Annotated in this window: 49 protein-coding genes, 2 tRNA genes and 2 pseudogenes (1 of these 53 only partly in view); 27 read left to right on the top strand and 26 right to left on the bottom strand. The window is 73.4% G+C overall.

Annotated features, from left to right (window positions below):
• Positions 1-8 precede the first annotated feature (8 nt).
• Positions 9-701, top strand: coding sequence for a response regulator transcription factor (locus OG946_RS18100; RefSeq protein WP_326797102.1), 693 nt, complete (start codon positions 9-11; stop codon positions 699-701).
• Between the two features lie 127 nt (positions 702-828).
• On the opposite strand, the gene OG946_RS18095 is transcribed toward OG946_RS18100, so the two are convergent.
• Positions 829-2,472 (bottom strand): protein kinase domain-containing protein, encoded by a 1,644-nt coding sequence (locus tag OG946_RS18095; RefSeq protein ID WP_326797101.1) that lies wholly within the window; start codon positions 2,470-2,472, stop codon positions 829-831.
• Between the two features lie 350 nt (positions 2,473-2,822).
• Here OG946_RS18095 and OG946_RS18090 point away from each other — a divergent pair, with 350 nt between their 5' ends.
• Positions 2,823-4,478: a protein kinase domain-containing protein gene (locus OG946_RS18090; RefSeq protein WP_326797100.1), complete on the top strand. Its 1,656-nt coding sequence runs from the start codon at positions 2,823-2,825 to the stop codon at positions 4,476-4,478.
• Between the two features lie 86 nt (positions 4,479-4,564).
• Here OG946_RS18090 and OG946_RS18085 read toward each other — a convergent pair whose 3' ends face one another.
• From OG946_RS18085 to pdhA, 10 genes and pseudogenes are all read right to left on the bottom strand, one after another.
• A complete protein-coding gene (locus tag OG946_RS18085; protein WP_125935959.1) occupies positions 4,565-5,131 on the bottom strand; it encodes a bacterial proteasome activator family protein in 567 nt (188 codons plus the stop codon).
• Positions 5,132-5,250: 119 nt separating this feature from the next.
• Positions 5,251-5,928 (bottom strand): annotated as a pseudogene (locus OG946_RS18080) (GNAT family N-acetyltransferase); the annotation flags it as partial.
• 137 nt (positions 5,929-6,065) lie between these two features.
• On the bottom strand, positions 6,066-7,310 hold the full coding sequence (locus OG946_RS18075) for a hypothetical protein (RefSeq protein WP_326797099.1): 1,245 nt from the start codon (positions 7,308-7,310) through the stop codon (positions 6,066-6,068).
• Positions 7,311-7,427: 117 nt separating this feature from the next.
• Positions 7,428-8,405 carry an NAD(P)H-quinone oxidoreductase gene (locus tag OG946_RS18070; protein WP_047016845.1) on the bottom strand — a complete coding sequence of 326 codons (978 nt, stop codon included), beginning with the start codon at positions 8,403-8,405 and terminating at the stop codon, positions 7,428-7,430.
• Positions 8,406-8,670: 265 nt separating this feature from the next.
• Positions 8,671-9,684: pseudogene (locus tag OG946_RS18065) on the bottom strand (potassium channel family protein); the annotation flags it as partial.
• Positions 9,681-11,330, bottom strand: coding sequence for a molybdopterin molybdotransferase MoeA (locus OG946_RS18060; protein ID WP_326800295.1), 1,650 nt, complete (start codon positions 11,328-11,330; stop codon positions 9,681-9,683). The gene OG946_RS18060 and the pseudogene OG946_RS18065, both read right to left, overlap by 4 nt.
• Before the next feature lie 551 nt (positions 11,331-11,881).
• The gene (locus OG946_RS18055) at positions 11,882-12,769 is read right to left on the bottom strand and encodes a DUF6457 domain-containing protein (protein ID WP_326797098.1); all 888 of its coding nucleotides are present in this window, start codon (positions 12,767-12,769) and stop codon (positions 11,882-11,884) included.
• A 33-nt stretch (positions 12,770-12,802) separates the two neighbouring features.
• Complete coding sequence (locus tag OG946_RS18050; RefSeq protein ID WP_326797097.1) at positions 12,803-14,383, bottom strand: dihydrolipoamide acetyltransferase family protein; 1,581 nt, start codon at positions 14,381-14,383, stop codon at positions 12,803-12,805.
• Positions 14,383-15,420, bottom strand: coding sequence for an alpha-ketoacid dehydrogenase subunit beta (locus tag OG946_RS18045; protein WP_326797096.1), 1,038 nt, complete (start codon positions 15,418-15,420; stop codon positions 14,383-14,385). Before OG946_RS18045 ends, OG946_RS18050 begins: the two co-directional genes overlap by 1 nt.
• Positions 15,417-16,562 (bottom strand): pyruvate dehydrogenase (acetyl-transferring) E1 component subunit alpha, encoded by a 1,146-nt coding sequence (pdhA, locus tag OG946_RS18040; protein ID WP_326797095.1) that lies wholly within the window; start codon positions 16,560-16,562, stop codon positions 15,417-15,419. The genes OG946_RS18045 and pdhA overlap by 4 nt, the downstream gene beginning before the upstream one ends.
• A gap of 161 nt (positions 16,563-16,723) precedes the next feature.
• Between pdhA and OG946_RS18035 the strand changes: the two genes are divergently transcribed.
• The gene (locus OG946_RS18035; RefSeq protein WP_125935953.1) at positions 16,724-17,254 is read left to right on the top strand and encodes an Lrp/AsnC family transcriptional regulator; all 531 of its coding nucleotides are present in this window, start codon (positions 16,724-16,726) and stop codon (positions 17,252-17,254) included.
• A gap of 72 nt (positions 17,255-17,326) precedes the next feature.
• Here the strand turns inward: OG946_RS18035 and OG946_RS18030 are convergent, their stop codons facing one another.
• The gene (locus tag OG946_RS18030) at positions 17,327-17,941 is read right to left on the bottom strand and encodes a TetR/AcrR family transcriptional regulator (protein ID WP_047016838.1); all 615 of its coding nucleotides are present in this window, start codon (positions 17,939-17,941) and stop codon (positions 17,327-17,329) included.
• A gap of 92 nt (positions 17,942-18,033) precedes the next feature.
• Here OG946_RS18030 and paaN point away from each other — a divergent pair, with 92 nt between their 5' ends.
• Positions 18,034-19,716: a phenylacetic acid degradation protein PaaN gene (paaN, locus tag OG946_RS18025; RefSeq protein WP_326797094.1), complete on the top strand. Its 1,683-nt coding sequence runs from the start codon at positions 18,034-18,036 to the stop codon at positions 19,714-19,716.
• Positions 19,717-19,795: 79 nt separating this feature from the next.
• Here the strand turns inward: paaN and OG946_RS18020 are convergent, their stop codons facing one another.
• Genes OG946_RS18020 through OG946_RS18010 form a run of 3 tightly spaced genes read right to left on the bottom strand, consistent with a single transcriptional unit; the run spans position 19,796 to position 22,779 of the window.
• Positions 19,796-20,572, bottom strand: a complete 777-nt coding sequence (locus OG946_RS18020) for a TrmH family RNA methyltransferase (RefSeq protein WP_326797093.1) — start codon at positions 20,570-20,572, stop codon at positions 19,796-19,798.
• A gap of 51 nt (positions 20,573-20,623) precedes the next feature.
• Positions 20,624-21,997, bottom strand: coding sequence for an HTTM domain-containing protein (locus OG946_RS18015; protein ID WP_326797092.1), 1,374 nt, complete (start codon positions 21,995-21,997; stop codon positions 20,624-20,626).
• On the bottom strand, positions 21,994-22,779 hold the full coding sequence (locus OG946_RS18010; protein ID WP_326797091.1) for a DUF5819 family protein: 786 nt from the start codon (positions 22,777-22,779) through the stop codon (positions 21,994-21,996). Before OG946_RS18010 ends, OG946_RS18015 begins: the two co-directional genes overlap by 4 nt.
• A 163-nt stretch (positions 22,780-22,942) precedes the next feature.
• On the opposite strand from OG946_RS18010, the gene paaA reads away from it, so the two are divergent.
• Genes paaA through OG946_RS17985 form a run of 5 tightly spaced genes read left to right on the top strand, consistent with a single transcriptional unit; the run spans position 22,943 to position 26,766 of the window.
• On the top strand, positions 22,943-23,977 hold the full coding sequence (paaA, locus tag OG946_RS18005) for a 1,2-phenylacetyl-CoA epoxidase subunit PaaA (RefSeq protein WP_326797090.1): 1,035 nt from the start codon (positions 22,943-22,945) through the stop codon (positions 23,975-23,977).
• Entirely contained in the window at positions 23,974-24,354 is a 381-nt protein-coding gene (paaB, locus tag OG946_RS18000; RefSeq protein ID WP_326797089.1) for a 1,2-phenylacetyl-CoA epoxidase subunit PaaB, read from the top strand. Before paaA ends, paaB begins: the two co-directional genes overlap by 4 nt.
• Entirely contained in the window at positions 24,351-25,115 is a 765-nt protein-coding gene (gene paaC / locus OG946_RS17995; protein WP_326797088.1) for a 1,2-phenylacetyl-CoA epoxidase subunit PaaC, read from the top strand. Before paaB ends, paaC begins: the two co-directional genes overlap by 4 nt.
• Entirely contained in the window at positions 25,109-25,672 is a 564-nt protein-coding gene (gene paaD / locus OG946_RS17990) for a 1,2-phenylacetyl-CoA epoxidase subunit PaaD (RefSeq protein ID WP_326797087.1), read from the top strand. Before paaC ends, paaD begins: the two co-directional genes overlap by 7 nt.
• The gene (locus tag OG946_RS17985) at positions 25,669-26,766 is read left to right on the top strand and encodes a 2Fe-2S iron-sulfur cluster-binding protein (protein ID WP_326797086.1); all 1,098 of its coding nucleotides are present in this window, start codon (positions 25,669-25,671) and stop codon (positions 26,764-26,766) included. Before paaD ends, OG946_RS17985 begins: the two co-directional genes overlap by 4 nt.
• Before the next feature lie 52 nt (positions 26,767-26,818).
• Here the strand turns inward: OG946_RS17985 and OG946_RS17980 are convergent, their stop codons facing one another.
• From OG946_RS17980 to OG946_RS17960, 5 genes are all read right to left on the bottom strand, one after another.
• Positions 26,819-27,163 (bottom strand): rhodanese-like domain-containing protein, encoded by a 345-nt coding sequence (locus OG946_RS17980; protein ID WP_326797085.1) that lies wholly within the window; start codon positions 27,161-27,163, stop codon positions 26,819-26,821.
• Between the two features lie 63 nt (positions 27,164-27,226).
• Positions 27,227-28,114, bottom strand: coding sequence for a hypothetical protein (locus tag OG946_RS17975; RefSeq protein WP_326797084.1), 888 nt, complete (start codon positions 28,112-28,114; stop codon positions 27,227-27,229).
• 228 nt (positions 28,115-28,342) lie between these two features.
• Positions 28,343-28,918 (bottom strand): TerD family protein, encoded by a 576-nt coding sequence (locus OG946_RS17970; protein WP_047016828.1) that lies wholly within the window; start codon positions 28,916-28,918, stop codon positions 28,343-28,345.
• A gap of 526 nt (positions 28,919-29,444) precedes the next feature.
• Positions 29,445-30,632: a hypothetical protein gene (locus OG946_RS17965; protein ID WP_326797083.1), complete on the bottom strand. Its 1,188-nt coding sequence runs from the start codon at positions 30,630-30,632 to the stop codon at positions 29,445-29,447.
• A gap of 1,029 nt (positions 30,633-31,661) precedes the next feature.
• Positions 31,662-31,958 (bottom strand): helix-turn-helix transcriptional regulator, encoded by a 297-nt coding sequence (locus OG946_RS17960; protein ID WP_326797082.1) that lies wholly within the window; start codon positions 31,956-31,958, stop codon positions 31,662-31,664.
• Positions 31,959-31,997: 39 nt separating this feature from the next.
• On the opposite strand from OG946_RS17960, the gene OG946_RS17955 reads away from it, so the two are divergent.
• Entirely contained in the window at positions 31,998-32,468 is a 471-nt protein-coding gene (locus tag OG946_RS17955) for a hypothetical protein (protein WP_326797081.1), read from the top strand.
• Between the two features lie 171 nt (positions 32,469-32,639).
• On the opposite strand, the gene OG946_RS17950 is transcribed toward OG946_RS17955, so the two are convergent.
• Positions 32,640-32,723, bottom strand: a tRNA-Leu gene (locus OG946_RS17950).
• 375 nt (positions 32,724-33,098) lie between these two features.
• On the opposite strand from OG946_RS17950, the gene OG946_RS17945 reads away from it, so the two are divergent.
• The 7 genes from OG946_RS17945 to OG946_RS17915 all read left to right on the top strand — a co-directional run bounded on the left by OG946_RS17945 (position 33,099) and on the right by OG946_RS17915 (position 41,303).
• Complete coding sequence (locus tag OG946_RS17945) at positions 33,099-33,962, top strand: FhaA domain-containing protein (protein WP_101423404.1); 864 nt, start codon at positions 33,099-33,101, stop codon at positions 33,960-33,962.
• A 10-nt stretch (positions 33,963-33,972) separates the two neighbouring features.
• On the top strand, positions 33,973-34,479 hold the full coding sequence (locus tag OG946_RS17940) for an FHA domain-containing protein FhaB/FipA (RefSeq protein ID WP_027752962.1): 507 nt from the start codon (positions 33,973-33,975) through the stop codon (positions 34,477-34,479).
• Between the two features lie 26 nt (positions 34,480-34,505).
• Entirely contained in the window at positions 34,506-36,023 is a 1,518-nt protein-coding gene (locus OG946_RS17935) for a PP2C family protein-serine/threonine phosphatase (RefSeq protein ID WP_326797080.1), read from the top strand.
• Between the two features lie 22 nt (positions 36,024-36,045).
• Complete coding sequence (locus OG946_RS17930; RefSeq protein ID WP_125935942.1) at positions 36,046-37,455, top strand: FtsW/RodA/SpoVE family cell cycle protein; 1,410 nt, start codon at positions 36,046-36,048, stop codon at positions 37,453-37,455.
• On the top strand, positions 37,452-38,906 hold the full coding sequence (locus OG946_RS17925) for a peptidoglycan D,D-transpeptidase FtsI family protein (RefSeq protein WP_326797079.1): 1,455 nt from the start codon (positions 37,452-37,454) through the stop codon (positions 38,904-38,906). The genes OG946_RS17930 and OG946_RS17925 overlap by 4 nt, the downstream gene beginning before the upstream one ends.
• 291 nt (positions 38,907-39,197) lie before the next feature.
• On the top strand, positions 39,198-41,150 hold the full coding sequence (gene pknB / locus OG946_RS17920) for a Stk1 family PASTA domain-containing Ser/Thr kinase (protein ID WP_326797078.1): 1,953 nt from the start codon (positions 39,198-39,200) through the stop codon (positions 41,148-41,150).
• Between the two features lie 80 nt (positions 41,151-41,230).
• A tRNA-Ala gene (locus tag OG946_RS17915) sits at positions 41,231-41,303 on the top strand.
• A 158-nt stretch (positions 41,304-41,461) separates the two neighbouring features.
• Here OG946_RS17915 and OG946_RS17910 read toward each other — a convergent pair.
• Positions 41,462-42,286: a DUF5324 family protein gene (locus OG946_RS17910; RefSeq protein ID WP_326797077.1), complete on the bottom strand. Its 825-nt coding sequence runs from the start codon at positions 42,284-42,286 to the stop codon at positions 41,462-41,464.
• Positions 42,287-42,468: 182 nt separating this feature from the next.
• Here OG946_RS17910 and OG946_RS17905 point away from each other — a divergent pair, with 182 nt between their 5' ends.
• Together OG946_RS17905 and OG946_RS17900 are read left to right on the top strand one after the other, a co-directional pair.
• Positions 42,469-42,993, top strand: a complete 525-nt coding sequence (locus tag OG946_RS17905; protein WP_326797076.1) for a peptidylprolyl isomerase — start codon at positions 42,469-42,471, stop codon at positions 42,991-42,993.
• 102 nt (positions 42,994-43,095) lie between these two features.
• A complete protein-coding gene (locus OG946_RS17900; RefSeq protein ID WP_326797075.1) occupies positions 43,096-43,995 on the top strand; it encodes a rhomboid family intramembrane serine protease in 900 nt (299 codons plus the stop codon).
• Between the two features lie 311 nt (positions 43,996-44,306).
• Here OG946_RS17900 and crgA read toward each other — a convergent pair whose 3' ends face one another.
• On the bottom strand, positions 44,307-44,564 hold the full coding sequence (crgA, locus tag OG946_RS17895) for a cell division protein CrgA (protein ID WP_326797074.1): 258 nt from the start codon (positions 44,562-44,564) through the stop codon (positions 44,307-44,309).
• 127 nt (positions 44,565-44,691) lie between these two features.
• Between crgA and OG946_RS17890 the strand changes: the two genes are divergently transcribed.
• The 7 genes from OG946_RS17890 (at position 44,692) to OG946_RS17860 (ending at position 52,125) form a co-directional block, all read left to right on the top strand.
• The gene (locus OG946_RS17890) at positions 44,692-45,441 is read left to right on the top strand and encodes a DUF881 domain-containing protein (protein WP_326797073.1); all 750 of its coding nucleotides are present in this window, start codon (positions 44,692-44,694) and stop codon (positions 45,439-45,441) included.
• Positions 45,442-45,631: 190 nt separating this feature from the next.
• Complete coding sequence (locus tag OG946_RS17885) at positions 45,632-45,805, top strand: hypothetical protein (RefSeq protein ID WP_027774183.1); 174 nt, start codon at positions 45,632-45,634, stop codon at positions 45,803-45,805.
• Positions 45,802-46,524 carry an aminodeoxychorismate/anthranilate synthase component II gene (locus OG946_RS17880; protein WP_326797072.1) on the top strand — a complete coding sequence of 241 codons (723 nt, stop codon included), beginning with the start codon at positions 45,802-45,804 and terminating at the stop codon, positions 46,522-46,524. Before OG946_RS17885 ends, OG946_RS17880 begins: the two co-directional genes overlap by 4 nt.
• A gap of 1,124 nt (positions 46,525-47,648) precedes the next feature.
• Positions 47,649-48,992: a class E sortase gene (locus tag OG946_RS36135; RefSeq protein ID WP_442814629.1), complete on the top strand. Its 1,344-nt coding sequence runs from the start codon at positions 47,649-47,651 to the stop codon at positions 48,990-48,992.
• Positions 48,993-49,040: 48 nt separating this feature from the next.
• Positions 49,041-49,961, top strand: coding sequence for a class E sortase (locus OG946_RS17870; protein ID WP_326797070.1), 921 nt, complete (start codon positions 49,041-49,043; stop codon positions 49,959-49,961).
• 168 nt (positions 49,962-50,129) lie between these two features.
• Complete coding sequence (locus OG946_RS17865; RefSeq protein ID WP_326797069.1) at positions 50,130-50,675, top strand: DNA-binding protein; 546 nt, start codon at positions 50,130-50,132, stop codon at positions 50,673-50,675.
• Positions 50,676-50,721: 46 nt separating this feature from the next.
• On the top strand, positions 50,722-52,125 hold the full coding sequence (locus OG946_RS17860; protein WP_326797068.1) for a serine/threonine-protein kinase: 1,404 nt from the start codon (positions 50,722-50,724) through the stop codon (positions 52,123-52,125).
• Positions 52,126-52,179: 54 nt separating this feature from the next.
• Here OG946_RS17860 and OG946_RS17855 read toward each other — a convergent pair whose 3' ends face one another.
• From OG946_RS17855 to OG946_RS17845, 3 genes are all read right to left on the bottom strand, one after another.
• Entirely contained in the window at positions 52,180-53,691 is a 1,512-nt protein-coding gene (locus OG946_RS17855) for a hypothetical protein (protein WP_326797067.1), read from the bottom strand.
• A gap of 11 nt (positions 53,692-53,702) precedes the next feature.
• On the bottom strand, positions 53,703-55,730 hold the full coding sequence (locus OG946_RS17850) for a vWA domain-containing protein (protein ID WP_326797066.1): 2,028 nt from the start codon (positions 55,728-55,730) through the stop codon (positions 53,703-53,705).
• Positions 55,731-55,927: 197 nt separating this feature from the next.
• Positions 55,928-56,062, bottom strand: a complete 135-nt coding sequence (locus tag OG946_RS17845) for a DLW-39 family protein (RefSeq protein ID WP_018838829.1) — start codon at positions 56,060-56,062, stop codon at positions 55,928-55,930.
• Between the two features lie 168 nt (positions 56,063-56,230).
• On the opposite strand from OG946_RS17845, the gene OG946_RS17840 reads away from it, so the two are divergent.
• Positions 56,231-57,495 carry the 5' portion of an MFS transporter gene (locus OG946_RS17840; RefSeq protein WP_326797065.1) on the top strand. 250 nt of this gene lie beyond the right edge of the window, so only the first 1,265 of its 1,515 coding nucleotides appear in the window; its start codon is at positions 56,231-56,233; its stop codon lies off the right edge, out of view.

Raw genomic sequence — 57,495 nt, 5'->3', positions numbered from 1 at the left:
CTGGGAAAGTGGCCATAGACGGAAAAATCACCGTATTCCTACTCGATGACCACGAAGTGGTCCGTCGGGGGGTACACGAGATGCTTCAGGCCGAGCCGGACATCGAGGTCGTCGGCGAGGCCGGCACCGCGGCCGACGCGCTCGTCCGCATCCCCGCGGTACGGCCCGACGTGGCCGTGCTGGACGTCCGGCTGCCCGACGGCAGCGGCGTCGAGGTCTGCCGGGAGATCCGCTCCCGGGACGAGAGCATCAAGTGCCTCATGCTCACCTCGTTCGCCGACGACGAGGCCCTCTTCGACGCGATCATGGCGGGCGCGTCCGGGTACGTGCTGAAGGCCATCCGCGGCAACGAGCTGCTGACCGCCGTACGGGACGTGGCCGCCGGCAGGTCGCTGCTCGACCCGGTGGCGACGGCGCGGGTGCTGGAGCGGCTGCGCGCCGGCGGGCGCGGGCGGGAGGACGAGCGGCTGGCCGGGCTGACGGACCAGGAGCGCCGGATCCTCGACCTGATCGGCGAGGGGCTGACGAACCGGGCCATCGGCGAGCGGCTGCACCTGGCCGAGAAGACGATCAAGAACTACGTGTCCAGCCTGCTGTCGAAGCTGAACATGGAGCGCCGGTCGCAGGCGGCGGCGTACGTCGCCCGGCGCCAGGCGGAACAGGGCGGCAGCAGCGACCGGGACAGGCACCGGGAGGACTGAGGTCTGTCTTCAATCTCCCGTCTGCGCCGCCCGCCCTACGGGCGAACGACGCGAGATTGAAGACAGACCCTAGGGCCGGGGGCAGGACACCCCCGGCCGGGGGCGGGAGGGGCGGCTCCCCCTCCCCTCAGCCTTCGGTGCCGGTGGAGCCGCCGTTGGCCTGGCCCCCGTCGACGACCTCGCCGCCGATCTCGCCGCCCTCGACCTCGCCCGTCGTCTCCCCGTTCGTCTCGCCCGTGGTCTCGCCGGTCGTCTCCCCGGTGGTCTCGCCCGTCGTGCTGCCGCCGCTCTCGGTCGTGCTGCCGCTGCCCTCGCTCGTGCTGCCGCCGACGTCGTCGGTCGGCTCGCTGGGCGATCCCGTGGGGCTGCCGGTGCCGGTCGGGCTGTCCGTCGGCGAGGTGGTGGGCGGGGGCTCGGAGGTCTCCTCCCACGTCGGCTCGTCGTCGTGGTACGTCGGCTCCTCCTCCGTGGGCGAGGGCGAGTCCTCCTCCTTCTCCTTGTCCTTCGTCGGACTCGGCTCCTGCTTCGTCGGCGTCGGCGGCGCCTGCTTCTTGTTCTCGTCGTCCCCGCCGCTCAGCGCGAAGGCCACGCCCAGCACTATGGCGACCACCGCCAGCGCCGCGATCGCCCACATCCTGCCGCGCCCGCGGCCCGCCCGGCGCGGGCCGGGCTCGAAGCCGCCGTCGTCGGGGCCGCTGGCCCGCAGCAGCCGCGGCGGGGTGTCGCCGCCCGCGGAGGCGAGCGCCGCGGTGGCCGCGGTGGCGCCGACGGCCGGGGTGCCCATCGGCGGCGTACCGCCGACGGCGACGGCGCCGGTGTCCCACGTGCCGGTGTGCGGGCCGACGTCGCGCAGCATGCGCAGCGCGTACTGCAGGAGGCCGAGCATCTCGTCGGCGGTCTGGAAGCGGTCCTCGGGCTCCTTGGCCAGCGCGCGCATCACCAGGCCGTCCAGCTCCGGCGGCGCGTCCTCGCTGATCTGGGACGGCGGCACGGCGTTGTCCTGCGCGTGCTGGTAGACCACGGCCAGCGGGGTCTCGCCGATGAACGGCGGGCGTCCGGTCAGCAGCTCGTACAGCAGGCAGCCGACCGCGTAGAGGTCGGAGCGGGTGTCGACGGCCCGGCCGAGCGCCTGCTCGGGGGAGAGGTACTGGGGCGTGCCCATGACCATGCCGGTCTGCGTCATGGTGGAGGCCGCGCCGTGCAGCGCGCGGGCGATGCCGAAGTCCATCACCTTCACGGCGCCCGTGGTGGTGATGATGACGTTCGCGGGCTTGATGTCGCGGTGGACGATGCTGTGCTGATGGCTGTACGCCAGCGCCTCCAGCACGCCCGAGATGATCAGCAGCGCCTGGTCGGGCGGCGGGATCTCGGCGCCGGTGAGCAGCTCCTTGATCGTCCGGCCCTCGACCAGCTCCATGACGATGTACGGCACGGTGCTGCCGGCGACCTGGTCCTCCCCCGAGTCGTACACCGCGACGACCGCGTGGTGGTTCAGGCCCGCGACCGACTGCGCCTCGCGCGTGAAGCGGGCCTTGGACACCGGGTCCTCGGCGAGGTCGCTGCGCAGCAGCTTGACCGCGACCTCGCGGCCCAGGCGCACGTCCTCCGCGGCGAAGACCTCGGCCATGCCGCCGCGGCCGAGGCGGCGGGTCAGCCGGTAGCGCCCGTCTCCGACGAGGCCGCCGACCCCCCAGTTCTCCGGAGAGTCAGCCATACCGCCGCGGCCCGGCCCGTTCGCCGACGGCTCCTCGGGGGGCTCCGTCTGTGACATCAGTTCCTCGCGGTGGTTTGGTCTCGTCGTCGTCTCGTCGTTGTTCCGTCGTCTGTCCGGTTACGGGGAACGCTACCTCCTGCCCCTGACACACCGGATCCCGCTGAACGGAACATGCAACCGGGTCCGGGGGTCCGTACGCAAATCCCGGACGGGGCCGGTGGTGGGGAGGGGTGCGCGGGGCGCGGGGCGCGAGGGGCCGCGGTGCGCGGTGGGTAAAGGGGTGGGTAAAGGGGGCGCAAAGGGACGGTGCAAGGGGGCAGGTGGTCACGGAACGGGCAACCCGCTTGACCTCTCCTCTGCCTGAGGCAGACTTTCAGCATCAGGCAGGCACCCGGGGGAGATCCAGCATGACCGAGTACGGCGGCCAGGACGACTACGCCGGCCGATCCGTGGGAGGGGGCCGCTACCGGCTCCTCGACCTGCTGGGCACGGGCGGCATGGCCTCCGTCCACCTCGCCCACGACACCGTGCTCGACCGTCAGGTCGCGGTGAAGACGCTCCACACGGAGCTGGGCCGCGAGGATTCCTTCCGCGAGCGCTTCCGCCGCGAGGCCCAGGCCGTCGCCCGGCTGTCGCACCAGAACGTCGTCTCCGTCTTCGACACCGGCGAGGACCGCTTCGCGGGCGACGGCGGCGGGCCGGTGCCGTACATCGTCATGGAGTACGTCGAGGGCCGCCCGCTGCGCTCGGTGCTCGACGAGGACGTGGCGCGGTTCGGCGCGATGCCCACGGAGAAGGCGCTGCGGATCGTCTCGGACGTGCTGGCCGCGCTCGACGCCAGCCACGAGATGGGCCTCGTCCACCGCGACATCAAGCCGGGGAACGTCATGATGACGCGCCGCGAGCAGGTCAAGGTGATGGACTTCGGCATCGCCCGCGCCGTGCAGTCGGGCGTCACGTCGATGACGCAGACGGGCATGGTCGTCGGCACCCCGCAGTACCTCTCCCCGGAACAGGCCCTGGGCCGCGGCGTCGACGCCCGCTCCGACCTGTATTCGGTGGGCGTGATGCTCTTCGAGCTGCTGACCGGCCGGCTGCCGTTCGACGCCGACTCGCCGCTGGCCATCGCGTACGCGCATGTGCAGGAGCCCCCGCCGGCGCCGTCGTCGATCAACATGACGGTGCCGCCGGTGGTCGACGCGCTGGTGGCGCGGGCGCTGGCGAAGAACCCCGGCGAACGGTTCCGCAGCGCCGAGGAGATGCGCGAGGAGGTGCGCCGGGCGGGCGGCATGACGCCGCCGGGCGCGATGCCGTCCGTCGTCGCGGGGGCGCACGCGCGCGACTCGGGCGCGGGGGTCGGCTCGGCGGTGTTCCCGCCCGTCAACCCGTACCACTCGCCGCCGCCCGGCGCCCCCACTCCGTACCAGCCGATGCAGCAGCAGGGCTTCGGCCCGCCGCAGCCGCAGCAGCAGCAGCCCCACGGCGGGTACGCGACGCCCCAGCCGTACTCGCTGAGCCCGCAGGGCGGGCCGGGCGGGGGTCATGGCGGCGGCAAGGGGAACCGGAACGTCGCGGTCATAGGGCTGACCGTCGTCATCGCCGTCGCGGTGATCGCGGCCGCCATCATCGTCGTCGCGCTCAACGGCGGCGACGACGGCGATCCCGAGGCCAAGCCGACCGGCCAGACGCAGCAGGACCCCGACTCCGACCCGACCGCGGACCCCGGCGACGACAGCGGCGGCGGGGGCGACGGCGGCAAGGGCGAGAACGAGATGATCCCGCCGGACCGCTCCCGCACGATCGACAAGACCCGCTGCACGGAGCCGATGACCGACCCCCAGAACGAGAAGCTGGTCCGGGTGCCGGACTTCACCTTCAAGGACTACCAGTCGGTGCGCGAGTGCCTGCGCGCCGCGCAGTGGTCGTACGAGGTGGACGAGGAGCCCGACGAGCTGTGGGGCAAGGACACCGTGCTGGAGCAGAACTTCGACGAGTACGACGACTACTTCGACCCGTCGAAGGACAAGCTGGAGCTGGTCATCGCGACGGGGTACAAGCAGTAGTCCTCCCCGTCCCGCACAGGGCTACGGGCCGGTTCGTACCGTGGTACGAACCGGCCCGGTGCCGTGGGGAGCCCGGGGCTTCCGCGTCAGAGGTACGGGCCGCCGGTGCGGCCGTGCTCCGGGCCCATCTCGCCCTGGTCGTCGCCGCCGAGGCCGCCGCCGGCCGGCAGCGCCCGGCGCATCTGCTCCAACTGCGCCCGCGCGGCCATCTGCTGTGCGAACAGCGTCGTCTGGATGCCGTGGAAGAGCCCTTCGAGCCAGCCGACCAACTGCGCCTGCGCGATGCGCAGCTCCGCCTCCGTGGGCACGGTCTCGTCGGTGAACGGCAGCGTGAGCCGCTCCAGCTCGTCGATCAGGTCGGGCGCAAGGCCGTCCTCCAGCTCTTTCACGGAACTGGAGTGGATCTCCTTCAGCCGGGCGCGGCTCGCCTCGTCGAGGGGCGCGGCCCGCACCTCCTCCAGCAACTGCTTGATCATGCTGCCGATGCGCATGACCTTCGCCGGCTGCTCGACCTTGTCGGTCAGCGGGATCTCGCGGCCCTCCTCGTCCGCGCCGCCGTCGCCCGGCGCGACGGTCCCGCGTGCCATGCCGTCGGGTCCGACCACCACCACCTGGGGGGTCTCGGGCGGGCGCTCGTTGCTCGGAGTATTCATAGGGCCATTGTCGCGCACGAGCCCGGCGGCGGGGCTATCGGGATCTTGGGCGGCGGGGGCGGATCGGGTCCGGTCGGGTGTGGCCGCTGGTCGGAGGGCCGGGCGCGCCGCGGTGCCGGCGGTCCCGGCGGACGGCGGAGGTCCAGCATGTGGAAGACCTTGTCGTAGCGGCGCTCCCCGACGGCCACGAACCCGGGAAGCCTGCCGTACTCCGTGAAGCCCAGCGAGCGGTAGAGGCGCAGGGCGGGGGCGTTGTCGCCGCGGGCGTCGAGGGTCAGCACCTCGATGCCGGCGGCCCGCGCGTCGGCGACCAGCGCGGCGGCCAGCGCCCGGCCGACCCCGCGGCCGTGCGCCTCGGCGGCCACCGCGAGCTTCTCCAGGTCGGCGTGCGGGCGGTGGGTCGGGCGGGCGTAGCGGAGCCAGTAGCCGAGGCCGAGGAGCCGGTCGCCGAGGTACGCGGCACGCAGCGCGGCGTCGCCCGCGCGGGCGGCGGCGGACACGTCGTCGAGGAGCGCGGCCACGTCGGCGGGGGACGGCGGCTCGACCCAGCCGAGCGCGGCACCGTCGCGGACGAGGGCGGCGAGGAGGCGGTGGGCGGCGGCGGGGAACGCGGCGGCGAGGTGGGGGGTGGCGGCCAGGGCGGGGGCGGTGAGGAGGGTGGGGGCGTGCGCGGCGGACGGGGAGGCGGGTGGGGTGGCGGGCGCGGGGCCCGGAGCGGCGGGGGTGGTGCGGTGGGGTGCGCCGGGCTCGCTGTCGGGTGCGTTGGCCTGCGCGTTGCTGGGTTTCGCCGGGTCCATTCCGGCAGCGTAGTCGCGGGCTGCGGGGCTGAGGGCTCCGGGCCGAGGGCCTGGCTCCGGGCTGCGGGCTGAGGGCTGGGGGCTGAGGGCCGGGCTCCGGGCTCCGGGCTGCGGGCTGCGGGCTGCGGGCTGCGGGTTCAGCGGCGGCGGAGGCGGAGGGCGAAGTACGCCAGGCCCAGGCCGATGAGGGTCATGCCCGTGCCGAGGGGCAGTACGCGGTCGGCCGTGCCGGAGCCGCGCCGCGGGGCGGGCTCGGCGGCGTCGGCCTGGGCGTCCGGGACGAAGGTGAGGCTCTGCGCCGGGTCGGGGGTGTGGTCGGTGCCGGGGACCGGGGGTTTGCTGCTGCGGTACGGGGCGGGGGCGCGGGGAGGACCGGGGCGGGAGTGCGGGGGGTCCGGGTCCGCGGGGCGGGCGCCGGGGGCGGAGGCGCGGGGGCGGGGACTGCGGGGGCGGTCGGGTTCGGCGCGGGGGTGGTCGGCGTCGCGGCGCTTGCCGTGGGGGGTGGGGGTGGGTGCGGGGGAGCGGTCGGAGTGCGGAGGGCGGTCGGGGCGGTCCGGGCGGTCCGGGCGGTCCGGGCGGTCCGGGCGGTCCGGGCGGTCCGGGCGGTCCCCGCGCGGTGCCGGGGGGTCGGGGCGGGGGGTGCGGTCTGCGCCGGGGGGCTTGGGGCGGGGCGGGTCCGGGGGTGCGGGCCTGTCGGCGCCGGGGTGGGGTGGGGTGGGGGGCTCGGGGCGGTTCGGGCGGTCGGGGCGGGGTGGTGCGGTGACGTCGCCGGGGGGTGAAGCGGGGTGGGGGCGACCGGGGTGGCGGCGTCCTTCGCCGGCGCCGTTGCCGGCGAGACCGCCGGGGCGGCGGGGGCGGTCGGGGTCGCCGTCGGCGTCTGGGGGGCGCACCGCGGAGCCGCGGGGGGCGTCTGCGGCACGGGGGCGGTCGGCTACGTAGCCGGGGCGGTCGTCTGTGGCGCCGGGGCGGTCGGCTCGGGAACCGGGGCGGTCGTCTGTGGCGCCGGGGCGGTCGGCTACGTAGCCGGCGCGGTCATCCGTGGCGCCGGGGCGGTCGGCTGCGGACCCGAGTCGGTCATCTGTGGCGCCGGGGCGGGGGTCAGTCGCGCGAGGGCTGCCGTCCGTCGCGCCGGGGCGTCCGTCCGTAGTGCCGGGGCGCTGCGGCGGTGCGGCGGGGCCGCGGAGGGCCGCGGCGTTCGCCGGAGGGCCGGCGAGACGGGCGGGCTGCCCCGCCGGGACCGGCCGGGTCGCCTCGTGCCGGGTTCCGGTCGGTGCCGCGTTGCTCACCCCGTACGCGACCCCCTGTCCCGCCACCACCCCCTGCCACAGCACCACCGCCACCACCCCGGCCGCGAGGCGCAGGCGACGTGCGGGAGCAGCCACGGCGGGGACCCTTCCGTGCCGGCAGTGCTGACGTGACCATAGTCACATAACCCAACAAAGCCGACATTCGGGGCTGCGCCGTACGGGTATCCACCCGCACGGCGCACCGCCCGTCCCTCACGTCGTCAGCAGCAGCTTCCCCACGTGCGCGCTCGACTCCATCACCCGGTGCGCCTCCCCCGCCTGCTGCACCGGCAGCGTCCGGTCCACGATCGGCCGCACCCGGTCCGCCTCCACCAGCGGCCACACGTGCTCCCGTACCGCCGCCACGATCGCCGCCTTCTCGCCCGGCGGCCGCCCCCGCAGCGAGGTCGCCGTGATCGCCCCGCGCTTGGCCAGCAGCGCCCCGAGGTTCAGCTCCCCCTTCGCGCCGCCCTGCAGCCCGATCACCGCGATCCGGCCGTTGACCGCCAGCGCCTTCACGTTCTGCGCCAGATACGCGGCCCCGACGATGTCCAGGATCACGTCCGCGCCCGCGCCGCCCGTGGCGGCCCGTACCTCCTTGACGAAGTCCTGCTCGCGGTAGTTGATCAGCACGTCCGCGCCCAGCTCGCGGCAGTACTCCAGCTTCTCCACGCTGCCCGCCGTCACCGCCACCCGGGCGCCGACCGCCTTGGCCAGTTGCACCGCCATCGTGCCGATGCCGCTGCCGCCACCGTGCACGAGCAGCGTCTCGCCGGGGCGCAGATGGGCGATCATGAACACGTTCGACCAGACCGTGCACGCCACTTCGGGCAGCGCGGCGGCGGTCACGGCGTCGTGCCCGCGCGGTACGGGCAGCAGTTGACCGGCGGGCACCGCGACCAGTTCCGCGTACCCGCCGCCGGCGAGCAGCGCGCACACCTCGTCGCCGACCTGCCAGCCGGCCACGCCCGCGCCGAGCGCGGCGATGCGTCCCGCGCACTCCAGTCCCGGGTACGGGGACGCACCGGCGGGCGGCTCGTAGAACCCCTGGCGCTGCAGCACGTCGGCGCGGTTCACGCCGGCGGCAGCCACCTCGATCAGCACTTCGCCTTCCGCCGGCACGGGGTCGGGGACCTCGGCCCAGACGAGCGAATCGGGGCCGCCTGGCTCTGAGATGGTGATGGCATGCATGGAGTGGACGCTACTACTCCGCGTCGTCCGCGCCGTCCCCGTCCTCCCCCGGACCGCCGTCGCCGTTCCGGTTCCGGCCGCGGCCGCGGTCCCGGTCGCGGTCCCGGTCCGCGCCGCCCAACTCCCCGTAGGCGCCGTAGCCCCTGGCGCCGCGGGAGTCGCGGGGTTCGCGGATGTCCTCGTAGTCCCGGTAGCCGCGGTCGCGGCGTCCGCCCAGGTCCCAGCCACCCTCGCGGGTGACTATGCGCTCCTTCTCCGGCGTCGTCGCAGGTCCCTCGGCCCGGCTGATGGTGATCAGACGGTCCGTCATCTCCAGTCGGCCGACGTCCGGATCGTCGTACGCCATCAGCCGGTGCCCGCGCTTGACCGCCACCACCAAGTCGTCGGTCTCGCGCGGGTGGAGGCCCGACTCCGCCTTGGTCGCCGGGCGCTCGATGAGATCCAGTCCCGAGCCCTGCACGATCAGGTCCTCCAGCACCGTGCCCGCGCTCGGGCTCAGCACCGACAGGCCGAGGAGCCGGCCCGCCGCGCTGGAGCTGGTGATCACCGCGTCCGCGCCGGACTGGCGCAGCAGCGGCGCGTTCTCCTCCTCGCGCACCGCCGTCACGATCTTGGCCCGCGGGTTCAGCTGCCGGACCGTCAGCGTCACCAGCACCGCCGTGTCGTCGCGCTGCGGCGAGATGACGAACTGCGCGGCCCGCTGCCCCTCGGCGCGCAGCAGCACGGCGGAGCGCGTCGCGTCGCCGACGACGCCGGCGAAGCCGTCGGCGTTGGCCGCCTCGATGACCTTGCTGCTCGGGTCGATGATCACGACCTGGCTCTTGTCGAGCCCCTTCGCGCGCAGCGTCTGCAGCGCGGAGCGGCCCTTCGTGCCGTAGCCGACGATGACGGTGTGATCGCGCAACGTGGACCTCCAGCGATCGAGCCGCCACTGCTGGCGGGTGCGCTCGGTGAGCACCTCAAGGGTGGTACCGACGAGGATGATCAGGAAGAGCACGCGCAGCGGGGTCACCACGAGGACCGTGGTGAGCCGGGTGCCCGGGGTGGCGGGGACGATGTCGCCGTAGCCGGTGGTGGAGAGCGAGACGGTGGCGTAGTACGCGGCGTCCAGCAGGCCGACCTTGCCGCCGGCGTTGTCGTGGTAGCCGTCGCGGCCGAGGTAGACGACGAAGACGGCGAGGGCGAGGACGAAGAGCGCGGCCAGGATGCGGCCGCCGACCTGGCGCAGCGGGGCGCGGGGGCGGCGGGGCAGGGCGACGCGTTGGTCGGGGTATCTCACGCGGGGCCTGCCGGGGTGGTCGCGGCCGCGGGGGCGGCGGTCCAGGGGAGGCGGAGGACGCGTACGGGAGTGCCGGCGGGGGCGCCGCCCGGCGGGACGACGGCGAGGGCGTCGGCCACGGCGAGGCCGCGGAGCATGGCGGGTCCCGTGAAGTGCAGGGGGCGCGCGGCGGGGTACGGGGCGCCGGAGGCCGCGGCGCGGACGGGCGCGGCGTGGGCGCCGCGCGCGGGGGTACGTGCCGGGCGCTGGGCGCTCGGGGGCGGGATCTGCGCGGTGGGCGCGTCGGGCGCGGGGCGCTCGGTACGCGCGGGCCGGTGCGCTGCGGGAGCGTGCGCGCCGCCGTGCTCTATGGCGACCGGCACCAGCCGGGTGTCGGTCGGGTGCCCCTTCGCATCCGCGGTGAGCACCGCCTCCGGCGGCTCCATCACGGGCGCGCCGCCGAGCACGCGCACCAGCGGCTCGGCGAGCGTGAGCAGCCCGGAGACCGCCGCCAGCGGGTTGCCGGGCAGCCCCACGACGTGGGCACCGGTCGGCAGCACCGCGAGCAGCATCGGGTGTCCTGGCCGTACCGCGACGCCGTCGACGACCAGGTCCGCCTTGAGGCGGCGCAGGGTCCCGTGGACGTGGTCGACCGGGCCCGCGGCGGTGCCGCCGGTGGTGACGACGACGTCGGCGGTGGACGTGGCGACGGCCTCGTACAGCAGCTCCGCGTCGTCCCCCAGGCGCCGGGTGACGAACGGCTCGGCGCCGCACGCGCGCAGCCACGGCTCCAGCATCGGGCCGAGCGCGTCGCGGATCCGGCCCTCGCGGGGCAGGCCGCGGTGCAGCAACTCGGCGCCGAGGACGAGGACCTCGACGCGGGGGCGGCGGACGACGCGCAGCTCGTCGTGGCCCGCGGCGGCGGCGAGCCCGAGGACGGCGGGGGTGACGCGCTCGCCGGCGGGCAGCAACTCGACGCCCGCACGGCACTCCTGGCCGCGGGGGCGGATGTCCTGGCCGGTGCGGACGTCCTGGGCGGCGGTGGCCCCGGTGGCGTAGAGGCTGCCGTCGTCGCGGAGTTCGGCGTGCTCGGAGCGGAGGACGCCGGTGGCGCCGGGCGGTACGCGGGCGCCGGTGGCGATGCGTACGGCGTGGCCGTCGGGCAGCGCGGGGTGGGCGGCGTGGCCGGCGAGGATGCCCTGTCCTGCGGCGTCGAGCCGCCAGGGGCCTGGTCCCGCGACGGCGTAGCCGTCCATGGCGGAGGTGTCGAAGGGGGGCAGGTCGGCGAGCGCCCTGAGCGGCTCGGCGAGCACCTGCCCGTACGCTCCGGCCACCGGCACCGCGACGGCGCCCAGCCGCCGCCCGGACCGCGCGGCGACCCGGCGGGCGGCGTCCCAGGACAGCCCGCGCGGGTCACTCGGCTCCCGCCGGGCGCGCCCGTCGAGCCCGAGGGCGACGTCCAGTGGATCCCCACCGTGCCCCGATCCGGTACGCGCCGTGGGCGCACCGGCGCCGTCGGAGCCCGCACGCCCCTCGGGGCGCCGCCCCGGGCCCGTACGGGGAGAGCCCGGGGCGGAGTCGCCGCCAGGTTCCCGGGGGTTGCGGTCCGAGCCCTCACGCGCCGCGCGAGCCCCGCGGCGCCCGGAGCCGGCCCCTGCGCCCGGCACGGCAGGTCCGTCCCCGGCGCCCGGCCCGCCGCGGCGCCCCTGGGAGCCGGGCTCGGAGCCCGGGGCGCCCCCACGGCCCCCGCCGGTCCCGCGTCCCTCGGGGCGGAGCCCCGAACCCGTACGCGAAGAAGGCGCGGCGAAACCGTCCCGGCGCTCCCGGGCGCCACGGTCCGAACGTGCACCGGCAGCACGCCCCTCGGCGCGACGACCCGTCGCACCGCGCGCGGCAGCGCCGTCCGTGCCGTCCGCGCCGTCCCGGTCCGTGAGCGCCAGGGCGTCGCCGAACTCGTCCGTGCGCGCCCGCTCCCGGGACGTACCCGGCCGTGCGGGAGCAGCGGGAGCAGCCGGACCCGCGGGAGCCGCGGACGGCGGGGGGTCGGCGAGGGTGAAGGCGTCGCCGTAGGTGGCGGCCAGGTCTCGGCGGTCGTTCGCCAGCGCCAGTGCGTCCGCGAACTCGTCGCCGCGGGGCCCGGTTTCGCCGTCGCTCCCGTTCCCGCTCCCGGCTCCTGCGCCCGTCCCCGCGGTGCGCCGGTCGCCGCGCCGACCAGACGTCATGTGTCCGACCGGCCCTCGTCGGCCGCCTCCTCCGCCCACCGCTCCGTCAGCGCCGTGACCTTGCGCGCCGCCTCCGCGACCGCGTCGGGGCCGCCGCCGGCCCGCCCCGCCGCGTAGCCGACGAGGAACGTCGTCAACGGCGCCGCGGGGCGCGCCACTCCGTGCGCGGCGTCGCGCGCGAGGTCGAGCAGGACGCGGGTGTCCACCTCGGTGTCGAGACCGAGTTCTTCCTTGACCGCTGCGAGCCATTCATCCAGCACGTGCCCATGCTCCCTGATCCGGTCCCTGGCCGTGGCCAGATCTTCCCAGGTGTCGCAGTCGAACGTGGCACCGGATGCCGACCGGACGAGCGTCAGCTCCCCGGTGAGCATCCGGAGCGGCAGTCCGGCGACCCCTCCGTACTCGACGGCGAGCAGCGCGAGGCCGCGCCGCAGCGACTCGCCCCGGTACGCCGCGACCAGCGGCTGGTCGCGCCCGGTGCCGTCCACGAACATCGCCCCGTCCACGCCGTCGCCGGCCGCCGCGAGCGATGCGCGGAGGGTACGGACCGTGCCCTCGTCCAGGAACGGCAGGTCGGCGGAGAGCAGCACGACGGTGTCGGCGGAGACCAGCGGCAGCGCGGCGGCCAGCGCGGCGACGGGCCCGCCGCCGGGCGGCGCCTCGCGGGTCCACGTCACCGGGCGGACCGTGGGGCGCCGCGGCCCCACGACGACGGTCTGCCCGGCGCCGCGGCACGCGCGCAACACCCGGTCCAGCAGGGTCCGCCCGCCGACGCGCAGGGCCATCTTGTCGACCCCGCCGAGCCGCCGCGCGGCACCTCCGGCGAGCACGACGGCGGCGTACGCCCCGACCGCCCCGGACCCCGTACCACCGGACTCCTCCATGGCACGGGACCCTACCCGCCGCGCGCCGTTCCGCTAGAGCGCCCTGAGCAGCACCGCGGGATGCTCGACGCAGTCGGCCACGTACCGCAGGAAGCCGCCCGCCGTGCCGCCGTCGCACACCCGGTGGTCGAACGTGAACGACAGCTCCACCACGCGCCGCACCGCCAACTCCCCGCCGTGCACCCACGGCTTCTCCGCGATCCGCCCCACGCCGAGCATGCCCGCCTCGGGGTGGTTGAGGATCGGGGTCGAGCCGTCGACCCCGAAGACGCCGTAGTTGTTCAGCGTGAACGTGCCGCCGGTCAGCTCCGCGGGCGTCAGCGTGCCGGACCGCGCCGCCTCCGTCAGCCGCGCCATCTCCGCGGAGAGCCGCTCGGCGGAGAGCGCGTGCGCGTCGCGTACGACCGGGACGACGAGCCCGCGGTCCGTCTGCGCGGCGAAGCCGAGGTGGACGGCGGGCAGCCGGACTATCTCGCGGCCCTGGACCGTGGAGTTCAACTCGGGGTAGCGCGCGAGCGCGGCGGTGCAGACGCGGCCGAGCAGCGCGAGCAGCGACACCGCGGGGCGGTCCCCCGCCGCGGCGTTCATCGCCCGCCGGGCCTCAAGCAACTCCGTCGCGTCGGCGTCCACCCAGCACGTGACATCGGGGATCTCCCGCCGACTGCGCGACAGCTTGTCGGCGATGGCCCCGCGCACTCCCCGCAACGGCACCCGCTCACCCTCGGCGAGCCCGCCACCGGCGGCCACGCCCCCGGCCGTCCCGGCACCGGCAGTACGAGCCCCGGCGCCAACTGCCGTGTCACCGGCCGCCGTACGTCCCGCAGCCGGGGCCGCACCGCGCCCAGCGGGCGCCCCGGCCCGTACCGCGGCCTCGACGTCGGCGCGCAGGATCAGCCCGTGCGGCCCGCTGCCGGTGATCGCGCGCAGGTCGAGCCCGGACTCCCGGGCGATCCGCCGCACCAGCGGCGAGATGACCGCCACCGGTCCGTCCGCCGGGACCTCGGGCGCCTTCGTGCCCCGCCCTGCCGGTGCGCCCGCTCCGGGACGAACCGGGCCGCCGCCGAGGGCGGTTCGCCCGGCACCGGCACTCCGCCGCCGGCGGCGCGTACCGCCCTCGCTCGTGCCGTAGCCGACGAGGACGTTGCCCGAGCCGCCCGTCTCCTCCCCGGCGAACTCCGCCGCGGCCCGCGCGTCGGTCACCGCGCCGTCGACCCGTGCGCCGTCGACCGCGCCCGCCGGACCACCGTCCGCCGCACCGGCACCGGCACCGGCACCGGCACCGGCACCGCGGATCCTGTCCTCGATCCGGTCCCGGTATCCGCCACCGGAACCGGCCCCGGACCCGGACCCGCCCCCGGTGCCGGTGCCGGACTCCACCGCCACCGTGACCAGCACGGACCCCACCGGCACCTCCGTGCCCGGGTCGCCGTGGCGGGCGGTGACCACGCCCCCGTAGGGGCACGGCACCTCGACCATCGCCTTGGCCGTCTCCACCTCGACCACCGGCTGGTCGACGGCGATGACGTCGCCGACGTCCACCAGCCAGGTGACGATCTCCGCCTCCGTCAGGCCCTCCCCCAGGTCGGGCAGCGCGAACTCGCGGACCTCCGGCATCAGCCGCCCTCCGTCCACTCGGCCTCCCACTGCAGCCGCGACACCGCGTCCAGCACGCGGTCCACGCCCGGCAGGTGGTGCTTCTCCAGCATCGGCGGCGGGTACGGGATGTCGAGGCCGGCGACGCGCAGCACGGGCGCCTCCAGGTAGTGGAAGCACCGCTCGCCGATGCGGGCGGCGATCTCGCCGCCGGGGCCGGCGAAGCCGGGCGACTCGTGGACGACGACGGCCCGGCCCGTGCGCCGCACGGACGCCGTCACCGTCTCCTCGTCGAACGGCACCAGGGAGCGCAGGTCGACGACCTCCAGGTCCCAGCCCTCCTCCCGCGCCACCTCGGCAGCCTCCAGGCAGACCGGCACCGACGGCCCGTACGTCACGAGCGTCGCCGTCGTGCCAGGCCGGCGCACCACCGCGCGCCCGATGCCCGGCACCTCCTCGGGACGGTCGGGGTCCCAGCCGGCCTTCGACCAGTAGAGCCGCTTGGGTTCCATGAAGACCACGGGGTCGTCGGAGGCGATGGCCGCGCGCAGCAGCCCGTAGGCGTCGGCGACGGTGCCGGGCGTCACCACGTGCAGCCCGGGGGTCGCCATGTAGTACGCCTCGGAGGAGTCGCCGTGGTGCTCGACGCCGCCGATGCCGCCGCCGTACGGGACCCGGATGGTCAGCGGCATCGGGGTGGCGCCCCGGGTGCGGTTGCGCATCCGGGAGACGTGGCTGACGAGCTGCTCGAACGCCGGGTAGCCGAAGGCGTCGAACTGCATCTCCACCACGGGCCGCAGCCCGTACATCGCCATCCCCACCGCCGTGCCGAGGATGCCGGCCTCGGCCAGCGGGGTGTCCGCGCAGCGGGCCTCGCCGAACTCCTCCGCCAGGCCCTGGGTGATGCGGAAGACGCCGCCGAGCTGCCCGACGTCCTCGCCCATGACGTGGACCGCGGGGTCGGCGGCCATGGCGTCGCGCATCGCGCGCGTGAGGGCCTGCGCCATGGTGGCGGGCTTGCGTCCGGCGGCGGTGCCGGCGACTGCCGTCGTCGTCATCGCTCGTCCTCCTCGGCCTGGAGGTCCGCCTCCAGCTCGGCGCGCAGCATGCTCTCCTGCGCGCGGAGCTGCTGGGTCGGCTCGGTGTAGACGTGCGCGAAGAGGTCCATCGGGTCCAGCTCGGCGTCGGCGTGCAGCCGCTCACGCATGCCCGCCGCCAGTTTCTCCGCGGCCGCGCGGGCCTCGGCGGCGCCCGCCTCGTCGAGCAGCCCGCGGCCGGTCAGCTCGGCCTCCAGCAGCGCGATGGGGTCGTGCGCCCGCCAGGGTTCGACCTCGCTGTCCGTGCGGTACCGCGTGGCGTCGTCGGCATTGGTGTGCGCGTCCATGCGGTACGTGACGGCCTCGACGAGCGTCGGGCCGCCGCCGCCCCTGGCCCGCTCGACGGCGTCCGTGAGGACCTCGTACGCGGCGACCGCGTCGTTGCCGTCGATGAGGCGGCCCGGCATCCCGTACCCCACGGCCTTGTGGGCGAGGGAGGGGGCGGCGGTCTGCTTGGCGAGGGGGACGGAGATCGCGAAGCCGTTGTTCTGCACCAGGAAGACCACGGGGGCGCGCCAGACGGCCGCGAAGTTCAGCGCCTCGTGGAAGTCGCCCTCGCTGGTGCCGCCGTCGCCGACCATGGCGAGGGCGACCACGTCGTCACCCTTGAGCTGCGCGGCGCGGGCGAGGCCGACCGCGTGCGGGAGCTGGGTGGCGAGCGGGGTGCACAGAGGGGCGATGCGGTGCTCCGCGGGGTCGTACCCCGTGTGCCAGTCGCCGCGGAGCAGGGTGAGGGCCTGCACGGGGTCGAGGCCGCGGGCGACGGCCGCGAGCGTGTCCCGGTAGCTGGGGAAGAGCCAGTCCTGCGGGCGCAGGGCACGGGCGGCGGCGACCTGGCAGGCTTCCTGGCCGGTCGTGGACGGGTAGACGGCGAGGCGGCCCTGCTTGGTCAGGGTGGTGGCCTGTTCGTTGTACCGCCGGCCGGTGACCAGCGAGCCGTACAGCTCGCGGAGCAGTCCGGCGTCGGCCTTCTCCGCCGCGGAGGTGCCGAGCACGCGGTACGGCTCGGGGTCGGGCAGCAGGGGGGCCGCTTCCGTACGCGGCTTCCAGGCCGGCGGGGGCGCCGGGTGGTAGGCGCGGCCGGGCTGCTCAAGAACCGTCATGACGTCCACCTCCTTGTGGGCGTGGCTGAGTCCTCATGCACTCCCTACCGATTGTTCGGTTGACGGCACATTTTGGCTACAGGGAACCCCAGCCTGTGGACAAACGGTTCTGCACAGCTTCCAATACCAGCAGGTCGTCCAGACAGGGGAGGCGGTACGGCATGGCGGAAGAACAGTTGGCAGACGACACCCCGGACCTGCCCGCCCCCGCCCCCGCGGTGCCCGCGCCGCGCCCGCCGGCCCGCCGCCTGGACTCCGTCGACCGCGAGATCGTCCGCATTCTGCGCGCCGACGGCCGCGCCTCCGTACGCTCCGTGGCCGAGCAGGTCCACGTCTCCCGCGCCAACGCCTACGCCCGGATCAACCGCCTCATCGACGACGGCGTGATCCGCGGCTTCGCCGCCCGTATCGACCAGGAGCGGGCGGGGCAGGGGACGTCCGCGTACATCACGCTGAAGATCGTCCAGAACACCTGGCGCACCGCCCGCCGCCAGCTCGAACAACTGCCGGGCGCTGCGCACATCGCGCTCGTCGGCGGGGACTTCGACGTGCTGCTGCTGGTGCATACGGAGGACAACCGCGCGCTGCGCGACCTGGTGCTGACCCGGATCCAGTCGATCCCGGAGGTGCTGTCGACGCGCACGCTGCTGGTCTTCGAGGAGACGGACGTGCAGAACGACCTGCTGAGCTGAGTACGCACCCGGGGCCCGCCCGCGCGGGTCGGGCATACCCCCCGGGGCGCCGTACCGCCGGGCCGCCCGCCGTCAGGTCCGCAGGCCCGCGAAGGCCAGCGTCACCACGGCCGCCGTGACCTCGGCGTCGTCGTGGGCGTTGCCCGCGCGGGGGCGGTACCACTCCGCGATCGAGTTGATCATGCCGAAGAGCAGCCGCGTGGCCAGCCGGACGTCGACGTCGGCGCGCAGGTCGCCGTCCGCCACCGCCTCCTTGAGCAGCGCCGCCACCCGGGCGTCGAACTCGCGCCGGCGCTCCATCGCCCAGCGCTCCGTCTCGGTGTTGCCGCGCACGCGCAGCAGCAGCGTCACGTACGGCAGCTCCGCCATCAGCACCGCGGTCGTACCCCGGGCGACGGCCTCCAGCCGGTCCACGGCCCGGCCGGTGCGCGCGGCGGGCTCGTCGAGGACGCCGAAGAGGCCGTCGAGCGCCCGGCTGACCGCCCGGTGCAGCAGCTCTTCCTTGCCGCGCACGTGGTGGTATATCGAGGACTTGGAGATGCCCGCGGCGCGCGAGAGGTGTTCCATCGAGGTCCCGTCGTACCCCCGCTCCAGGAAGACCTCGACGGCCACGGCGAGCAGCGTCTCGGGGGTGTACGTGTCCCGTTTCGCGCCGCTCTGCGCGCCTGTCCGCCTGCTCTCGGCCACTTATCCACAGCCTCTCTTGCCCCGACCGATCATTCGGTTACTCTAGCCGCGAAGCCCGATTTCCGCCCAGCTCGACGAGGAGTTGGTTCCGCATGCCCGCCCCCCTCACGCCCGACGCGCTCGCCGAGAAGCACCGCCCGATCCTGGACCAGGCGCTGGACGCGATCCGCACCCGCGCCTTCTGGTCGCCGCACCCCGAGCACCCGAAGGCGTACGGCGAGAGCGCCCCCGCGGACGGCCAGGCGGCCTTCGAGGCGCTGCGCGGCACCCGCGTCGACCTCGGCCAGCCCGGCACGGACGGCTGGGCGGGGGAGGAGGTCTCGCCGTTCGGGCTGGAGCTGGGGACCACGTATCCGCACGCGGACCCGGACGTGCTGCTGCCCGCGATGCGGGCGGCGACGGGGGCGTGGCGGGAGGCAGGACCCGAGCTGCGCGCGCTGGTGTGCCTGGAGATCCTGGCCCGGATCAGCGCCCGCACCCACGAGTTCGCGCATGCGGTGATGCACACGTCGGGCCAGGCGTTCATGATGGCGTTCCAGGCCGGCGGGCCGCACGCGCAGGACCGCGGCCTGGAGGCCGTCGCGTACGCCTACGCGGAGCAGAGCCGCACGCCGCTGGTCGCCGAGTGGTCCAAGCCGCAGGGCAAGCGGGACCCGCTGCACCTGCGCAAGACGTTCACGGCCGTGCCGCGCGGCGTCGCGCTGCTCATCGGGTGCCACACGTTCCCGACGTGGAACGGCTATCCCGGCCTCTTCGCCTCCCTGGCCACGGGGAACGCGGTGCTGGTCAAGCCGCACCCGCGGGCCGTGCTGCCGCTGGCGCTGACGGTGCAGGTCGCCCGCGAGGTGCTGACGGACGCCGGCTTCGACCCGAACCTGGTGTGCCTGACCGCCGAGCGGGACGGCGAGGGCGTGGCCAAGTCGCTGGCGCTGCGCCCCGAGATCAGGATCGTGGACTACACCGGCTCGTCCGCCTTCGGCGAGTGGCTGGAGGAGAACGCCCGCCAGGCGCAGGTCTACACGGAGAAGGCCGGGGTCAACACGGTCGTGGTCGACTCCACCGACGACTACCGCGGCATGCTCGCCAACCTCGCCTTCTCCCTCTCGCTGTACAGCGGCCAGATGTGCACCACCCCGCAGAACCTGCTGATCCCCCGCGACGGCATCGACACCGACCAGGGCCACAAGTCGTATGACGAGGTGGTCACCGGCCTCGCCACCGCGGTCGACAAGCTCCTCGGCGACGACGAGCGGGCGGCGGCGCTGCTCGGCGCGATCGTCAACCCGGGGGTCCAGGAGCGGCTGGCGGCGGCCCCGGGACTCGGCGAAGTCGCCCTGGCCACCCGGGCGGTGGTCCACCCGGAGTTCCCCGGCGCCACGGTGCGTACGCCGGTGATCGTCAAGCTCGACGGCGCGAAGCCGGAGGCCGAGGCGGCGTATCTGGAGGAGTGCTTCGGCCCGGTGTCGTTCGCGGTCGCGGTCGACTCGACGGGGGACGCGGTCGAGTTGCTGCGGCGCACGATCCGCGAGAAGGGCGCCATGACGGTCGGGGCGTACACGACGTCGACGGAGGTGGAGCGGCAGATCGAGGAGGCGTGCCTGGAGGAGCCGGCGCAGTTGTCCTTCAACCTCACCGGCGGGGTGTACGTGAACCAGACCGCGGCCTTCTCCGACTTCCACGGCTCGGGCGGCAACCCGGCGGCGAACGCGGCGCTGACGGACGGCGCGTTCGTGGCGAACCGCTTCCGGATGGTGGAGGTCCGCCGCCCCGCGTAGCGCCGCCCGCGGTCAGTCGATGGCCGGGCCGCTCCGCAGTCCGCGCCCAACGCCCGGCCGCGGCCTCGCGGCGGGACGCCTAGCGGTGGGCCGGGGTGTCCGGGCCCTCGGTCTGGGACCAGTGGTAGAGGGTCATGGCGACGCTGGTGGCCAGGTTGTAGCTGGAGACCTGCGGGCGCATCGGGAGCGAGACGAGCCGGTCCGCGTGCGTGCGCAGGGCCGGGGAGATGCCGTGCCGTTCGGAGCCGAAGGCGAGGAGCACGCCGGGCGGCAGGCGCAGGGTGCGCAGGTCGTCGCCGGCGGGGTCGAGGGCGTAGAGCGGGCCGGGGGCGGCGTCGGGGAGGTCGCCGAGCGGGAGGCGGGCGACGGCGGTGGCGTAGTGCAGCCCGGCGGCGCCGCGGACGGCGTTGGGGTGCCAGGGGTCGGCGTCGCCGGTGGTGACGACGCCGGCGGCGCCCATGCCGGCGGCGAGGCGGACGACGGCGCCGACGTTGCCGAGGTTGCGCGGATTGTCGAGGACGACGACCGGCGCGGAGCGGGGCGCGCGCAGCGCGGCGCGGACGGCGGCCGGTTCCGGCCGGTCGGCCAGCGCGGCGACGCCGGTGGGGTGCCGCCGGGGCACCAGCTCGCGCAGTTCCCGGTCGGGCACCTCGGCGAGCAGGGCGTCGAGGCGGTCGGCGAGGTCGGGGGCCAGTTCGCCGGCGAGCGCGCGGGCGTCGGCGCGGGAGGCGGTGACGGCGATCCGGACGCGGGCGCCGAAGCGCAGGGCGTGCTTGAGGGCGTGGAAGCCGTCGAGCAGTACGGCACGGTCGTCCGCGACGGCCTCGCGCCACTCCCGTACGACCTCCGCGCTCATGCGCCGAGCCTACGCGTCGCGGCCCGCGGCCCGTCCGCGACCTCAGGCCCCTCAGGCCCCGCGGACGTCGGCGGGTGCCTCCGGGGAGTCCGCCTGGGCCGGGATCGCCGGGTCGGGATCCTCGGCCGCCGGCTGCCGCGGTGGGTGCTCGTCCGGCGGGGCCGTGCCCGGCAGCCTGCCGAGGAGCAGGTTCTTCAGCCCCGTGACCTTGGCACCCGCCCACACCAGGGCGATCGTCGGCAGGAACACCAGATCCGCCGAGATCATCGCCGCCGAGAAGAACGGCAGCCCCATGATCACGGCGATCGACGCGTGGTCGATGATCATGACGGTCAGCAGCACGTTCTTCAGCCGCCGGTTGAAGAGCGTGAACGGGAAGGCGACCTGCACGATGACCGTGCCGTAGCCGAGCAGCATGATCACGGTCCCGTTGCTCGCCATCATGTCCGCGAGCCCCGGCCAGGGCGTGAAGTAGTCCAGCTTGAGCGGGTAGTAGACGGCGGTGCCGTCCTGCCAGCGGGTGCCCTGGACCTTGTACCAGCCGGCGGTCGCGTAGATGTAGCAGACCTGGGCCATGATCACGAGCAGCCCGGCGTTGTGCGCGAGGTTCGCCAGCACGTCGCAGACCGTCCGCGGCTCGGCGGACCCGGCGCGCTGCGCCGCCCACCACACCGCGTGCGCGACCCACAGACCCCAGAAGATCAGCGCCCAGCCCCAGGTCAGTTGCCCCAGCACGGTCGCGGCGGCCAGCGCGGCGCCGGTCACCGCCCAGAGCACCGTCCCGACCCGGTCCTGCGCGGGAGCGGCCGTACCCAGCGCCGCCTGCCGCCGTGCCCGCCGCGCGTCGAGCGACCACACCTGGCCGCAGCGCGTGACCACCAGGTACGTGGCCATGAGGTGGATGACGTTGTCGCCGCCGTCGCCCATGAAGATGCTGCGGTTCTGGAGCGACAGCACGCCGACCATGAAGAGCACGGACGCCGTCCGCGTCCGCCACCCCAGCAGCAGCATCACGCTGGCGACGATGGCGAGCAGGTAGACGATCTCGAACCAGAACTCGCTGCGCGTCCACATCAGCAGCGTGAACGCGTCGGTCTGGCTGATCAGCCGCTTGCCGAGGTCGTAGCTCCACGGCCCGTCGGGACCGTACAGCTCGTGCCGGTGCGGCAGTTCGCGCAGCAGGAAGCAGAGCCAGGTGAACGCGAAGCCGATGCGCACGACGGCCGTCTGATACGGGCCGAGCGCCCGCGTCGTGACGTGGCCGAGGCCGCGGGTGAGGGCGTCCTCGAAGCGCCGGCGCAGCTCACTCGCCGAGGGCACCTTCGGGGGCGTGGGCGGTCCGCCGGGCGCGGGGGGCGTGTGCGGGGGCACGGCGGGCGGGGGAGGCGCCGGGGGCGTGGGGGGTGTGTGCGGTGCCGAGGTCACTGGGCGGTCTCCTCCCACACCTCACGGTCGCTCTCCATCAGGTCCTCCCCCGTGACGATCCACCACGGCAGCTCCCGGTAGACCGGCGCGGTGTCCCACTGCTCGCTGCTCCACGGCGGCGGCGCGATCCGGCGGCTGGTCTGCCGGAGCTGGATCTTCTCGACCCGGCCCTCGTTCAGCACCGGGCCCAGGCGCCGCATCACGATGCGCTTGACGTAGTCCTCGGCGAGGTCGGCCCGGTCGGAGATGGCGCGGTTGTCCTCGTCGTGGGTGTCGGTCCAGTAGTCCCAGCCGCGGCGCAGTTCGTTCTGCACGGTGTGGCTGGGGGCCGGGTTGCCCTCGATGTTCTCGTGGTCCATGGCGGTGAGGTCGACCCAGCCGGTCTCCTCGGTGTCGCCGCCGGGCATCCGCAACTGGGCGCGTACCTCGACATGGATGTTGGTCTGCAGCGGGTTGGGCGCGAAGAGCCGCCAGTTCTGCTCGAACTCGGGGAAGACGATGCGGTCGATCGTCTCGTCGTGCTTCTTGCTGAGCGTGTTGGCCGGGGCGACGTGCAGGAAGCCGGCGCCCAGGTGCACGGTGACGACGCCGGCCAGCACGGCGATCGCCAGGGCGACGATGATCCGCGAGAGCGGCGACAGCCCGGCGATGCCGAGCACCGGCCGCGGCGCCGCCGCCGGCTCGCCCTCCGCGGGCTCCGCCGGTGCCGCTGCTTCCGCCCCCGTGACGCCCCCGTCGCCGGGTATGCCGGCGCGGCTCTCGTCCGGCTGGCGCGATTCCATAACCCCCGGGCTCCCGTCTCCTCCGGTCCTTAGGACCGGCACGCTACCCACCCCGACCGCCTCCGCGCAGCGTGCGGGGGCAGAAACCGACCTTGACAGGGTAAGGCCGGGCAAGGAGCATAGAACCGAACGATCGGTCGGTAGGGAGGGCACGGGAGCCGAGATGCCGGAGACGATCACCGAAAGAGGCCGCGGGCCGGGAGCCGAGCCGGATCCCCGATCCCGTACGGGCACGGGGGCGGCGGAAGCCGCGCCGCAGGCCACCGCCGCGTTCGAGGCGAAGATCGCCGCGGACGAGCGCATCGAGCCGCGCGACTGGATGCCCGATGCCTACCGTGCGACGCTCGTGCGCCAGATCGCCCAGCACGCGCACTCCGAGATCATCGGCATGCAGCCGGAGGCGAACTGGCTGACGCGCGCCCCCTCCCTGCGCCGCAAGGCGATCCTGCTCGCCAAGGTGCAGGACGAGGCGGGCCACGGCCTGTATCTCTACAGCGCCGCCGAGACCCTGGGCACCGGCCGGGACGAGCTGCTGGACAAGCTGCACGCCGGCCGCCAGAAGTACTCCTCGATCTTCAACTACCCCACGCTCACCTGGGCCGACGTCGGCGCCATCGGCTGGCTCGTGGACGGCGCCGCGATCATCAACCAGGTGCCGCTGTGCCGCTGCTCCTACGGCCCGTACGCGCGCGCGATGGTCCGCATCTGCAAGGAGGAGTCCTTCCACCAGCGCCAGGGGTACGAGCTGCTGCACACCCTCGCGCACGGCACCCCCGAGCAGCACGCGATGGCGCAGGACGCCGTCGACCGCTGGTGGTGGCCCTCGCTGATGATGTTCGGCCCGCCCGACGACGAGTCGGCGCACTCGGCGCAGTCCATGGCCTGGAAGATCAAGCGCCACTCGAACGACGAGCTGCGCCAGCGCTTCGTCGACATCTGCGTCCCGCAGGCCGAGATCCTGGGCCTCACGCTCCCGGACCCGGACCTGCGGTGGAACGAGGAGCGGGGGCAGCACGACTTCGGGCCCATCGACTGGACGGAGTTCAAGGAAGTCCTCCGGGGGAACGGGCCGTGCAACGAGCAGCGGATAGGCCGCAGGCGCCAGGCGCACGAGGACGGCGCGTGGGTGCGCGACGCCGCCGCGGCGTACGCCGCGAAGCAGGCGCGCGCCGCGGAGTCCGCGGAGGCGGCGGCATGACCGCGCCGGCCGCCGGTGGCGGTACGGAGCCGGGCGCGGGCCCGGGTCGTACGGGCGCGGAGGCGGGCCCCGGGGCCGACGCCGCAGAGGCGGCGGCAGGGGACTGGCCGCTGTGGGAGGTGTTCGTACGCAGCAGGCGCGGCCTGTCGCACGTGCACGCCGGCTCGCTGCACGCCCCGGACGCCGCGATGGCCCTGCGCAACGCGCGCGATCTCTACACCCGCCGCCAGGAGGGCGTCTCGGTGTGGGTCGTGCCGTCCGCGGCGGTCACGGCCTCCTCGCCCGACGAGAAGGACCCGTTCTTCGCCCCCGCCGCCGACAAGCCGTACCGGCACCCCACGTTCTACGAGCTGCCGGAGGGGGTGCGGAACCTGTGAGCACCGCCCAGGATCCGGCCACCGCCGACCCGGCGCCCCTCGACCCCGCTGCCGCCGCGGGTGCGCTGGCGCTGGGGGACGACGCGCTCGTGCTGTCCCACCGGCTCGCCGAGTGGACCGGCCACGCGCCGGTCCTGGAGGAGGAGGTCGCCCTCGCGAACATCGCGCTCGACCTGCTCGGCCAGGCGCGCACGCTGCTCTCCCTCGTCGGCGACGAGGACGAGCTGGCCTTCCTCCGCGAGGAACGCGCCTTTCGCAACGTGCAGTTGGTCGAGCAGCCGAACGGCGACTTCGCGCACACGATCGCCCGCCAGTTGTACTTCTCCGTCTACCAGGAGCTGCTCTACGGGCAGTTGGCCGCCGGCGGTGAGCTGTCGCCCCTGGCGCCGCTCGCGGCGAAGGCGGTCAAGGAGGTCGCGTACCACCGCGACCACGCCGAGCAGTGGACCCTGCGCCTCGGCGAGGGCACGGAGACCTCGCACGCCCGGATGCGGGCGGGCCTCGACGCGCTCTGGCGGTACACGGGCGAGCTGTTCAGGCCCGTCGAGGGGCTGGCGGTGGACTGGGCCGGGCTGGAGGCGGCGTGGCTGGCCACCGTGGGCGGCGTGCTGGAGCGCGCCGCACTCGCGCTGCCCGAGGGCCCGCGCGGCACCGGCTGGTCGGCCGGGGCCGGGCGCGAGGGCGTGCACACGGAGCCGTTCGGCCTGATGCTCGCGGAGATGCAGCATCTGCACCGCAGCCACCCGGGAGCGTCATGGTGACGGACACCCCGCGGGACACCCCGCTGGAGGAGCGGCTGCGGGAGCTGGCCGGCAGCGTGCCGGACCCGGAGCTGCCCATGCTGACGCTCGCGGAGCTGGGCGTGGTCCGCCGGGTGCGCAGGACCGGGGCGGCGGCGGTGGAGGTGGAGCTGACGCCGACGTACACGGGCTGCCCGGCCGTGGAGTCCATGGCCGAGGACATCGAGCAGGTGCTGCGCGAGCGCGGCGGGATGGCGGAGGTACGGGTACGGCGGGTGCTGGCGCCGCCGTGGACGACGGACGACATCACGCCGGAGGGCCGCCGCAAGCTCGCCGAGTCGGGCATCGCCCCACCCCGTACGACGCGCCCCGCCGGGCCGGTCCCGGTCACGCTGAGGCCCCGCCGCGGCCCGGCGCCGCGGCCCGCCGCCCCCGCCGCGGGGGAGCCCCTGCGCTGTCCCCACTGCGGCTCCGCCGAGACCGAGTTGCTGTCGCCGTTCTCCTCCACCGCGTGCAAGGCGCTCCGCCGCTGCACCGCCTGCCTGGAGCCCTTCGACCACTTCAAGGAGCTGACGTGACCTCCGCCGCCGCACCCCGGGGGCACGCCGTCTTCCACGACCTCAAGGTCGCCGACATCCGCCGTCTCACGGACGACGCCGTCGCCGTGACCTTCGCCGTGCCGCCCGAGCTGCGCGCCGCGTACGGCTTCCGGGCCGGGCAGCACGTCGCCCTGCGGATCCCCACCGGCACCGAAGGCGGCGCCAGCGACCGGCGGACGTACTCGATCTGCTCCCCCGAGGACCCCGGGCCCGCCGAGCTGACCGTCGGCGTCCGCGAGGTCGCCGACGGCGCCTGCTCGCCGTACGTCAACCGGCGGCTCGCGCCGGGGGAGACCCTGCCCGTGCTCACCCCCGCGGGCCGCTTCGGGCTGCGCGGCGCCCCCGTCCCCGGCGGGCGCTACGGCGCGGTGGTCGGCGGCAGCGGCATCACACCCGTGCTCTCGATCGCCGCGACCCTCCTCGGGCGCGACCCGCGGGCCCGCTTCTGCCTCGTCCGCAGCGACCGGTCGACCGACTCCGTAATGTTCCTGGAGGAGGTCGCGGACCTCAAGGACCGCTATCCCGACCGGCTCCAGATCGTGCAGTCGCTCAGCCGCGAGGAGCAACAGGCCGGGCTGCCCGCCGGGCGGCTGGACGCGGCGCGGCTGGCGGAGCTGCTGCCCGCGCTGCTGCCGGTGGCGGACGTCGCGGGCTGGTTCCTGTGCGGGCCCTTCGGGCTGATCCAGCAGGCGGAGCGCGGGCTGCGCAGCCTCGGCGTGCCCCGCCGCCGGATCCACGAGGAGATCTTCCACGTCGACGACGCCCCGGCCCCCGAGCCCGCGGGCGCCGCGCCCGAGCACAGCACGCTGACCGCCACCCTCGCGGGCCGCTCCGGCAGTTGGCCGCTGCGGCCGGGCGAGAAGCTGCTCGACGCGGTGCTACGGGCCCGCCCGGACGCCCCGTACGCCTGCAAGGGCGGCGTCTGCGGTACGTGCCGGGCGTTCCTGGTCCGCGGCGAGGTCCGGATGGACCGCAGCTACGCGCTGGAGCCGGACGAACTGGCCGCCGGCTACGTGCTGGCCTGTCAGTCGCACCCGGTGACCGAGCAGGTGGAGCTGGACTTCGACCGCTGACCGGCACGGGCCGTGACCGCGGCCGTGGTCGCGACCGCAGCCGCAGGCCGCGTCAGAGCACGTGCCCCGCGGCGCCCTTGTCGTCCACGACCGGCCGCCCGGCGGCGGCCCACGCCTCCATGCCCCCGGCGACGTTGACGGCGTCCATCCCCTGCTGCACGAGGTACATCGCCACCTGCGCCGAGCGCCCGCCGGAGCGGCAGATCACGTTGATCCGGCCGTCCTGCGGCGCCGCCTCGGTCACCTCGCCGTAGCGCGCGGCGAACTGGCTCATCGGGACATGCAGGGCGCCCTCGGCGTGACCGGCCTGCCACTCGTCGTCCTCGCGGATGTCCAGGAGGAAGGCGGTCTCCGTCAGCTCGTCGATGCCGACCGTGGGTACGTGACCAAAGCTCATGCTCCGACGCTACCGGACCGCCGCCCGTGGCCGTCCCGGCTCCGTCCCGCTCCCGGCCCCGGCTCAGCCGCGGGCCAGCTCCGCGAGCGCCGCTTCCTTCTCCGACACCCGCGCCAGCAGCTCCTCGGCGATCTCCTCCAGCAGCCGGTCCGGGTCGTCGGGCGCCAGCTTCAGCATCTGGCCGATCGCGCCCTCCTCCAACTGCTTCGCGACCGACACCAGCAGTTCCTTGCGCTGCGCCAGCCACTCCAGCCGCGCGTACAGCTCCTCGGCCCGGCTGCGCCTGGGCTCCTCGGGCGCGGGCCCGGCCTGCCACTCCGCCTTGAGCGCGGTCAGCGCCTCGACGTCCCCGGAGGCGTACGCGGTGTTCACCCGGGCGATGAACGCGCTGCGCCGGTCCGACTCGTGCTCGTCCTGGGCGAGGTCGGGGTGCGCCATGCGGGCCAGCTCGCGGTAGAGCCGGCGGGCCTCCTCGCTGGGCCGCACCCGCGGCGGCGGCGACACCGGCCGGCCGGTGAGCATGTCGGCGGCCTCCGGCGAGAGCCCGTCGGAGTCGAGCCAGCCGCCGAACAGCTCCTCGACGCCGGGCATCGGCATCACCAGCGCCCGCGCCTCGTCGGCCCGGCGCTTGTCCTCCGGGTCGCCGGTCCGCTCGGCCTTGGCCTCGGCGATGAGGGCGTCCAGCTCGTCGAGGCGGCTGTACATGGGGCCGAGGCGCTGGTGGTGCAGCCGGGAGAAGTTGTCGACCTCGATACGGAACGTCTCGACGGCCACCTCGAACTCGATGAGGGCCTGCTCCGCCGCCCGTACGGCGCGCTCCAGCCGCTCGGCGCCGGTGTCCTCTCCGCCGTCCGCGTCCTCGGCGTGCTCACCACCGCTTGCTGTCCCGTCGGCGCGCGCGTGCTCGTCGTCGGGGGGCGTCTGCTCGTCGGGCTCCGCGGGTTCCGTCACCCCGCCAGCGTACGGGGTGGGCCTTGGGGCAGGACGGCCAGTTCCGCGAGGTGTGGCCCGCCGCATACGGCCCCGCCCCGCCCCCCGCCGCGGTCCGGCCCCGGAAACGGCGAGACCGGCGACGGCTCTGCCGTCGCCGGTCCGCTGATCGGGCAGGGCGGGAAGACCGCGGGCCCGGGGGTCCGCGGATCCACCGCCTCAAGAGCCGTTACCGGCTCGGACGTTGACTCAGACGTTGACGCCGAAGTCCTGCGCGATGCCGCGCAGCCCCGAGGCATAGCCCTGGCCCACGGCGCGGAACTTCCACTCGGCCCCGTTGCGGTACAGCTCGCCGAAGACCATGGCGGTCTCGGTCGAGGCGTCCTCGCTGAGGTCGTAGCGGGCGATCTCGTTGTTGTCGGCCTGGTTGACGACGCGGATGAACGCGTTGCGCACCTGGCCGAAGCTCTGCTGGCGGCTCTCGGCCTCGTAGATCGACACCGGGAAGCTGATCTTCTCGATCTCGGCGGGCACGCCCGCGAGGTTCACCTTCACCTGCTCGTCGTCACCCTCGCCCTCACCGGTGAGGTTGTCACCGGTGTGCTCGACGGAGCCGTCGGGGCTCTTGAGGTTGTTGAAGAAGATGAAGTGCTGGTCCGAGAGGACCTTCCCGTCGGCGCCGAGCAGCAGCGCACTGGCGTCGAGGTCGAAGTCCGAGCCGGTGGTGGTACGCACGTCCCAGCCGAGGCCGACGACGACGGCCGTGAGCCCCGGCGCCTCCTTCGTCAGCGAGACGTTTCCACCCTTAGCGAGGCTGACACCCATGACTTACCCTGCCCCAATCCGGCGCGGGCCGCGCCGCTTGACGAACATTGCTGGGCCCGGCTGACCGCGGCACCCATCGGTGCAACGAGCACCCCGGGACCCCGGTTCCCGCCAGCGTACGGCGACGAATCGGACCTCGTGCCCTCGGTGTCTACCACCTTCGCCGATCGCCCCGGAACCCCCCGGGCGGCGCGTTACGCCGTCCGGGCGTTTCACGTGAAACCAGACCCGGGCCGCCCCGCGGCGGCCCGACGCTCCCCTCAACCGTTTCACACATCGCCGACCGGCGCCGTCCTGCGGGGAAAGAGCGCCGGCGCATCCGGGCCCCTCGGCCGGCCGCACCCACGAAGAGCGCGGGGCGCGGGGCGCGGGGCGCGGGGCGCACAACAAAACGACGGAAGGCTCCCCGCACCGGTGACTTGCGTCACCCGGGCCGGGCGCACCTTCCGTCGATCTTTCTATGTCCATGCCGGACGGGGGGCGCCGGCATCACCGCGGCCCGCACCCACCGGATCGTTCGAGTCGCCTATTTTCGCGCTGGTCGCTTCCCCTGCTGGCTGGCGGGCGGGGGGTTCCCAGTGGGTCGAGTCGCGCTGGATTCGCCTGGCTCCTCGTGGTGGCCGTGGTGGGGGTAGGGCCCGGGCAGGTGGGTGGTGGCCGGGCCGGTGGTGAGCGGGTTTCCCGGGCCCTCGGGCATGGTGGGGAATGCGGCCTGTGTCTGGGCCCTGGCGCCGGACCGGTCTGCGAAGGACGGCGGATAGAGGGTAGGTGCCGTCGGCTGACCGCCGGGGTCAACGGCGAAATTCGCGTGTCTGAAGCGGAGCTGCAGGTTCCAGGCTTCTTGGTACCCGGCGTCGTCGACTCCTGCCCGGCTGAGGGCAGCAATGACGTTGGGGTCGCGGAGGTTGAGCCCCGGGTCGGCCAGGAACCCCGGCGGCCGCGATGTCCCCTGCCTGCCGCCCACCTGGTTCGATGGGTTCAGGTGCACCACGATCGCACCGAGTTCGGGCGACTGTTGGACGGTCTCCGGGTGGATGGCGATCCGCACCCCGTGGGGCAGGTCCGGCCAGTCCGGCCGGAGCTTCCAATATTCCCCATAGATCTGCGCAGCGGCGATCTCCGGCAGATACGAACCCTCCTGCCGCAGGTCCGACCCAGACTCACCAGGAAAAGCACGCACCTGAGCGGTATAACCGAAGCGAGTACACGCTTCTTTCAGCTTCTCCGGGTCCACTGAGGGAAACAAGCTCGGGCTCCCCAGCGCATCATTAATCCAAATATGCAGGGTCGCGGTGGTGTATTTCCTTTTCGGGTTTCCCTTGTCGCGGGCCCGGACGAAATCCCCTTTACTAAGGCCGGATGCGGCCCACGCATTTATTTCGCCCTCCCTCTCTTGCTGAGTGGCTAGACGGTCGCGTTCATGCACTGCTTGCAACTTATCCCAGTCCGCTGAAGAGAACCAATTCGGGTTCTCCATTGCCTCATTCACCCAGATCTTCAGGGTCTTGGCTGTGTATCGTCTTTCCGGGTTTCCGCCGTCACGCTGCATGACGAATTGACTTTTACTAAGGCCGGATGCAGCAAACGCATTTACTTCGCGCACCCGGTCTTCCTTGCTGAAAGGACGATGGCGATCACGGGCCGCTCGCAGCTTTTCCCGGCCTTCCCGGCCCAGGCCGGGATACTTGTCCGGGTCCTTCAGTGCGACGCTCACCCACCCGTTAAGGGAACTCTCCGCGAGTGTCTTGCCCTTTAGGTTCAGGGATTCGTGGAATTCCCCTTGGCGTCTCACGAACTCCGCTACCGGTAGTTCGGAATTTGCCCACGTTTTCAGAGCGTGCACAATTTCGCCTGGGAGCCATTCTTCTCGTGGCATGTGTTCTCCGTGGAGTTGGGGCCGGGCTGTGCGGGGTGTCCTGCTGGCCCTGGCGCCTCGTCGAGTATGGTCTTTCCGCTCCGGCGCCCGTTTGGCCGCGTTGCGGCACCGGCCACCTGCTCCACACCACGCAACCCGTAGTCGCCGGGTTCAATTCCGTACGCCGGCGGTGTCCGCGGCTTGACGTCCTCGATGCCGGTGACGGGCGTGTCCATCGACCGGGCGAATCTCTTTCATCCTGAGTAGTTGCAGGTCAGCAGGGCGTGGACGGCTTGGGTGGTCCGGCTGATGCGTCGCGGGCAGCGCAGAGGGGATGTCCGGGTGCGGGTGGTGGCGTGTGCGCCCGCGAGGGCGGGCAGCCCGCCTGCCGAACGGAAGCCGGAACCGCCGCCGCCATTGATGAGGATCCTCGCTCGGACCTGATGCCGATCCCCGGCAGGGATGTCAGGACCTATGTGGGGCACCGACGGAACCTGGTGACCAGGGCGAGTGGGTGTCTCCTGCGGTCTGGTTCCCGCGCTGAAGGTGATCGTTTCCCACTGTGGGGAGGTGGACAGGTGGTCAAGTCCGAGTGGCGCCGGCGACGTATTTTCATCGCACGCATGCCTATCAGGAGCCCTTTAGAGCGTAAAGCAGGGCGGCCGCCGCCGGTTTGTCGAGGACCGGCGGCGGCCTATGATCACGGTGACCGTCAACCTACCAAGTTCCGGGTTCTCCGTGTCGCGCTCATTCTAGCGCGCGCGCATGGGGTGTGGACTGCACTCCGGGGAATCCATCATCCCTTCGCTCGAAGGAAGTACGGAGCGTGTGCGTATTCATTTTCTGCTCGCCCGGGTCTGCGCGGCGGCCCGGGTGGATCGTGGCCGATCAGGGAGCCCGGCCGGGCCAGAGGTCGGTATCGAGGGCGAGTTCGAGGCTGGCGATGGTCAGCAGGTCGGGCCAGCCTGTGCCGGCGAGGACGTTGGCGATGGTCTGGCGGTTCAGGCCGGCGGCAGCCGCGAGCCGGTTCGCGGACAGTTCGCGGCGGTGCATTTCGGCGGCGAGGTGCCGGGCGAGGGTCTGGGCGACGCGGGCGCCGTGGTGGTCGGCGAGGTCCGCGTGAGGCCACTGCCCGGATCGGACGAAGCCGCGGGGGGATTGGGCACGGGCGTCCTTGGCGGTCACGGCGCTCAGTGTGGCGCACAAGTTGGCCGATCACCGGCGGTGGGGGGTGCGAGTTCACCAGCATGCGAGCCGAATAGCATCCTCCGACTACCGGTCGCCGACCCCGCCCCCACCCCTGCCGGACCGCACAAAATCTGCCACCAGCACAGCATCACCCTGCACCCCGAAGCCGGAGCCCAGCACCACCAGCACCTCGACTACGGCAGCCCCACCTGGCAGCAGACCTACTTCCGCCTACGCAACAGCGTCGAAGCCTTCAACGGCTTCGCCAAGGACACCGCCTACGAAGCCATCGAACAGCCCGGCCGGCGCCGCATCCGCGGCATCGCCGCCCAAAGCCTCCTCCTCGCCTTCCAACTCGCCCACGCCAACCAGCGCAAACTCACCCGCTGGCTCGACACCCTCCCCCGCCCAGGCCAGCGACCCAAACGCCGCACCACCCGAAGACGTGCCACCAAGCCGCTCGGCACCTGGACACCCACCGGACACACCACCGTCGCCACCAGCTAAGACACCAAGACCCGCCCCAAGCGAACACTTACCGCCAGGGCGGGCATACCCATGCCCAGCACCATCCGCCAGCCCCACCTCACAGCTCAGCGCACACAAAAACGACGGAAGGCGCCTCCCACCAGCGACTTACATCACTGATACGAGGCACCTTCCGTCGGTGCTTCTCTGTGCGCGAGGGGGGAGTTGAACCCCCACGTCCTTTCGGACACTGGAACCTGAATCCAGCGCGTCTGCCTATTCCGCCACCCGCGCAAAGGGTGTGCCGTGCGCGGCTGCAGGCCGCCCCGGCGTCGTGCTGACGTCAGGAAGACTAGCACGCGGTCCCGACCGGAATCACATCCGATTTGCCCGCACCGAGGCCGCCGGGGGCCGCTGGTGCGGGACACTGGGAGGAGCCGCCCGTACCATCCCAGGGGACGCCTGGGCGGACGGTGGTGGAGCAGGGCGGGACGGCCGGCTGGACGGCCGTCCCGACAGGTGCGAGACAGGTGTGAGAGAGGACACCAGGTACCGGCGGCGGGGACCGGGAACCAGTCCATTCCCCCGCGCGTGGATACGATCAGCGTGCAGTTTCGAGCAGCATGTTCGAGGGCCCGGCGGGAAGGCCCGTAGGAGAGGAGGTGCCCCGTGGGAGTACTCAAGCGCTTCGAGCAGCGTCTCGAGGGTCTCGTCAACGGCACCTTCGCCAAGGTGTTCAAGTCCGAGGTGCAGCCGGTGGAGATCGCCGGCGCCCTGCAGCGCGAGTGCGACAACAACGCCACGATCTGGAACCGTGAGCGCACCGTCGTGCCCAACGACTTCATCGTGGAGCTGAGCGCCCCCGACTACGACCGGCTCGCTCCCTACTCCGGCCAGCTCGGCGAGGAGCTGGCCGCCATGGTCCGCGACTACGCCCAGCAGCAGCGCTACACCTTCATGGGCCCCATAAAGGTGCACCTGGAGAAGGCCGAGGACCTCGACACGGGCCTCTACCGGATCCGCAGCCGCACCCTGGCAGGCAGCCACTCCCAGGCGCCCGCACGGGGCCGGCCCGGCGGTGCGCCCACCGCGCCGCCAGGACCCGCCAGCCCCGGCAGCTACGGCTCCCAGCCCAGCGACTACGCCGCCTACGGCCGGCCGCCGCAGCACCAGCCGCCGCCGATGCCCGCGGGCCCGCCGCCAGGACCGCCCGGCGGCGCCCCCGCCGGAGCCCCGCCCGGCGGCGCGCGCCGGCTGCGCCACTGGCTGGAGATCAACGGCGTACGCCACCAGATGACCAGGCAGTCGCTGGTCCTGGGGCGCAGCACGGAAGCCGACGTGCGGATCGACGACCCCGGCGTCTCCCGCCGGCACGCCGAGATCCGCACCTTCGACGGCGGCGCGATGGTGCAGGATCTCGGGTCCACGAACGGCATCGTGGTGGACGACCAGCACACCCAGCGCGCTACGCTCCGCGACGGCTCACGCATCCGCGTGGGCAACACCACCGTCCTCTACCGGCAAGAAGGGTGAAGCGGGGCCGATGTCAGAGCTGACCCTGACGGTCATGCGGCTGGGTTTCCTCGCCGTACTGTGGCTGTTCGTCATCGTCGCCGTACAGGTCATCCGCAGCGACCTGTTCGGCACCCGGGTCACCCGGCGGGCGGCGGCCGCCCAGGACCGGCCGCCCCCGCGGCCGCAGGCGCCGCCGCAGGACGCCAGGGGCGGCCGCGGCGGGCGCCGGGGGCAGCGCGGGGCCCCGACCAAACTCGTGGTCACCGAGGGGTCGCTCACCGGCACCACCGTCACCCTGCAGGGGCAGACCATCACCCTGGGACGGGCCCACGATTCGACAATCGTGCTGGACGACGACTACGCCTCCTCGCGGCATGCCAGGATCTATCCGGACCGTGACGGGCGCTGGATCGTGGAGGACCTCGGTTCCACCAACGGCACCTACCTCGACCGGACCCGGCTCACCTCGCCGGTGCCGATCCCGCCCGGCGCACCGATCCGGATCGGCAAGACCGTCATCGAGCTGCGGAAGTAGAAGACCATGACCGGAGGGCGGGCACCATGCGGATGTACCCGGAGCCGACCGGCGAGGTGCGCATGAGCCTCTCTCTGCGCTTCGCCGCCGGGTCGCACGAGGGCATGATCCGTGACCACAACGAGGACTCCGGCTACGCCGGTCCCCGGCTGCTCGCCATCGCCGACGGCATGGGCGGCCAGGCCGCCGGCGAGGTCGCCAGCTCCGAAGTCATCTCCGTCATGGTCGCCCTGGACGAGGACGTCCCGGGCTCGGACCTGCTCACCGCGCTCGGTACGACCGTGGAGCACGCCAACGACCGGCTGCGCCGCATGGTCGAGGAGGACCCGCGCCTGGAGGGCATGGGCACCACGCTCACGGCCCTGCTGTGGACGGGCCAGCGGCTGGGCCTCGTGCACGTCGGCGACTCCCGCGCGTACCTGCTGCGCGACGGTGCGCTGACGCAGATCACCAAGGACCACACCTGGGTGCAGCGGCTCGTCGACGAGAACCGCATCACCGAGGAGGAGGCGACCACCCACCCGCAGCGCTCGCTCCTCATGCGCGCGCTCGGCAGCGGCGACCAGGTCGAGCCCGACCTGTCCATCCGCGAGGTGCGCGCCGGCGACCGCTACCTGGTCTGCTCCGACGGCCTGTCGTCCGTGGTCAGTCACGAGACGATGGAGAACACCCTCGCCGGCTACGCCGGGCCGCAGGAGACGGTGCAGGAGCTGATCGAGCTCGCGCTGCGCGGCGGCGGCCCGGACAACATCACCGTCATCATCGCCGACGTCCTCGACGCCACGGACGACGACACCATGGCCGGCCGGCTCAACGACGCCCCCCTGGTCGTCGGCGCCGTCGCCGAGAACCAGCACCAGATCGACACCGCCGGCATGCAGACCCCGGCCGCCCGCGCCGCGGGCCTCGGCCGGCCCACGCCGCCGCAGGCCGGCGGCTTCGGCCCGGCCGGCGACGGCGGCGACCCGTACGGGCTGTCGTACAACGACGAGGACTTCGTCAAGGCCCCGCCCCGCTTCAAGTGGCTCAAGCGCGGGCTGCTGCTCGCCGTGGTCCTCGGCGGGCTGGGGTTCGGCGGCTACAAGGCGTACGACTGGACCCAGTCCCAGTACTACGTGGGCATGAAGGACGACCACGTCGCCGTGTACCAGGGCATCGACCAGAAGCTCGCCTGGATGAGCCTGTCCTCCGTCCACCAGGACCACCCGGACATCGAGCTCAAGTACCTCCCCACCTACCAGCAGAAGCGCGTCGAGGACAACATCGCCGAGGAGAGCCTCGGCGACGCCCGGGCGAAGGTGGCCGACCTCCAGGAGCAGGCCGACGTCTGCCGTACGGTCGCGGAGGCCAAGGCCGCCGACTCCCGCGCGCAGGAGGAGGAGCGGCGGCAGCAGGAGCAGGAGAAGCAGAACCCCGACAAGCAGGGCGACGCAGCGGACAAGGCCGGAGACAAGGCGGGGGACGAGAAGGCCGAGTCGCCGGCACCCGGAGCCTCGTTGACCGAGGAAGAGCAGAAACTGGCGAGGCAGTGCCCGAACCAATAACCCGTTGGGGGGCGGACCGTACATGAGCAGCAGCCACACCAGCACCATCAGTTCGGTGGCTGCGCCCAGTCGGCGCAACACAGAGCTGGCGATGCTCGTCTTCGCCGTGCTGATCCCGGTCTTCGCGTACGTCAACGTGGGTCTGGCGAAGGAGGACACGGTCCCCGCCGGCGTCCTCGGCTACGCGGCGGGGCTCGGCTGTCTGGCCGCCGTCGCGCACCTGGTGGTACGGAAGTTCGCCCCGTACTCCGACCCGCTGCTGCTGCCGATCGCCACCCTTCTCAACGGCCTGGGCCTGGTGCTGATCTGGCGCCTCGACCAGGAGCCGTCGCTGACCACGCCCGCGCTCGGCGGTCCGATGGCGCCCGGCCAGCTCATGTGGTCCGCGGTCGGCGTCGGGCTCTTCGTCGTCGTGCTGCTCTTCCTCAAGGACCACCGGGTCCTGCAGCGTTACACGTACATCTCCATGGCCGCGGCGCTGGTCCTGCTGATCATGCCGATGGTGCCGGGCCTCGGCGCGAACGTGAACGGCGCCCGCATCTGGATCCGCATCCCGGGCCTCGGCTCGCTGCAGCCCGGTGAGTTCGCGAAGATCGTCATCGCGGTCTTCTTCGCCGGCTACCTGATGGTCAAGCGGGACGCGCTGGCGCTGGCCAGCCGCCGCTTCATGGGGCTGTACCTGCCGCGCGGCCGCGACCTCGGCCCGATCCTGGTGATCTGGGGCCTCAGCCTCATGATCCTGGTCTTCGAGACCGACCTCGGCACCTCGCTGCTCTTCTTCGGCCTGTTCGTGATCATGCTCTACGTGGCCACGGAGCGCACGAGCTGGATCGTCTTCGGCCTGCTGCTGTCCGCACTCGGCGCGGTCAGCGTGGCCTCCTTCAACAGCCACATCGGCGACCGCGTCGACAACTGGCTGAACCCGCTGGCGCGCAGCCCCGTCAACGACGGCGTGACCGAGACCGCCCAGGCGATGTACTCCTTCGGCTCCGGCGGCCTCTTCGGCTCCGGCCTCGGCCAGGGCTTCTCGCGCCTGATCGGCGGCATCGCCACCAAGAGCGACTACATCCTCGCCACCGTCGGCGAGGAGCTGGGCCTGACCGGCCTGATGGCGATCGTCGTCCTCTACGGGCTCCTCATCGAGCGCGGCATGCGCACGGCCCTGGCGGCCCGCGACCCGTTCGGCAAGCTGCTCGCGGTCGGCCTCTCCGGCGCGTTCGCGCTGCAGTGCTTCGTCGTCGCCGGCGGCGTCACCGCGCTCATCCCGCTGACCGGCATGACGATGCCGTTCCTCGCCCAGGGTGGCTCCTCGGTCATCGCCAACTGGGCACTGATCGCCATCCTGCTGCGCATCAGCGACACCGCGCGCAGGCCGGCACCGGCACCCGCACCTTCGCCCGACGCCGAGATGACCCAGGTGGTACGCACATGAACAAGCCACTCCGCCGCGTCGCCGTCTTCTGCGGCCTGCTGGTGATAGCCCTGCTCGTCCGGGTCAACTGGATCCAGTTCGTCGAGGCCGACGAGCTGCGCAACCACGAGGACAACCGGCGCGTGGCCATCGAGCGCTACGCCCACCCCCGGGGCAACATCATCGTCGGTGACAAGGCGATCACCGGCTCGGCCGAGACCTCGGGCAGCGACTTCAAGTACAAGCGCACCTACAAGGACGGCCCCCTGTGGGCCCCCGTCACCGGCTACGCCTCCCAGGCGTTCGGCGCCAACCAACTGGAGGCGCTGAACGACGGCATCCTCACCGGCAACGACGACCGGCTGTTCTTCAACCGCACGATCGACATGATCACCGGCAAGGACAAGAAGGGCGGCAACGTCGTCACCACCCTCGACGCGAACGTGCAGAAGGCCGCGTTCGAGGGGCTCGGCGACCGCAAGGGCGCCGTCGCCGCCATCGACCCGGAGACCGGCGCGATCCTCGGCCTGGCCAGCAGCCCCAGCTACGACCCGTCCTCCTTCGCGGGCAACTCCAACAAGGACTCGGACAACTGGGTCGCGCTGAACAAGGACAAGGACAAGCCGATGCTCAACCGGGCGCTGCGCGAGACGTACCCGCCCGGCTCCACGTTCAAGGTCGTCACCGCCGCGGCGGCGCTGGAGAGCGGCAAGTACGACATGGACGAGTCGACCGGCGCCCCCGAGACGTACAAGCTGCCGCTGTCGACCAACACCCTGGGCAACGAGGTCAAGGGCGTGTGCGAGGACGCCACCCTGCGCGAGGCGCTGCAGTGGTCCTGCAACTCGGTCTACGCGATGATCAGCGACAAGGTCGGCAACGAGGGCATGATCGAGATGTCCGAGAAGTTCGGCTTCGGCAACGCCGAGCTGGACACCCCGGTCCGCGCCGCCGAGAGCATCTACCCGGAGATGGACCGCCCGCAGAACGCCATGGGCGGCATCGGCCAGGCGTCCAACCGCGCGACGCCGCTGCAGATGGCGATGGTCGCCTCGGCCGTCGCCAACGACGGCGAGCTGATGAAGCCGTACATGGTCGAGAAGCTGGTGGCGCCGAACCTCAACGACATCGAGGTGACGCAGCCGCAGACGCTGAGCGAGCCGCTGTCCGGCGAGAACGCGCAGAAGATGCAGCAGATGATGGAGACCGTCGTCAACGAGGGCACGGGCTCCAACGCCAGGATCGACGGGGCCACCGTCGGCGGCAAGACGGGTACCGCGCAGCACGGCATCGACAACCGCGACCTGCCGTACGCCTGGTTCATCTCGTACGCCAAGGACCCCGACAGCGACAAGCAGATCGCCGTCGCCGTCGTCGTCGAGGACGCGAGCGCGAACCGCGACGACATCTCCGGCGGCGGCGTCGCGGCGCCGATCGCGAAGAGCGTCATGGAAGCCGGGCTGGGGCGGTAGCGGACCGCACGCAAGCGGAACGCAGGCGGGGAACGAAAGGGTGAGGAGTGGAGCGGCGGGGGATGTCACCCGGGGGGAGTGCCGGGAAAGTGACCGCATGAAGGGAACCGCGGAGCGGGTGCGCGGCGTCACCCGATAGCGGTCGGATACCGGTCGGATATCGGCTGACGGTCTGGCCCGAACGGTGTCATCCGCGCCCGGTACGGTATGCCGAGCAGCACGAGCCGGACACCCCGTGCCGACGCTCCGCCTCGGCACGGGAGCAGGAACGGAAGAGGGCTGGGAGAAGCTATGGAAGAGCCGCGTCGCCTCGGCGGGCGGTACGAGCTGGGCCAGGTGCTCGGCCGCGGCGGGATGGCCGAGGTGTACCTCGCCCACGACACCCGCCTCGGCCGTACGGTCGCGGTCAAGACGCTGCGCGCCGACATGGCCCGCGACCCCTCGTTCCAGGCCCGCTTCCGCCGCGAGGCCCAGTCCGCCGCCTCCCTGAACCACCCCGCCATCGTCGCCGTGTACGACACCGGCGAGGACTACATCGACAGCGTCTCCATCCCGTACATCGTCATGGAGTACGTCGACGGCTCCACGCTGCGCGAGCTGCTGCACTCCGGGCGCAAGCTGCTGCCCGAGCGCACGCTGGAGATGTGCACCGGCATCCTCCAGGCCCTGGAGTACTCGCACCGCAGCGGCATCGTCCACCGCGACATCAAGCCGGCGAACGTCATGCTGACGCGCACCGGCCAGGTCAAGGTCATGGACTTCGGCATCGCCCGTGCGATGGGCGACTCCGGCATGACGATGACGCAGACCGCCGCGGTCATCGGCACCGCGCAGTACCTCTCCCCCGAGCAGGCCAAGGGCGAGCAGGTCGACGCCCGCTCCGACCTCTACTCGACGGGCTGCCTGCTGTACGAGCTGCTGACCGGCCGGCCGCCGTTCGTCGGCGACTCCCCGGTGGCGGTGGCGTACCAGCACGTGCGCGAGGAGGCGCCGCCGCCGAGCACGTTCGACCCCGAGGTCACGCCCGAGATGGACGCCATCGTGATGAAGGCGCTCGTCAAGGACCCGGACTACCGGTACCAGAGCGCCGACGAGATGCGCGCCGACATCGACGCCGCGCTGGAGGGACTGCCCGTCGCGGCGGCCGCCGCGATGGGCGCCGTCGGCTACGGCGGCGACAACCCGACCACCGCCATGGCCCCGCAGAACGGCTACGGCACCTCGATGCTGCCGCCCGCGCGGGACGACGACGGCGGCATGGGCTATGACGACCGCGGCCAGGGCCGCCGCCGGCAGCAGAAGCGCAGCGGCGCGACGTCGACGGTGCTGCTGATCCTCGCCGGCATCCTGGTGCTCGTGGGCGCCATCTTCATCGGCAAGTCCATCTTCGGCGACCAGGGGGCGGACCCGGTCACGGTGCCGAACGTCGTCGGCGAGAAGTTCGCGGACGCCCAGAACTCCATGAGCAACGTGAAGCTCACCCTGACCAAGTCCGGCGAGGAGCGCTGCGACGAGCCCGAGGGCACGGTGTGCAGCACCAGCCCGGCGGCCGGCGAGGACGTCGACCGCGGCTCGACGGTCACGGCGGTCGTCTCCAAGGGCTCGCGCACGCAGCAGGTCACCGTCCCGGACGTGGAGGGCTTCGACGCCGACGAAGCCGAGGACACCCTGCGGGAGGCGGACTTCGACGTCGAGCGGGAGGAGCAGGAGTCCAGCGAGCCGGAGGGACAGGTGCTGAGCCAGGACCCCGCAGGCGACACCAGGGCCCCGAAGGGCGCCACCGTCACGCTCACCGTCGCGGTCGCGCCGGAGGAGACGGAGCCGGCGACGATCAACATCCCGCGGGTCATCGACCTGTCCTACGAGGACGCGAAGTCGACCCTGGAGGGCCAGGGCTTCGTCGTCTCGCGCACCGACCAGGAGACGGCCGACGCCGCCCCGGAGACGGTCATCGCGCAGAGCCCGGAGGGCGGCACGGCGGCCACGGAGGGCGACACGGTCACGGTGACCGTCGCCGTCGAGCCGGACGAGCCCGCCGCGGTGACGGTGCCGTCGGACCTGGTCAACAAGACCGTCGGGGAGGCGAAGGCCCAGTTGGAGGGCATGGGCCTGGTCGTCGGCTTCATCCCCGGCGCCCCCTCGGACGACGCCGCGATCGTCATGGCGCACGACCCGCCGGCGGGCACCGAGGTGGAGCCGGGCAGCACCGTGAACCTGGTCACGCGGCCGGGCGACGGCGAGTAGAGTCCCCTGGCCGGCTCCCGGCCGCGTAGATCAGCGCGATGCGAGCGCCCCCGCCGAGCAGGTAGGCTGGGTGCCGCTTCGGGGCCTTAGCTCAGTTGGTAGAGCGCTGTCTTTGCATGGCAGATGTCAGGAGTTCGACTCTCCTAGGCTCCACGGCCTGCACCGCGGACCGGATGCATGCGAACGCCCTCCGGAAGGGATCTTCCGGAGGGCGTTCGCATGGGTGGGGAAGACGTCCCGGTGGTGTCCGCCGCGGCGGACTTCGGCGTGATCGACGTCACACGTGCCGACGGCCGGATCGTCACTCGCCGTCAGAGGTCGTCCTCGCGTTCGTAGTACGCGCGGCCGGTGTCCGTGGGCTCGCCCGCCTCCGAGCGGGCCGTGCCGCCGCCCTCGGCGTCCATGTCCGCCGCCGCCTGGCGGGCCTGGGCGTCCGCGTCCCGGTCGGCGTCGGCGCGGTCGATGCGGGTCTCGCGGTCCATGTACTCGGTGTCGTCGACGATCCGGGTGGTGGAGGCGTCGCTGCCGGGTTCCGTGGCCTCCGGGGGTTCGACCATCCAGTCCGGGTTGACCTGGCGGTCCCACCAGCGCCAGACGGCGACCGCCGCGGCGCCGAGGGCGCCGACGACGGCGGTGCGCTTGACCGTACGGCCGACGACCGCGCGGCGGTGCCGCCTGCGCGCCAGCCGGTCGATCTCCGCCGGGCTCACCTCGCCGCGCAGCGCCGACAGCGCCGCGGTACCGCGGGCGGCGGTCTGCCTGGTCACGGGGCCCGCGGCGGCCTTCGTCGCGACCGCCGCGGCCTTCGTCGCCGCGGCGGCGCCCAGGACGCGCGGGGCCGCGTACGCCGCCGCCTCGCGCGCCCGGCGGGCCACGCCGGAGGCGGTCCTGTCCAGCTCGTCGGGCACCGCCTGGCGCACCTTCCGCACCTGGGGCTCCACGTGGGCGCCGTACGCCACCTGGGCGTTCGCGGCCATGTCGGAGACCATCGGGCGGAAGCGCTCCAGCGCCTCGTGCGCCATGTGGGTGCACTGGTCCCTGGCGGTGGCGGCGTACGGCGCCACCGCCTCGGCCGCCTGCTGCACGCTCTGCTTCGCCGTGTCAGTGGCCGTGCGCGCACCGTTCTTGCGGGTCACGGATCTCTCCTTCGTACGGGACGGGTGGCACTGTGCGCCTGTTCACCTGCGTACAGATCATGCCCAGATTCAACCTTTTAAGCATGTTATGTCACGCCGATCACTTGGCAGGAGGCTGGGGATCGCCCGGGCGGGCGTGCGAGGATCGGGGGACGCAAATGAATCCGTAAGGAAGGCACATCGTGGCCGAGCAGCTCTACGCCACCCTGAAGACGAACCACGGCGACATCGAGGTGAAGCTCCTGCCGAACCACGCGCCGAAGACGGTGCAGAACTTCGTCGGGCTCGCCACCGGCGAGCGCGAGTGGACCCACCCGGCGACGGGCAAGGTCTCCCACGAGCGTCTGTACGACGGCACCGTGTTCCACCGCGTCATCAGCGGCTTCATGATCCAGGGCGGTGACCCGCTGGGCAACGGCACCGGCGGCCCCGGCTACGAGTTCGGTGACGAGTTCCACCCGGACCTGGCCTTCGACCGCCCGTACCTGCTGGCGATGGCGAACGCCGGGCCCGGCACCAACGGCTCGCAGTTCTTCATCACCGTGGCGCCGACCGCCTGGCTGACCGGCAAGCACACCATCTTCGGTGAGGTCACCGACGAGGCCGGCAAGAAGGTCGTCGACGAGATCGCGGCCGTCCGGACGAAGCGGGCCGACCGCCCCGAGAAGGACGTGGTCATCGAGTCCGTGGAGATCACGCGCCGCTGACCCCGGGAACCTGAGCGCCCCGCCCGTCGTACCACCAGCAGGTGAGTCGACGGGCGGGAGTGCGGGGCGGGGCGTGCGGAGAACCAGAGGGGACGCGGGGCAATGACGGACCAGGCGCCGGGAGGGGCGGAGAGACCGGCCGAGGACAGCGGGCTGCCGGGCTGCTACCGGCACCCGGACCGCGAGACCGGCGTGCGCTGCGTCCGCTGTGACCGGCCCATCTGCCCGGAGTGCATGATAAGCGCGTCGGTCGGCTTCCAGTGCCCCGAGTGCGTCCGCGGCGGCTCGGGTACGGGCCCCGCGCCGGGCGCCGCCGCGCCCCGTACGCTCGCGGGCGGCGTCATGTCGGAGGACCCACGGCTCATCACCAAGATCATCCTTGGTCTCAACCTCGCGGTCTTCCTCGCCGTGCTCACCGGCGGCGACCGGGTCAGCGACCCGATGCTCCTCGTCGGGAAGGCGATCTTCTCCTTCGGCGGGCCGCTCGAAGGCGTCGCGGAGGGCCAGTACTACCGGCTGCTCAGTTCCGTCTTCCTGCACGAGGAAGTCGCCCACATCGCGCTGAACATGCTGGCGCTGTGGTTCCTCGGGCCGCCGCTGGAGGCCGCGCTCGGCCGGCTGCGGTTCGTCACGCTCTACGTGCTCTCCGGCCTCGGCGGCAGCGCGCTGTTCTATCTGGTCGCCGCGCCCAACGACGCCGCCCTCGGCGCCTCCGGCGCCATCTTCGGCCTCTTCGGCGCCACCGCGGTGCTGATGCGCCGGATGAACTACGACATGCGGCCCGTGCTGGTGCTGCTGGCGATCAACCTGGTCTTCACCTTCACCTGGTCGGGCATCGCCTGGCAGGGCCACATCGGCGGGCTGGTGATCGGGACGGCCGTCGCGTACGGGTTCGTGCACGCGCCCCGCGACAAGCGGGTCCTGGTGCAGCGGGCCGTTGCGGCGGCGGCGCTGCTGGCGATCGTCGCGGTGGTCGTGATCCGCACCCTGCAACTGACGTAGTGCCCGCCGCGGCGGGCCTCGTAACCTCCGGGCCGCAGCCGCGTTGAGAGGGATGGGGCAAGCAGCCACGCCCGAAGTTGTCCACAGGTAGTCAGCGATCCTGTGCGTACTGTGGGGACAGCCGTTCGATATCGAACACCCCTGCGTTTTCCTTGACAGGTTGCGGAATCACCGCTGGTCCGGACGGTGTACCGCGGTCGGACCGGCGTCAACGCCACTGAGGTTATCCACAGATCTTCTGCTTTCTGCACAGCATGTGGATGACCTGTGGATAACTCTGCCCGCGGCGGGCCGCGAGGGGGTGGCGGCGGCTACTTCCACTGCGTGGAGACGACGAACCCCGCGAGGATGAAGCCGAAGCCGACCACGATGTTCCAGTTGCCGATCGCTTCGAGCGGCAGGTCCCCGGTGGTGACGTAGAACACGACGATCCAGGCGAGTCCGACGACGAACAACGCCAGCATCAGCGGCGCCACCCAGCCCCTGCCGGTGCCTGACAGTTTGAACTCGCCCGACTTCGCCGGCGGCGGGGTGTAATCGGCCTTCTTACGGATCCGTGACTTCGGCACGAGAGACTCTCCTGTCGACGCTGCGGTTGCGGGCCTGTCGGGTAGGCCCCGAGCCGCGGGGCGGCTCCTTCCCCGGGCGTGTCCGTTAGCGTAGTCCTTCCACCGGGGGTAAGGAGACAAGGGTACGGTGACCAATTCCGCACAGCGGCTCCGTATCAGGCCCGCACGGCTGTTCACCTTCGCCGCCTTCGCCCTCGCCGGGCTGATCTTCTGGACCAGCTTCAACACCGCGCAGGGCACCAACCTGCGCACCGACGACTCCATGCTCCGGCTCACCGACCTCATCTACGAGCGCGACCGCGCCAACCAGCGCCTCGACGGCGGCAACGCCTCCCTCCGCGAGGACGTCGACTCCCTCGCCGAGCGCGACCACGGCGCCGGCACCGCCCCCGGCAAGGAGCTCCGGGAGGCCGAGCGGGCGGCCGGGGCCACCGAGGTCGACGGCGCCGGGCTCACCGTGACGCTCACCGACGCCCCGCCGGACGCCACCGCGCTCATCCCCGGCGTACCCGACCCCACGCCGGACACCCTCGTCGTGCACCAGCAGGATCTCCAGGCCGTCGTCAACGCCCTGTGGGCGGGCGGCGCGGAGGGCATCCGGGTCATGGACCAGCGGCTGATCTCCACCAGCGCGGTGCGCTGCGTCGGCAACACCCTGATCCTCCAGGGCCGGGTGTACTCACCCCCGTACAAGATCACCGCGGTCGGCGACCGGCAGGATCTCCAGGCCGCCCTGGACGCGGAGCCCGCGGTGCAGAACTATCTGCGCTACGTCGAGGCGTACGGCCTCGGCTACGAGGTCGACCGGCACGATTCGGTGACGCTGCCCGGCTACTCCGGCACCGTCGACCTGCACCACGCCCGCCCCGTGGAGTGACCACTCCCACGTCCCCCCGGCCGGTGGCGCGGGCGAAGCCCGCCGCTTCGCGGGGCACGGGTCGTTAGTCTGGTGACTCGTACGGACGAATTCGGCAGCGGCGCAAGGCCGCGCGCGGGCCGCGGACGGCCACGCGAAGGCAGCGCAAGGCAACGCAAGGACAACGGCGAAGAACGGCGAAGAGGGACGCATGTACGGCTGGATCTGGCGGCATCTGCCGGGCAACGCGCTGGTACGGGCGCTGATCTCGCTCATCCTCGTCCTCGGCATCGTCTTCCTCCTCTTCCAGTACGTGTTCCCCTGGGCCGAGCCGCTGCTGCCGTTCAACGACGTCACCGTCGACGAGGGAGCCGCCCGGCGATGAGCGCGCGCATTCTGGTCGTGGACAACTACGACAGCTTCGTCTTCAACCTGGTCCAGTACCTGTGCCAGCTCGACGCCTCGTGCGAGGTGCTGCGCAACGACGAGGTGACGCCCCAGCACGCCGACGACGGCTTCGACGGCGTGTTGCTGTCCCCCGGTCCCGGGACCCCGGAGCAGGCGGGGGTGTGCGTCGACATGGTGCGGCACTGCGCGGAGCGGGGGCTGCCGGTGTTCGGGGTCTGCCTCGGGCTGCAGTCGATGGCCGTCGCGTACGGCGGTGTGGTCGGCCGGGCGCCGGAGTTGCTGCACGGCAAGACCTCGCCGGTGACGCACGGCGGCGCGGGAGTGTTCGCGGGGCTGCCGTCGCCGTTCACCGCAACGAGGTACCACTCGCTGGCCGTCGAGCGGGAGTCGCTGCCCGACGAGCTGGCGGTCACGGCGGAGACGGACAGCGGCCTGGTGATGGGGCTCCGCCACCGCGATCTGCCGGTGGAGGGCGTGCAGTTCCACCCGGAGTCGGTGCTGACGGAGTGGGGGCACCGCATGCTGGCGAACTGGCTGGTCGAGTGCGGCGACGGCGGTGCCGTCGAGCGGTCGGCGGGGCTGGCGCCGGTGACGGGCGGTCTGGCGACGGGCTCGGCGCCGGGCCCGGCACCTGACTTGGCACCTGCGGGCGGGCTGGCGCCTGCGGGCGGCGGGGCGGCCGGGACCGCGGGGTGACCGGCACCCGGCCGGACGGCAACGCACCGGGGCGCGCGGAGGAGCGCGAGCCGGGGCGCGAAGCGCGTTACCGCGGCTTCCACGACCCAAGCGCCCCCGGCCCGCCGGCGGGCGACGCCGCGGACCCGCTCACCGACCCGCAGTCCGGCGGCCGGCCGCCGCTGCCGCGCCGGGACACGTCGGGAGCGGGCGGGCGTCCGGGACCCGGAGGCGGCGGCCCGGGTGGTGCCGGTGGTGCTACGGGGCCGGGGCCCGCCGGTTACGGCGCGGGCGCCGGGGGCGGCTCCGGGACGTACGAACCGGGGCAGGGCGGCCGGGGCCAGAGGCCCGGAGGCTACGGCGCCGGGGGGGGCGGACAGGATCCGCTGGAACAGGGCCACCTGCCGGAGTACGCCCACCGCAACCCGCTCCGCGGCGACCCCCTGCCGCCGCCGCGCAGCGCCGACGCGGGGTCGCGGCCGGAGCAGGGCGCACAGCCGCCGCAGGGGCAGGGTCCTTTCACGCAGGAGCAGTACCCGCAGGGCCGGCACGCGCAGCCCCAGCATCCGCAGTCCGCCTACCCGCAGCCGCACGTGCCGCGGCAGGAGCCCGTGGCCGCGGAAGGACCGCGGCCGCGGCCGCTGGAGCGGCCCGAGTCGCCGACCTCGGCGGTCTCCCGCTGGTTCCGCCCGCACACCACGCCGGACAGCCGCGACCCGAACGCCGTCCCCGCCGACTACGCGCCCCCTGCGGACCCCGCGCAGGGCACCCCGCGAAACGATCCGCCGCCCCACGACGGCCACCACCCCGGCGGCTACGCGCCCACCCCGCACGCCCACCACCCGGACGACAGCGCCGCCCCCGGCGCCCACGCGTCCCCGGCGTACGCCGCGCGCACCGATGCGCCGGCCGACGAGACGGCGATCGTGCCGCAGGAGGGGACCGCGGCGCAGTACCCGATGTCGTCGTACGACGCGGGGCACCCGTCGCCGTACGCGGAGGCGCCGCAGGCGGCCGCGTACGGGCAGAGCACCTCCGCGTACGACCCGCAGGGCCCGGCGGCGTACGACCCGCAGCTCCTCGGCTACGACCAGGCCCCCGCCGACCCCCTCGGCGCCTCCTACCCCGCGGCGACCGGCGACCCGCTGACCGACCCCCTCGACCCGGCACCCCCCACCGGCCGCCGCCGGGCCAGGACCGGCGACCCCCTCACCGATCCGCTGGACCCGCCCGCCGCCCAGGCCAAGCCCGCCCCACGCCGCCACGCCGGGCGGCCCGCGGTCGAGGAGCAGCAGCAGCCGTACACCGCGCCCGCCCACGGCCGGCACGCCGGAGGCGGCCCCCCGGCGAGCGCCGCCGCCGCAGACGTAGCCGCCGGCACCGCCCCCTCGGGCCACCGCGACCCCTCCCCCTGGGGCGACCTCTCCGCCGCGGCGCACGCCGGCGGCCCCGCCCCAGCCGACCCGGCGCAGGCCCAGGCAGCCCAGCCCCATGCCCATGCCCAGCCACAGACCCAGCCACAGACCCAGGTGCAGGCACCGACCCAGGTGCAGGCACCGACCCAGGTGCAGGCGCCGACTCCGGCACCCGCCGCCCGTACCCCCGACCAGCCCGCGAGCAGCGACCAGCGCCTTACCTGGGGCACCGCCCCCGCCGCCCGCCGCCGCGGCATAGCCGACGACGGCCGCGGAGGACGCGGCGACCGCGAGGACCGCACCGTTCAGACGATGTCCCTGAACGTCGCCCGCGCGCTGGGCACCCGCATGTCCGCCCGCAAGGCCGCGCGCGCCGCCAAGCAGCAGCGCACCGTGCTGATCAGCCGCATCACCGGCGAGGCGTTCATCACCCTGGGCGTGCTGATGCTCCTCTTCGTCGTGTACCAGCTCTGGTGGACCAACGTCCTCGCCGACCGCGAGTCCCGGCAGGAGGCCAAGCAACTGGAGGAGCAGTGGGAGCGCGGCGACGGCGCGGGCAAGGAGGACGCCCGCGACCCGGGGGCGTTCGAGGCCGGCGAGGGCTTCGCGATCATGCACATCCCGTCGCTGGACGTGAACCGGCCGGTGGCGCAGGGCATCGACAAGCAGAAGGTCCTGGACCGCGGCCTCCTCGGCCACTACTCGGAGGGCGACCTCAAGACCGCGATGCCGTGGGACGAGAAGGGGAACTTCGCGGTCGCCGGGCACCGCAACACCCACGGCGAGCCCTTCCGGTACATCAACCGGCTGGAGAAGGGCGAGGAGATCATCGTCGAGACCAAGGACACCTACTACATCTACGAGGTGGCCAGCACGCTCCCGTCGACTTCGCCGTCGAACACCGATGTCATCGACCCGGTGCCCGAGGGGTCCGGATTCACCGAGCCGGGCCGCTACGTCACACTAACGACCTGCACGCCTGAGTACACGTCCAAATATCGGCTTATTGTCTGGGGCAAGATGATCGAGGAGCGTCCGCGCAGCGAGGGCAAGCCCGACGCGCTCATGGACTGAGCGGTACGGGCGGCCGGAGGCCGGCGGGACGGAACGGACGGGGAAGCGGTGGCAGCGACGGACGGTGAGCGGGAGAGCAGACCCGCAGCGGAGGCCGCGGAAGAGGCTGCGCCGAAAGCCCAGGAGCCGGAGGAGCCCGGAGAAGAAGCGGCCGGGGAGAAGACGGCGGAGCCCGTAGCCGAAGAAGGGGCGAAGGCCGGAGCGGGAGAAGCCGCCGAGCCCGTACGGGACGAAGGGGCAACGGCTGCGGCAGAAGGAGCGGCCCCGCCCCGCCCCCGCCCCCGCCGCGGCCTCCTCGCCGGGGCCTTCAGCCTCTTCGGCGAGGTGCTGATCACCGTCGGCGTCCTCATGGCCCTCTTCGTCGTCTACTCCCTGTACTGGACCAACGTCCAGGCCAACCGCGAAGCCGGCCGCATGACCGACGACCTCCGCGACTCCTGGGAGAACACCCCGGACGACGGCAAGCCCCGCCCCGTGGACATCGGCGACCTCAAGGGCGGCATCGGCTTCCTGCACGTGCCCGCGATGGAGGAGAACATCCTCGTCCGCAAGGGCACGGCGACCGACGACCTGAACAAGGGCGTCGCCGGCTACTACACCGAGCCGAAGAAGTCGGCCATGCCCTGGGACCGCCGCGGCAACTTCACGCTCGCCGCCCACCGCGACGGGCACGGCGCGAAGTTCCACGACATCCACCGCATCGAGGAGGGCGACCCGATCGTCTTCGAGACGAAGGACCGCTGGTACGTCTACAAGACGTACGCCGTGCTCTCCGAGACGTCGAAGTACAACACCGCCGTGCTGGACAAGATCCCGGAGGAGTCCGGGAAGACGAAGCCGGGACGGTACATCACGCTCACCACGTGCACCCCGATGTACACCTCGCGGCACCGCTACGTCGTCTGGGGCGAGCTGGAGCGCGTGGACCGCGTCGACGAGGAGCGCACCCCGCCGCCCGAGCTGTCCTGAGCGCCCCGGCGGGTGCCCGGAGTGGCACGCGTAGACCGTCGCGGACGTGGAAGAACGCGTCCCGGTTATCTCACCTCCCCGAGGTCTGTCTGGGGGCGGTCCCGCTCCGTAGGATGCAGTTCGCAAGCGCGAATCTGGACTCGGGGACATCTGGGGAGGCCGCACGGCATGGGAGCTCCACGGCAGGACACCAGCGAACGCGCACGGGAACTACAGCGAAGCTGGTATGGCGAACCGCTGGGCGTGCTGTTCCGGCGGCTGATCGACGATCTCGGCCTGAACCAGGCGCGGCTGGCCGCCGTGCTCGGTATCTCGGCGCCGATGCTGTCGCAGCTCATGAGCGGGCAGCGGGCGAAGATCGGCAATCCGTCGGTGGTACAGCGCGTACAGGCGTTGCAGGAGTTGGCCGCCGAGGTGTCGAGCGGCAGCGTTTCCGCGGCGGAGGCGGCGGAACGGATGGAGGGGATCCGCAAGAGCGCGGGAGGCGCGGTGCTCGGGACGGCGCAGACGCAGTCGTCGACCGGATCGACGACGGTGCGCCGCGTCGTACGGGAGATCCAGTCCCTGCTGCGCTCGGTGGCCGCCGCCGGCGACATCATCGACGCGGCGGACCGGCTCGCGCCGACGCAGCCGGAGCTGGCAGAGTTCCTCCGGGTGTACGGCGCCGGGCGCACCGCCGATGCCGTAGCACATTACGAAGCACATCAGTCATAACCGGATGAATTACTAACGAAGCCGTACAAGGGGCGGGCGCAGCAGCATGGGTGAGGTCTTCGCTGGGCGGTACGAGCTGATCGATCCGATCGGCCGGGGCGGGGTGGGCGCGGTCTGGCGCGCCTGGGATCACCGGCGACGGCGCTATGTGGCGGCCAAGGTGCTGCAGCAGAGCGACGCGCACACGCTGCTGCGCTTCGTCCGCGAGCAGGCGGTGCGCATCGACCACCCGCACGTGCTGGCACCCGCCAGTTGGGCGGCCGACGACGACAAGGTGCTGTTCACGATGGACCTGGTGGGCGGCGGCTCACTGGCCCATCTGATCGGCGACTACGGACCGCTCCCGCCGCGGTTCGTCTGCCTGCTGCTCGACCAACTGCTCGCCGGCCTGGCCGCGGTGCACGGCGAGAACGTCGTGCACCGCGACATCAAACCGGCGAACGTGCTGCTGGAGGCGACCGGCACCGGCCGGCCGCACCTCCGCCTCTCCGACTTCGGCATCTCCATGCGCAAGGGCGAGCCGCGGCTGACCGACACCAACTTCGTCGTCGGGACGCCCGGTTACTTCGCGCCCGAGCAGATGCTGGGCGCGGAGCCAGACTTCCCCGCGGACCTGTTCGCGGTGGGTCTGCTGGCGCTGTACCTGCTGACCGGGGAGCGTCCGGACAGCCAGGCGCTGGTGGAGCTGTATCTGAAGAACGGCGTGCCGACGGCCCCGAAGGAGGTGCCGGAGCCGCTGTGGCAGGTGCTCGCGAGCCTGCTGCAGCCGGATCCGGAGATGCGGTTCCGCACCGCGACGGGTACGCGGAAGGCGCTGGCGGAGGCGGCGGAGCTGCTGCCGGAGCTGGATCCGGCGGAGGAGCCGGTGGAGGTCTTCGACCAGCTCGGGCCGCTGCCGGTGGGGTTCGGGCCGCGAGGTCCCGAGCGGTCGGAGGAACGGGCGGCGGAGGCCGCGCCGGGGCCGGGGCCGGGTCCGGGACTCGGTGCCGGATCCGGTACGGGACTCGGCGCCGGTGCCGGTGCCGGTCTCGGTGCCGGTCTCGGTCCCGGTACGGGTACGGGGCCGGCCGGTGACGCAGCGGGCCCGGCGGGGCCCGCGTACGCGCCGGGCGGCACCGGATACGCACCCCCGCCCGCGGCCGCCGCGCCCGAGCCGGGCCCGGCGGGGCCCGGTACCGCGCACCCGCCCGCGGCGGGGCGGCCAGGGGCGGGCGACCCGGCCGAGGAGACCAGCTACGGCATCGCGCCACCGGCCGCGTCGCAACCGCCGACGCCCACCGCCCCGTACACCACGGCCGCGCCGCAGCCGCAGTCCCAGCCGCCGCAGCCGCGGCCCGGCGCCGCGGTGCCGCAACGGCGACCGGGACCGCCGGCGAAGGTGGCGATCCCGGTCGTGGTCCTCGCGGTGCTGCTGATGGCGGCCGGCCTCTGGGCGCTGGCCTCGGGCTGACGCCCGTACGCCCGCGTCCGCACCCACGCCCCCGCCGGGCGCCCGGCTTCCCTCCTACTGCCGCCAGTTCTGCTGCGGCGGCAGCGGCGGGTGCCCGTCCCCGTACGGCCGCTCGCCGTACGCCGGGCCGCCGGCCCCGCTCCCGTACGCCCCGGGCGCCGTCTGCGTGTCCTCGCCCGCCGCCTGCGGCCCCGCGCCCGGCACCGCCCGGCGCCGCGCCAGCAGCGTCCACAGCCCCAGGCCCGCCAGCAGCAGCACGCCCGCGCCGATCCCGGCGACCGCCAGGATCTTCTTCCCGGCACCGTCGCCGTCGCTCTCCTCGCCCGCCGCCGTGCCCTTCGCCGCCGTGTCGCGGTCGTCGTCGGTCACCGCGAACCCGGCCGCCGCCGCGTCCCCGTCGTACGCCGGGCCCTCCTCGGGCTCGCCCTTGATGGTCGTACGCAGCTCCACCGGCACCGGCCCGTCCGCGAACTCCCCGACCTCCTCGGACACGCTGACGGCGATGTAGTACCAGCCCGCGAAGCCGACGTTGCCGAGTTCACCGCTGTAGACCGCGTAGCGGTTCTCGTACGCCACCGGCGGGGCCACGGCGGGGATCGCCGCGGGGTCGTCGCCGAAGTACGTCTCGTTCTCGTTGGCGATGAACCCGCGGGCGGGGTTGTAGAAGTCGACGCGCACCCCGTTCGAGGCGAACGCCGTCTCGTCGCTCACCCGCGTCGTGCCGAACTCGGTCTGCAGGAAGAGCTGCTGGCCCCAGTCGAGCGGCACCCGGTAGAAGTGCGTGGCGCCCGGCCGGATCTTGTCCGTCCACACGCCGTGGTCGATGCCGACCGCGTCGTTGAACCCGGTGCCGCCCTTGCGCGGCTCGGCCTTGCCGGTCGGCGGCGGCGGGGCCTGCGTGGGGATCGACTGCGGGTCGGGCGGGGTCGTCGACCCGGCCTTCGCCAGCGGCGGCTCCGCCATGAAGCGCAGCTCCAGCGGCCACTCCGCCGGGCTGGAGGTCGCGTCGCTGACGCGGGTGACGATGAGGTTGTAGACGCCGGCCTCCTGGCAGGTGCCATGGGGCTGGGCCGCGCGCCAGACGTAGTTGGCGATCGGCCGGGCCGCGCCGTCGGCGGCGAAGTCGACGTCGGAGCTGCTGCACCGGTCGCCGCCCTTGCTCTCCAGCTCCAGCTCGATGCCGTCGCCGTACGCGACCTTGGTACCCGGCTTCGGCGCGGCCACGGCGGATATCCAGGCGTTGGACTTCGCGTCGAGCGTGACGCTGTAGTACAGCTTGTCGCCGGGGGCAAGGGAGTCGGTGTAGGTCTTGCCGGCCTCCACCTTCTCGCCGCCGGTGCTGCTCGCGGCGCCCTCGACGGGCTCGGCGTCCTTCGCCGTCCGGTACGCGTCCGCGTCGACGGGCGAGTTCACCGGCGCCGCGCCCGGCCGGCCGGCCGCCGCCGCGGCCGAAGCCACAGAAGCCGCAGAAGCCGCCGAAGCCGCCGAAGCGGCCGGAGCCGCCGCCGGGAGCGCGGCCTGCGCCGCCAGCGCGGCCACCGCCAGCGCCACGGCCGGCCCCGCCATCGTTCGCGTCCTCACCATCCACCCCTTACGCCGTTGCCTGCCGCTGCTCCCGCGGGCGCTTCGCCCACCGGCCGCCGCTTCCGGTTCCGTACGATCACGAACGCGGCCCCCGTGCCGGCGAGCAGCACGCCACCCGCGATCCCGCCGGCGAGCGGCAGGACGGAGTCCGATGATTCCTCGTCCGCCCCCGCCCGCGCATCCTTCCCGCCGTCCTCGCCGCCCTCGCCGTTCGCGCCGCCGCTCCCGTCGCCGGCGACGGCCGGTGCCCCGTGCTGCGGCCCCGACTTCTCCTCGCCCAGCACGTCGACGCGCAGCACGACGCCGATGGCCGTGTTCTGCGCGAACCGCGCGGCGTCGGGCCCCAGCGAGACCGACAGGTAGTACTCGCCGCCGCGGCGCACGGGCACGACCTCGGTGGCGGTCTCGTAGCGGTTCGTCCAACTGACCGGCACCGTACCGAGGTCGGCGGCGACGGGCTCACCGTAGTAGCTCCGGCTGCTGCTGAACGGTCCTTCGCCGACGACGGCACGGCCGGGCGAGTAGAGGTCGGTGGCGGCGAAGCTGGAGACCCCGGCGGCGCCGTCGAGCGTGGGCTCGTTGGCGAACTCGGCGCGGTAGCGGAGCTGCTGGCCCCAGCCGACACCGACCTTGTAGAAGCGCGTCTGCGCGGGCAGCAGTTCGTCGCGCCAGACGCCGGGGCCGATCGCCTTCGCGTCGTTGAAGCCCGTACCGCCGGTGATGTCCTCGGGATCCGCGGTGGGCAGTTCTGCGCCCTTGTCGCCGGCCTGGCCGTAGTCGGTCTCGGACTGCGCGGGCGTGACGCCGGCGCGCAGCGGCTCCTCCCGGCCGACGACCAGCTCCAGCGGCCAGCGGGCCCGGTCGGAACCGGCGGCGCTGGTGCGGTGGACGCTGAGCAGATAGCGGCCGGCGGCGTCGCAGGGCCCGCCGCCCTCGGCGCTGGGGATACGGCTGACCGCGTCGGTCAGCGGCTGCGCGCCCTCGTCCTGCTCGAAGTGGCCGTCCCTGGCGTCGCACCGGGTGCCGTTGCCGTCGGCGGCGTGCAGCTCCAGCTCGATGCCGTCGCCGTACGCGACGGGCACCCCCGGCTGCGGCACGGCGGTGACGCCGAAGTCGGCGGCGGAGGCGGCGTCCAGCTCGGCGGCGTACCACTTGGTCTCGCCCGCGCCGATGCTGTCGAGGTACTGGCCGGGCCGGACGTCCGCGGCGCCGCCGCGGCCGGGGCCGCCCTCGACCGGGTCGCCGCGGAAGCGGTAGCCGTCGGCGGACAGGCGGGCGGCGCGCTGGAGCTGGCGGGCGAGCGCATCGGCGTCGGGGGCGTCGTAGTACGCGCCGTGCCCCTTCTCCGCGATGCACTTCAGCTCGTCGCGGGCCTTGCCGCCGACCTGGAAGCCGACCGTGTCGATGCGCAGGGCGCCGAAGGCGCCGCCGGTCTCGCCGAGTTGCGCCGCGACCTCGCAGGGGTCGGGGGTGCCGCAGGTGTCCTCGCCGTCCGAGACGAGGAGGATGGAGCGGTGGCCGAGGGCGCCGGGCGGGCGCTCGGGGAGGTCCCGGGCGGCCTGCTGGAGCGCGTAGCCGATGGGGGTATCGCCCTTCGGCTTCACATCTGCTACGGCGCCCTTGATGCGGCCCCGGTCCAGCTCCTCGACGGGCACGGCGAGGCGGGTGTCGGTACAGCCGCCGGCGCGGTCGGCGCCGTAGACGCGCAGGCCGGTCGGGTAGCCGTCGGGCAGGGCGTCGACGACGGTGCCGACGGCCGCGCGGGCGGACTCGATCCGGGTGGCGCCGGAGCCGTCGTCGTCGGCCATGGAGCCGGAGGAGTCCAGCACCATCACCAGGCCGCCGCCGGTCGGCGCGGGCTCAGCGGGTGCGGCAGGCGCGGCGGGTGCGCCGGGCGTTCCCGGCGCGGCGGGTGCGGCGGTCGCCGCGGAGAGCGGTCCCGCGGTCAGCGCGGCGGCGAGCGCCGCGGCAACGCCGGCGTACGCGGGCCGTCTCGGGCGGCCGCGCAAGGGTCGTTCCATGACATGTCCCCCTCGTTCTCTGCCATGTGCTCATGCACCGTAAAACGTGTGCAGTAGCAAATAACAGGGGGCGTGCGTCACGGTCGTGCAACAGCGCTCCGGTCATGCCGAGGCCCCAGCCGCACCGCCGCGCGAGCGGCGGGGCCGGGGCCCAGGGCCCGCCGGAACGGGGCGGCCCTACTCGGAACTCTCGCGTCTCAGACGCCCGAAGAGGAGGGCACCGAGTCGGTGGCCTCCGTCCACAGGTCTTGCTCGGCGCGATCCGCCTGGATCTGGCGGTACACGAGAAGCCCGCCCAGAGCGGCCAATGCGATCAGGAACAGCTTCTTCACCGCGCTACCTCGTCCTTCCAGAGACATTCGACTACGAAGCCCGATGATACACAGCGCAAACGACACCGGAGCCGGGCTCGGGACCGTGGCACTAGGACCTAAGTCCCCGCCCCGGTTCCATCCGGCGCCCGATCCGTACGCGCCCGTCCACCGCGCACGATGACCTTCATGACCACGCCCGACGCCACCGACACGACCGACGCCGCGGACCCGGCGGCCCTGACGAAGACGACCGATCCGACCGCGGGCCCCCGGTCCCGGGCCCCCGCCGCCGCACCGGCGGGCACCGCGTCCCCGTCCCGGCTCTGGCCGGTGCTGCTCGCCTCGTACATCGGCCAGTTCCTCGTCGTCCTCGACGTCTCCGTCGTCAACGTCGCCCTGCCCAGCATGCGCGACGACCTCGCCCTCAGCGGCAGCGCGCTGCAGTGGGTCGTCAACGGCTACGCCCTCACCTTCGCCGGCTTCCTGCTGCTCGGCGGCCGGCTCTCCGACCTCTTCGGCCCCAAGCGCGTCTACCTCGCGGGACTCGCCCTCTTCGCCGTCGCCAGCCTCGCCGGCGGGCTTGCGCAGGGCGACGCCGTGCTCATCACCGCCCGCGCCGCCCAGGGCGTCGGTGCCGCGTTCCTCGCGCCCGTCACCCTCTCCCTGCTGACCCGGGCGCTTCCCGAGGGCGCCGCCCGTACCCGGGCCATCGCCGCCTGGACGGCGGTCGGCGCCGCCGGCGGCGCCACCGGCGGGCTCATCGGCGGCGCGCTCACGGACCTGGCGTCCTGGCGCTGGGTGCTGCTGATCAACGTGCCGATCGGCGTCGCCGTGGGCGCCGTCGTCCTCGTCTGGCTGCGCGAGCAGCACCGCGACGCCGACCGCCCCGCCCTCGACCTCCCCGGCGCCGTGCTCGTCACCGGCGGCGTCGGCGCCGTGGCGTACGGCATCACCGAGACCGAGTCGGCGGGCTGGACCTCGGGCTCCGCGCTGCTGCCGCTGCTGGCCGGGCTCGCGGCGCTGGCGGGCTTCGTCGCCGTGGAGGCGCGCTCCGCGCAGCCGCTGATGCCGCTGCGGCTGTTCCGCATCCGCGTGGTGGCCGTCGGCAACGTCGTCACGCTCGTCAGCATGGTCGGCGCCTTCGCCCTCTGGTACTTCCTCACCCTCTACATGCAGACCGTCCTCGGCTACAGCGCCATCCGCACCGGCCTGGCCTTCCTCCCGCACACCGCCGCGCTCATCATCGCCTCCCAGCTCGCGCCCCGGCTCTCGGCCCGCTTCGGCAGCCGCACGATGACGGTGGTCGGCGGACTGCTCACGGGCGCCGGGTTCCTGTGGCAGGCGGCGGCGATGGACGCGGACGGCACCTTCGTCTCCGCGATCCTCGGCCCGGCCCTCCCGATGGCCGCGGGCCAGGCCGTCCTGCTGGCGCTGCTCACCGACGTCTCCAC

Origin of the sequence: Streptomyces sp. NBC_01808, from assembly GCF_035917395.1 — a bacterium.
Taxonomy (GTDB): Bacteria; Actinomycetota; Actinomycetes; order Streptomycetales; family Streptomycetaceae; genus Streptomyces.
This window is presented reverse-complemented; position numbering and strand designations above follow the sequence as displayed.

Bases quoted from the DNA above. Each gene is read 5' to 3' on its own strand.
- OG946_RS17925 (WP_326797079.1), top strand. From the start codon at position 37,452: ATGAACAAGCCACTCCGCCGCGTCGCCGTCTTCTGCGGCCTGCTGGTG.
- OG946_RS18050 (WP_326797097.1), bottom strand. From the start codon at position 14,383: ATGCCGGAGGTCCGCGAGTTCGCGCTGCCCGACCTGGGGGAGGGCCTG.
- OG946_RS18045 (WP_326797096.1), bottom strand. From the start codon at position 15,420: ATGACGACGACGGCAGTCGCCGGCACCGCCGCCGGACGCAAGCCCGCC.
- OG946_RS17930 (WP_125935942.1), top strand. From the start codon at position 36,046: ATGAGCAGCAGCCACACCAGCACCATCAGTTCGGTGGCTGCGCCCAGT.
- OG946_RS17885 (WP_027774183.1), top strand. From the start codon at position 45,632: ATGTACGGCTGGATCTGGCGGCATCTGCCGGGCAACGCGCTGGTACGG.
- OG946_RS17880 (WP_326797072.1), top strand. From the start codon at position 45,802: ATGAGCGCGCGCATTCTGGTCGTGGACAACTACGACAGCTTCGTCTTC.
- OG946_RS17935 (WP_326797080.1), top strand. From the start codon at position 34,506: ATGCGGATGTACCCGGAGCCGACCGGCGAGGTGCGCATGAGCCTCTCT.
- OG946_RS17980 (WP_326797085.1), bottom strand. From the start codon at position 27,163: ATGAGCTTTGGTCACGTACCCACGGTCGGCATCGACGAGCTGACGGAG.
- pknB (WP_326797078.1), top strand. From the start codon at position 39,198: ATGGAAGAGCCGCGTCGCCTCGGCGGGCGGTACGAGCTGGGCCAGGTG.
- OG946_RS18035 (WP_125935953.1), top strand. From the start codon at position 16,724: ATGGCGGAAGAACAGTTGGCAGACGACACCCCGGACCTGCCCGCCCCC.
- OG946_RS18090 (WP_326797100.1), top strand. From the start codon at position 2,823: ATGACCGAGTACGGCGGCCAGGACGACTACGCCGGCCGATCCGTGGGA.
- paaN (WP_326797094.1), top strand. From the start codon at position 18,034: ATGCCCGCCCCCCTCACGCCCGACGCGCTCGCCGAGAAGCACCGCCCG.
- OG946_RS17900 (WP_326797075.1), top strand. From the start codon at position 43,096: ATGACGGACCAGGCGCCGGGAGGGGCGGAGAGACCGGCCGAGGACAGC.
- OG946_RS18070 (WP_047016845.1), bottom strand. From the start codon at position 8,405: ATGCATGCCATCACCATCTCAGAGCCAGGCGGCCCCGATTCGCTCGTC.
- paaA (WP_326797090.1), top strand. From the start codon at position 22,943: ATGCCGGAGACGATCACCGAAAGAGGCCGCGGGCCGGGAGCCGAGCCG.
- OG946_RS18055 (WP_326797098.1), bottom strand. From the start codon at position 12,769: ATGGAGGAGTCCGGTGGTACGGGGTCCGGGGCGGTCGGGGCGTACGCC.
- pdhA (WP_326797095.1), bottom strand. From the start codon at position 16,562: ATGACGGTTCTTGAGCAGCCCGGCCGCGCCTACCACCCGGCGCCCCCG.
- OG946_RS17865 (WP_326797069.1), top strand. From the start codon at position 50,130: ATGGGAGCTCCACGGCAGGACACCAGCGAACGCGCACGGGAACTACAG.
- paaD (WP_326797087.1), top strand. From the start codon at position 25,109: ATGGTGACGGACACCCCGCGGGACACCCCGCTGGAGGAGCGGCTGCGG.
- OG946_RS18085 (WP_125935959.1), bottom strand. From the start codon at position 5,131: ATGAATACTCCGAGCAACGAGCGCCCGCCCGAGACCCCCCAGGTGGTG.
- OG946_RS17860 (WP_326797068.1), top strand. From the start codon at position 50,722: ATGGGTGAGGTCTTCGCTGGGCGGTACGAGCTGATCGATCCGATCGGC.
- OG946_RS18095 (WP_326797101.1), bottom strand. From the start codon at position 2,472: ATGTCACAGACGGAGCCCCCCGAGGAGCCGTCGGCGAACGGGCCGGGC.
- OG946_RS18010 (WP_326797091.1), bottom strand. From the start codon at position 22,779: ATGGAATCGCGCCAGCCGGACGAGAGCCGCGCCGGCATACCCGGCGAC.
- OG946_RS18020 (WP_326797093.1), bottom strand. From the start codon at position 20,572: ATGAGCGCGGAGGTCGTACGGGAGTGGCGCGAGGCCGTCGCGGACGAC.
- paaB (WP_326797089.1), top strand. From the start codon at position 23,974: ATGACCGCGCCGGCCGCCGGTGGCGGTACGGAGCCGGGCGCGGGCCCG.
- OG946_RS17855 (WP_326797067.1), bottom strand. From the start codon at position 53,691: ATGGCGGGGCCGGCCGTGGCGCTGGCGGTGGCCGCGCTGGCGGCGCAG.
- OG946_RS17850 (WP_326797066.1), bottom strand. From the start codon at position 55,730: ATGGAACGACCCTTGCGCGGCCGCCCGAGACGGCCCGCGTACGCCGGC.
- OG946_RS17970 (WP_047016828.1), bottom strand. From the start codon at position 28,918: ATGGGTGTCAGCCTCGCTAAGGGTGGAAACGTCTCGCTGACGAAGGAG.
- OG946_RS17940 (WP_027752962.1), top strand. From the start codon at position 33,973: ATGTCAGAGCTGACCCTGACGGTCATGCGGCTGGGTTTCCTCGCCGTA.